The organism is Pseudomonas sp. TH49 (assembly GCF_016650625.1).
Classification (GTDB): domain Bacteria; phylum Pseudomonadota; class Gammaproteobacteria; order Pseudomonadales; family Pseudomonadaceae; genus Aquipseudomonas; species Aquipseudomonas fluorescens_H.
The window spans coordinates 1,377,501-1,432,759 of sequence record NZ_JAEKFL010000002.1 but is presented as its reverse complement, the minus strand read 5'-3'; the positions used below and the strand labels follow the sequence as shown (position 1 = coordinate 1,432,759).

The following is a 55,259-nucleotide window of genomic DNA, read 5'->3' as shown; positions in this document are numbered from 1 at the left end:
AGGCCTGCTGGCAATGGCGGCCTGACAGCCAACCGGTCCCCAACTGAATGCACCCAATCCAATTGTGGGAGCCAGCCTGCTGGCGATGACGGCCTACGAGCCGATCACCCTCCCAACTGAATGCACTCATTCCAACTGTGGGAGCTGGCTTGCCAGCGATGGCGGCCCACAAGCCGATCACCCTCCCAACTGAATGCACTCGTTCCAACGGTGGGAGCGGGCTTGCTCGCGAAAGCGGCCTGCCAGACAACATCAAAACAACAGAGCAGACCCCGCACATAAACGCACCCCTGCAACCACGTTTAAAGTACACGAACCGTTACGCCATAACGGCTACAACACCTTGCGCCGTTACCTACGCGTACGCCAGAATCCGCTGGCTTACACGGCTATGGGCCGGGCTATATCGTTTCCCTGTCACTGAAAATCAGTGATCGGGTTTGGTAGCCCGTTTCTAAGTGTGATGGCGACACCGTGTGCAGTCCCTTTTCAGGGATTCGATTTTATGGTGGCCATGCGTGGGGCTCCTTCGGGAGCGCCGGGTTTTCCTGCTTAGACCGGTCTACCAACCTGCGTATGGCCACCACCCTCGTTTGGTAGCGAGAGTGATGGCTCCTTACTTTTGCTAAGCAGGAGCTTCATCCATGTTCAAAGCCACACCCAACCCCCCGGACGTCGATCCAATCCCATACGACCCGGCCCTCGACCCGCAGAAGATAAAAGCCGCGACCGACCGCGCCATCAGCTTCTACCTCAACCCCGGCGCACTGAAGATCTCCATCCCTTCAGTACCGTCAGGCAAATCAAGCCGAATCTTCCTCATCGACCCCACCGTGGACGAAGAAACATTGCTGGTCGAAGCCTGCGAATCATTAGCCGCCGCCAGTGACATGGCCCGCGACATCGGCGACGTCGTCGACAACCCACAGCGCCGGGCGATGCTGATGCTGCATCAGGTGATCATGCTCAGTGAACTGATGGTCAACCGAGTGCTGGACGGCCGCCGCGTGCCGAACTAATCACGCGGCCCCCTGTAGGAGCTGCCGAAGGCTGCGATCTTTTGATGTTGCTTTTAAAAACAAGATCAAAAGATCGTCCGAACGCGGCCCGAACCTGCGGCAACTCCTGCAGTGAGTAATCCTTTCAAAGTACCTCGATCGGAGTTCCCGCTGATGCCCGAAACCCCACCCAATCTGCCGGCCACAGACCCGGTGTCACCCTACGAATCACTCAACTCCAGAAAACTCCACGAAGCCGCCGAACGCGCCCTCGATCACTACCTCGCGCCCGCGCACATCATGGCGACGCCTTACACCCCCAGCAGCATGTTCCTGGTCAACCCGCAAGCCGACACTGAATCCCTGCTGGCCAACGCCTGCGAATCCCTGGCCTCGGCCACGGTGATGCTCGGTGACTTCGCCGGGACGCTGGAAGGGTCGAGCCGCAATATCGCGCTGGGCATTGCGCAAGTAGTGATGCTGGGGGAGTTGGCGGTGAATCAGGCGCTGGATAGAGTCGTGCCGAAGGATTAGGCCCCCAATGTAAAAAACCGCCGTCCGGGGAGGGCGGCGGTTTTTTGTTCAGCTACGGACTCAGGCTGCGCTGGTGGCGTGGCTTGTGTCCTCCGGCGAATACATCCAGCGCATCAGTGAATGCCGGCCGCTGATCCCCAGTTTGATCGCGGCGCGCTTGAGATAGCTTTCCACCGTGTTGACCTTCAACTGCAATTGCTCGGCCAGTTCCGGCGCGGTGCGTCCGGCGAGCAGGCCGATGCACACTTCGGTTTCGCGATTGGACAGGCTCAGACCCAGTTGCTGTAAACGCTCGTTGAAGCGCAGCCGCAGGTTTTCCAGGCCCTGTTGTGCGCCGTCAGCGCCGGGCGACGGGTCTTCTGTGTTGGCCTGCTGGGGTTGCAGGGCGTGAATGTGTTTTTCCAGCATCGGCAACAGCACCGGAGAAATGTCCTGCAACAAACTCTGCTCCTGAGCCGAGAAGCGCTGCGACTGGTCGTTGCGATACACCGAAATCACGTAGCGGTAGCCGTCCTTGCGCCGGGTCAGGTGCAGCTGAGAGGCATCGGCGCAGGCCGAGGCTGGCGGGTCCATCGGCTCGCTCGAGCGTGCGGCAATCTGCTCGCAGAATACCGTTTCAGCCTGCTGGGCCGAGTCTTTGCCGGTTTCCGGCGGGTTGCGATGGGCGGGGCGGCCTACCGGCTCGACGCGCATCTGGCGAATGTGGGTGGCGTCCACCGCCAATTGCGTCTGGATCAGGTCATGCAGCATCCGCGGAAAGTGCCGGCTGCCGGTGCTGGCGATGACTTTACCGATGTGGGGAAACAGGTGTGAGTTCATAAACATCATCCATGAGTTGCAGGTGAAACAGTCCCATTCCTGACCTGCGTCGCGCATGTTCCCTGGTCGGCGCAATGTCAGGATGTGGATCCTATCCTAGTACAACGTTTGAAAGACGGTTTAATGAAGGTGTTATTAGCTCATAACTTCATCCACAGGGTTATGCGGTGAACCCAGGAATGGCGGCCTGCCGAGATCATTGTGGGAGCGGGCTTGCTCGCGAAAGCGGTGTGTCAGCCATTTGAGATGTTGCCTGGGAATGACCCCTTCGCGAGCAAGCCCGCTCCCACAGGGTTATGCGGTGAACCAGGAATGTCGGCCTGTCGAGATCCAGTGTGGGAGCGGGCTTGCTCGCGAAAGCGGTGCGTCAGTCATTTGAGATGTTGCCTGGAATGACCCCTTCGCGGGCAAGCCCGCTCCCACAGAGTTATGCGGTGAACTCAGGAATGTCGGCCTGTCGAGATCCAGTGTGGGAGCGGGCTTGCTCGCGAAAGCGGTGTGTCAGCCATTTGAGATGTTGCCTGGAATGACCCCTTCGCGAGCAAGCCCGCTCCCACAGGGTTATGGGGCACCGCCTACCCGCAAGGCCTCAACTTGATTGGCGCAACGGTGGAGAAGGTCCTGAACCGGGCGCCGTACAGTTTGATGATCGCCAAACCAATGCCCGAGGCGGATTGAGTTGGAGGCTGGCAAGTCAGTGTTATGTCGCCAGGATTGTCTGTTATGAGTTGACAGTGAAACCCTTTTCAACCGATTTATCGGTTCCGGTGGTGTCAGTAATCTGTGCCCATGTTCAACGCCACCCCAACCACCACAACCAAGAAAAGGGATTCAAACATGAGCACTGCAACCTACAACCGCCTGAACAAAGACGACGCCGTAGTCCTGCTGGTCGACCACCAGACCGGTCTGATTTCTCTGGTTCAGGACTTCTCGCCGAACGAGTTCAAGAACAACGTCCTGGCCTTGGCCGACCTGGCAAAATTCTTCAACCTGCCGACCATCCTCACCACCAGTTTCGAACAAGGCCCCAACGGCCCGCTGGTTCCGGAACTGAAAGAAATGTTCCCCGACGCGCCGTACATTGCCCGCCCGGGCCAGATCAACGCCTGGGACAACGTAGACTTCGTCAAGGCGATCAAGGCCACCGGCCGCAAGCAGATCATCATCGCCGGTGTCGTGACCGACGTCTGCGTAGCGTTCCCGACCCTGTCGGCACTGGCTGAAGGCTTTGACGTATTCGTCGTCACCGACGCCTCCGGCACCTTCAATACCACCGTCCAGCAAGCCGCCTGGAGCCGCATGACCCAGGCCGGCGCACAAATGATGAACTGGTTCTCGGTCGCCTGTGAGCTGCACCGCGACTGGCGCAACGACATCGAAGGGCTGGGCAATCTGCTGTCGCAGCGGATTCCGAACTACCGGAACTTGATGAACAGTTACTCGGCGTTGACCGCGCAGCAGAAGTGACTGCAGCGTTGTGAACGTGAAAGCCTGCCCTCAAAGGCAGGCTTTTGTTTTTCGGTTTCAGTCTGCTGCAGGCGTGTGGCACACCTCAAATGTGATGAAGATCTGCAGGGAAGGGGGGGCTTCACAACTGACGCTTACTCAATGGGCTGCGCTCTATAAGTTTTATAGAGCCGCTGAACCTCAGGATCATCCAGGCTTTCGTAGGTGATGCCCTCTTTATCCAGGCCATCCAGTCCTTTTATGCCGCCAATCATTTCAGGCCACTCTTCACGGCTGGAGATGTCGATGATGAAAGGTGTCAGGTAACGATCCAGATGGCCTTGGAAAGGATCTCGAATCTCGTCGCTGCGAGCCCGCAGATAGTCATCTTTATTGGTCATTTACCAGTTGATGGCGAATTTGGTCCGAAAGCACAGCTCCATTTACACGAGCAGGATCGTGCGCCCATTGCCGTCCAGAAAAGGGTGCGCAGAAGCCAACTGACCCATGACTTCCCCAGGCCGAGCACGGAAGCGCTTTTTGTTTACCGCGAGTTCGAGGGCGTATTCGACCGACCGTTTGATCAGCTCCGGACGCTCAAATATCGTGTGATGAGGATCATCTTTCGATCCCTTGAAAACTGCCAGATGGGGGACTAGCTCATTTCTGTCTTTCCCCGCCCAAGGGTAAAAGCCCGAGAAAAGTATTTCGTGTGTTTTCAGGACTGCCTTGTAGTCAATGGGCTTTTTCTTGGCGAGATAGGCGAGAGCGTCGTCGATACTGGCTTCAAATGAGAGGTGCTCGGATTCTTTGACTTCAGTGGGATCTTTGAGTTTGAGCGAGTTTTGAAGATAGCCTTCAGTCTCAAAATCGCCGAAGGGTTCGAAATTCATGCGCTGAGTTGCTTTTTGCAACGCCTTTTTTCCTGCAGGTAGCGGCCTTGCAGGGCCATGATTTCTGTCTTGCTCAGAACGCCTTTTCTTTTCAGGTTGACGAGCAATTGCTCAACACCGTCCAGTTCCACGACATCACCGGCCAGGCGCGTGATGGTCACCGCCATGCAACTGAGGTTGTCACGGTCGGCGGTAACTTTGTGGGCTTTGGCGAGCAGGCGAACTTCAGTCGCGACGCTCTCAGTGGCTGATCTGGTCATTGGAACCTCTCGTTTTCTCTATCGGAGCATAGCATGGCGTCGTTTCTGTGAGCGTGCCAGCTAACGTGCAGCTAGCTGGGAAGATACACAAAGAAAGCAGGCTTTCTTGTTTGCGCCGCTGCATCAGCGTTGCTACCCGTTGTGGTGAAGTGAGCGCTGGCGTCTGTGGTTTTTTGATCAGACTCAGCTGGGTATTCCGTGACGTTTACGGCTAATCTGCGCACTCGCTGACGACAACAAGACAAAAACAGGAGTCACTGATGCAACCGATCCGTCTCGGTCTGGTGGGCTACGGTAAGATTGCCCAGGATCAACATGTGCCGGCGATCAACGCCAATCCCGGGTTTCACCTGGTGGCGGTCGCCACGCAAGGTAAACCCTGTGTCGGGGTGGAGAACTTTCACTCGTTGAGCGAGTTGCTGGAACACGGCCCCGAGGTGGATGCGATTGCGTTTTGTACGCCGCCGCAAGGTCGGTTCGCACTGGTGCAGCAGGCGCTGGCCGCCGGCAAACATGTGTTGGTGGAAAAACCGCCGTGCGCGACGCTGGGCGAGGCGCTGGCCCTGGTCAGTCAGGCGCAGCAGCAGGGTGTCAGTGCGTTGTTCGCCTGGCATTCGCGCTACGCCCCCGGGATTGAAGCCGCCCGCGACTGGCTCGCCGGCCGCACGTTGCAAAGCGTGCAGATCGACTGGAAGGAAGACGTGCGCAAGTGGCATCCCGGTCAGACGTGGATCTGGCAACCCGGTGGTCTGGGCGTTTTCGATCCGGGCATCAATGCCTTGTCGATTGTCACCCGTTTGCTGGCGCAGCCATTGTTTGTCGAAGCCGCCGAACTGCGCGTACCGGACAACTGCCAGTCGCCGATTGCCGCGTCGATCAAGATGTCCGATGCGCACGGGCTCGACGTGCAGGCGGAGTTCGATTTCGACCACGGTCACGACGAACTCTGGAGCATCGAGATTCGCTGCGCCGAAGGGCTGCTGCGCCTGGACAACGGCGGGGCACTGCTGAGCATCGACGGCGTGCGCCAGGCGGTGTCGGAAGAGGGCGAGTACACGGCGGTGTATCGACACTTTCAGCAACTGATTGGCGATCGGGCCAGCGACGTGGATCTGCAGCCGCTGCGGCTGGTGGCTGACAGTTTCTTTGTCGGCAGCCGGGTGGCAGTCGAGCCGTTTTATGACCCGGCACGCTGATCAGTTGAAGCGGGAGAGCTGTTGCGCGAAGACAGCGAACCTGAGCGTCAGGCCTAAGCTAATGCAAAAAGGGTATTTGTTCGTCGTTTTTAAGATCGTTTAGTTTTGTCTCACGACGAATCAAACGCATCAAACCGATAGACCCCCGATTGCCATGACGGCACACGCTGAATCGATCAAAGGCTCTTCAGGTTTGGTTCACACGGGAGTGAATCATGCCGCATACCCTCGATATCACTACGCTGCCGACGCTGGACCTTTCGTTGTTCGAAGGCACCGCGCAACAGCGTTATGCATTTCTTGAAAACCTGCGTCACGCCGCGCGTGACGTCGGCTTTTTCTATCTCACCGGCCATGGCATCGACAGCCACCTGCTCAAGCAGGTGCAGGATCACGCCCGGCAGTTCTTCGCCTTGTCCGAGCAGGAAAAGACTGCCGTCGGCATGATCAATTCGCCGCATTTTCGCGGTTACAACCGTGCCGCTTCCGAGATCACCCGTGGTCAACCCGACTGGCGAGAGCAGTTCGATCTCGGCGCCGAGCGCGAAGCGTTGCCGCTGGACGCGGACAGCCCGTTGTGGGCGCGCTTGCAGGGGCCCAACCAATGGCCGGCGGCGCTGCCAGAACTGAAACCGCTGCTGCTCGAATGGCAACAGGCGATGACGCGTATGGCGTTGCGTCTGCTGCGTGCCTTTGCCCAGGCGCTGTCGCTGCGGGCGGACGCGTTCGATCAGTTGTACGGCGACAAGCCCAACGAACACATCAAGTTGATGCGCTATCCAGGCCAGGCCGCCAACGCGAGCCAGCAAGGCGTCGGCGCGCACAAGGATTCCGGATTCCTGAGCTTTCTGCTGCAAGACCAGCAGGCCGGTCTGCAAGTGGAGGTCGAGGAAGGGCGCTGGATCGATGCGCTGCCCCGCGACAACACGCTGGTGGTGAACATCGGCGAACTGCTGGAGCTGGCCACCAATGGTTATCTGCGCGCCACGGTGCATCGGGTGGTGTCGCCGCCCGCAGGCAGCGAGCGCTTGTCCATCGCCTTCTTCCTCGGCGCGCAACTCGATGCCGTGGTGCCGCTGTATCCGTTGCCCACCGTGCTGTTGCGCGAAGCGCGTGGCCCGGCGAGTGATCCGCTCAATCCATTGTTTCGCGATGTCGGCTGGAACTACCTCAAGGGTCGTTTGCGCTCGCACCCCGACGTCGCCCGGCGCTTTTATGCCGATGCGCTGATGCCCGCCCACCGCTGCGCAAGACCGCCAACGCCTGATTCATCACTCGCTCAAGGACTCCGCACATGTTGAAAAAAGCAGGTTTGACCCTGGCCGTGCTCGGCGCGCTGGTGACTTCGTTCGGCGCGCAGGCACTGGAGCCGTTGCGGGTGGCTGCCGACCCGGTGCCGCACGCGCAGATTCTCGCGTACATCCAGACAATCGATCCGCAACTCAACCTCAAGGTCATCGAGATTCCCAACGGCGTGAACTCCAACGAGCTGCTGGTGCATGGCGATGTCGATGCCAATTACTTCCAGCATCTGCCGTATCTGAAATCCCAGGAGCAAGCGCTGGGGCAGAAACTCGCGGTGGCCGCCACGGTGCATATCGAGCCGCTGGGCATCTATTCGCGCCGGCACAAAAGCTTCGCCGACGTGCCGGAAAAGGGCACCGTGGCGGTTCCCAACAACGTCACCAACCTGAGCCGTGCGCTGTACCTGTTACAGGACAACGGGTTGATCAAACTCAAGCCCGGCTTCAAGGATCCGGCAGCCGATCAGGCCACGCCCAAGGACATCGCCGAGAACCCGAAACAGCTGAAGATCCTCGAAATCGAATCGCCGCAAATCCCTCGGGCCCTGGACGACGTCGACCTTGCGGTGATCAACGGCAACTACGCGCTGGAAGCCGGACTGGTGCCGGCCAAGGATGCGCTGGGGCTGGAGAAGGCCGAGCACAATCCGTATGCCAACATTCTGGTGACCACGCCGAAACTGCAGAACGATCCGCGCATCGCGCAACTGGCCAAGGACCTGACCTCGCCGCAAGTGGCGAAATACATCACCGATAACTTCAAGGGTTCGGTGATCCCCGTGGTGGATGCCAAACCATGATCGTCGTCGAGCAGGTCAGCAAGACCTACCCGTCGGCGCCGACGCCGGCACTGGATCAGGTGTCGCTGAGCATTCCCGATGGTGCGATCTACGGCATCCTCGGGCGCAGCGGGGCGGGCAAGTCGACCCTGTTGCGCTGTCTCAATCTGCTCGAACGCCCGGACAGCGGGCGGATCCTGATCGACGGTGTGGACCTGCTGAGGCTGTCCGCCAGCGACCTGCGCCGCCAGCGTCAGCGCATCGGCATGATCTTCCAGGGCTTCAATCTGCTGCACTCGCGCACCGTCTTCGACAACATCGCCGTGCCGCTGGAAATCGCCAACGTCGGCAAACCGTGGCGCCATGTGCGGGTGCGCGAGCTGCTGGAACTGGTCGGCTTGACTGACAAGGCGCAAGCCTTTCCCTCGCAGTTGTCCGGTGGGCAAAAACAGCGGGTGGGGATTGCCCGAGCTCTGGCCGCCGAGCCGGCGTATCTGTTGTCGGACGAAGCCACCAGCGCGCTGGACCCGGAAACCACCGCGTCGATTCTCGACCTGCTGCGCGATATCAATCGGCAACTGGGCGTGACCATCGTGCTGATCACCCATGAGCTGGAGGTGGTCAAGTCGATCTGCGATCACGCGGCGTTGATGGCGGACGGGCGTCTGGTCGAGTCCGGCCCGGTGCCGCGCTTGCTCGCCGATCCGCAATCGAGTCTCGGCACTTCGTTACGTCCCACCTGCGGCCTGCCGCTGGGCCACGACATTCCCGGTCTCAGCTTCCTCAAGCAATACGGCGTACGGGCGGCGCAGCCATGAACCGCAGCATCGACTGGAATGAAATCCTGCAACTGGTGTTCAACGCCACCGGCGAAACCCTGTACATGATCTTGCTCGCCGGGCTGTTCACGTTGCTGATCGGTTTGCCGCTCGGGGTGTTGCTGTTTGTCAGTCGGCGCGACGGACTGTGGCCGCTGCCACGGCTCAATGCCGCGCTGGGTTCGCTGGTCAATCTTGGGCGCTCGCTGCCCTTTGTGGTGATGTTGATTGCCCTGATTCCGCTGACGCGTCTGCTGGTCGGCACCACCCTCGGTAGCACCGCGGCGGTGGTGCCGATCACCATTGGCGCGTTTCCGTTTTTTGCGCGAATCGTCGAGAACGCACTGGATGAAGTCGACAAGGGCCGCATCGAAGCGATCCTCGCCATGGGCGGCGACATCCGTCATGTGATTTTCAAAGTGCTGTTGCCCGAAGCGCTGCCCGCGTTACTGGCGGGGATCACTCTGACGCTGGTGATGCTGATCGGTTTTTCTTCCATGGCCGGGGTGATTGGCGGTGGCGGCCTCGGTGATCTGGCGATCCGTTACGGCTATCAGCGTTTCAACAATGAAGTGATGGTCGCCACCGTGGTGGTGCTGGTCATTCTGGTGCAGGGCGTGCAGAGCCTGGGCGACCGGCTGGTACGTTCGCTGGCTCATCGACGTTAAGGAATTTTATGAGTGTCGTCGTGGCCCGCGCGCCGCTGATTCAGGTGCGCGAACTAAGCAAAACTTTTGGCTCGAACCGCGCACTGGATCGCGTCAGCCTGCAGATTCATCCCGCCGAAGTGGTGGCGTTACTCGGTGCCAACGGTGCCGGCAAATCGACGCTGGTGAAGATTCTCGCCGGCAGCCAGCGCGCCGATGGCGGCGAGATTTACATCGACGGGCAGCCCCGGCAATTCAGCTCGCCGCTGTCGGCACGTCGGGTCGGGATTGTCGCGGTGCATCAGCAGATCAACGAGGGCATTGCGCCCGGATTGAGCGTGGCGGAAAACCTGCTGCTCGATGAGTTGTGCAAGCCTGACGCGGACTTCTGGCTCAATCGCAAACGCTTGCTGGAACGCGCCGCGAGCATCGCGGCCGGGCTGGGTCTGGTGTTGCCGCTGGAGCAGCCGATTGAACACTTGGGCCAGGCCGAGCGGCAGTTAGTGGTGCTGGCGCGGGCCTTTGCCTTGCAGCCGCGTCTGCTGATTCTCGATGAGCCGACCGCAGCCTTGTCGGATGCCGAGGCGCAACGGCTGTTCGGTCTGATCGACACCCTGCGCAGCCGTGGCGTGGCGATTGTTTACATCTCCCATCGCTTGTCCGATCTGCAACGGGTGGCGGATCGCGCCATTGTCCTGCGCGATGGGCGACTGGCCGGAGAATTCAGCGCACGGCAGTTGCCCGAGGCGGTGCAGGCGATGCTCGGGCAGGCGCTGGACGGGCATGTCTACACGCCCGGCAGCGTGGGCCGAAAAGTCCTTGGTGTGCGCGGTTTGCAGATTTTGCCGCGCTCCAGGCGTTTCGATTTCGACCTGCACCAAGGCGAAGTGGTGGTGCTGACCGGGCTGCTCGGCGCCGGAAAAAGCGAGATCGCCGAAGTGCTGTTCGGCTTGCGCAAAGCCGTGGCCGGCAGCTTGCAACTCGATGGCATGGACTGGCTGCCGGGTTCGCCAAGGGCGGCGATTCGCAGCGGTGTGTTTCTCGCAGCGGAGGATCGCGCGAGTCAATCGTTGGTGCCCGACTTTTCCCTGCGCCGCACCCTGACGCTGCCGTTTCTGGAGCGCTTCACCCGTGCCGGTTTCATTCGCAACCGCGCCGAAGCCGCAGCGGTCGAGGCGCAAGTCGCGGCGCTGGGGATCAAGACCGCCGGCATCGAGGTGCCGATGAGCGCGCTGTCCGGCGGCAATCAACAGAAGGTCGTGCTTGGCCGTTGGCTGCTCGGAGAAGGGCGGGTGTTGATCCTTGACGAGCCGTTTCAGGGCGTCGACGTGCGCGCCCGCCGCGAGATCGGCCAACTGCTGCGCGACAGTGCCGGCGGCCGCGCGACCCTGGTGATTTGCGCCGATGTCGACGAAGCCCTGGAAATCGCCGACCGGATTCTGTTGGTGCGCGATCACGCGGTGGTCGCCGAATATCCGCGCGCCGGCCTTGAACGCGCGACCCTGGTCGCCGCGCTGGCCGGCAGCGACGCTAGCGAAAATCCCTTTCATGCCACGCCAAGGAGCAGAGCGAGTGCCTGATTCGAGTTCATTGTTGTCTGCCGCTACGGCACCCGCCGAGCGCCTGCTGCAAGCGCTGATCCGCTACGGCCTGTTGTGGCTGCTGGCGCTGATCGTGGTGTTTTTCAGTGTCGCGGAGCCGGCGTTTTTGCGCGTCGGCAATCTGTTCAGCATCTTGCAGTCGGTGTCGATCGTCGCGCTGCTGGCCCTTGGCGTGACGCTGACCATGGCCGTCGGCGGACTTGATCTGTCGATTGGTGCGGTGGCAGCGATGAGCCTGATGATCGCCAGTTACGTGATGGTGGTGCTCGGTTGGGGCGCGGTGCCGGCGGTGCTGATCAGTCTGGCCGGTGGCGCACTGGTCGGGCTGCTCAATGGCTGGCTGATCGTCAAGCTGCGGGTGCCGGACATTCTTGCAACGCTGGGCAGCATGTTTCTGGTGATCGGCGTGCAACTGATTCCCACGGGCGGGCGCTCGATTGCGGTGGGCATGACCTTGCCCAGTGGCGTGGAAACCGAAGGCACGTTCAGTACCGCGTTTCTCGCCCTCGGCCGCGGTCGCTTGTGGGACGTGGTGCCGGTGCCGGTGTTGATCACTGCGCTGGTGGCGCTGGCGGTGTGGCTGTTTCTCGAGCGCACGCGCATCGGCCGGTTGTTTTATGCGATTGGCGGCAACGAGCAGGCAGCGCGATTGGCAGGCGCGCCAGTGCAGCGCTTCAAGTTGCTCGCTTACGTGCTCTCGGCATTGCTCGCCTCGCTCGGCGGTTTACTGTTGGCGGCGCGCCTGGGCCGGGGTGATGTCAGCTCTGGCAACGGTCTGGTGCTCGACGCCCTCGGTGCGGCGCTGATCGGTTTTGCCGTGCTCGGCGCGAAGAAGCCCAATGCCTTCGGCACGTTGGTCGGCGCACTGTTGGTGGCGTCGCTGCTCAATGGCCTGACCATGCTCAACGCGCCGTACTACTCGCAGGATTTCGTCAAGGGACTGGTGCTGGTGCTGGCCCTGATGTTCACCTTCGGCCTCGCGCATCGGGCGCGCTGAGCCGGTTCATTTGTCGCTGCAAGGAAGATGTATGCACGGTTCAATCAAGCAGTTCGCACGCCAATGTCTCGCCGGCGCGGTGCTCTCGGCGTTGGCGTTGAGCGCTCAGGCCAAGGCATTGCCGGGTGCTCCGGCGCCGTTCGACAAGGGCCAGGTGCAGATCGCGCTGGTCGGTTATCTGTTTTCCGGGGACTTTCCCGAGGCGTATCTGCGCGGCGTGGAGAAACAGACCGAGGCGCTGGGGGCCAATCTGCGGGTGTTCGATGCGCGGCAGCAGGCGGCGAGTCAGGGCGAGATGATCGATCAGGCGATCGACCTCGGCGTCGACGGGATCATCGTGCAACTGGGCCTGGCGGAAACCCTCAAGGGACCGATTGACCGGGCGATCGCCAAAGGCATCAAGGTGGTGGCGTTCGACGTCGATCTGAACAGCCCGCAAGTGACCCAGGTCGAGCAGGATCACCATGCACTGGCGCGACTGGCGCTGGATCAGGCGGTGAAGGACAACGGCACGCGGTTCGATGCCGGTTACGTGTACATCAGCGGCTTCACACCGATGGAGCGTCGCGACGAGATCTGGAGTCAGGTGAAAAAGGCCAATCCGGGTATCATCGAGAAGGCGCGTTTCGGCACGCTCAACCCGCCGATTGCCAACTCGGTGGCGGATCAGGCCAGCGCGGTGCTGCGGGCCAATCCGGATATCAGCGTGATCTTCGCGCCGTTCGACGAGTTCGCCAAAGGTGCGAAAATCGCCGTCGATGAGGCCGGGCTGGGGCGCAAGGTGAAGATCTACAGCGCCGACATTTCCACCGCCGACATTCAGATCATGAAAGAACCGGACAGCGCCTGGGCGGCGACCGCAGCGGTCAATCCGCAAGTGGCGGGTGCGATCAGCGTGCGCAGTCTGGCGATGTTGATTGCTGGCGAAAATCCTGGGCATCAAGTGTTGGTGCCACCGACCCTGATCACCCGTCAGCAGTTGCTCGATCTTGACGTGAAAAACGTTCGCGACCTGGCGCAGAAGCTGCCGGCGTTCGGTGATAGCGCCAACGTGGCGCGGGCCGAGTGGATTCCTGTGGCGAACTGAATGCAACCGTTATCACCGGGTGATGCGCTGTATGCGCGGCAGGCATCCTGACGCGCTTGGGAGTGAATATGCACAACAAAGCCATGCGCTTGCGCAACAGCCGCGCACCCAAGGCTGATCCGGCGCTCGGTCAACGCTTGCCGCCGGGGCAGGTGTTGACGGAGCGGTTCCCGATTCTCCACGAAGGCACGGTGCCGGAGTATGAGTTGGCAACCTGGTCACTGCGCCTGTTTGGCAAGGTCGGACGTGTCGTCGAGTTGAGTTTTGCTGACCTGCAAAGGTTGCCGCAGCGCGAGTTGCAATGTGACATTCATTGCGTGACACGCTGGTCGAAGTTCGACACGCAATGGAGTGGGGTGCATCTGCAGGATCTGCTGAGCGAGCTCGATATCCAGCCCGCTTCACGTTTTGTCATGGCCCACGCCGATCACGACTACCAGACCAACCTGTTGCTGGACGACCTGCTGCACCCGGACAGCCTGCTCGCCACCCATTACGCCGGCCAACCCTTGACCGCCCAGCACGGCTGGCCGCTGCGGCTGGTGGTCGCCGGGCGCTACTTCTGGAAAAGCGCCAAATGGCTGCGCGGTCTGGAGTTTGTCGACGAAGAAAAACCCGGTTTCTGGGAGCGCAACGGCTTTCACCTGCACGCCGACCCGTTTGCGGAACAACGCTTCAGTGCGCAGGCCCTGGACATTGCCGCGGATGCCTGGCTGGAAAAGGAATTCGACTAAAGGTTTGCGCATGTTTGCAGTCAACATCTCGGGTGACTGGACTGGCCCATTCGCGAGCAAGCCCGCTCCCACATTGGATCTGCGGTGGATGAAAGCTATGCGTTCACCCCGTTCAACCTGTAGGAGTGAGCCTGCTCGCGATGGGGCCCGGACATTCAATTGCTTCGGTGGCTGATACACCGCTATCGCGAGCAAGCCCGCTCCCACATTGGATCTGTGGTGGATGAGAAGTCAGTGTTCACCCCGTTCAACCTGTAGGAGTGAGCCTGCTCGCGATGGGGCCCGGACATTCAACTGCTTCGGTGGCTGATACACCGCTATCGCGAGCAGGCTCACTCCTACATTGGATCTGTGGTGGATGAGAAGTCAGTGTTCACCCCGTCAAACCTGTGGGAGCGGGCTTGCTCGCGAAGGGGCCAGCCCAGTCGATATTCTTCGGTGACTGAACGATAGCTTTCGCGAGCAAGCCCGCTCCCACAAGGTGCAGCATTCATGCTTGAGTTAGTTGCTGCTTAGTTGCGCTACTGTTGTTCTGGCAACACTTGTGTTGGACTAAATACAGTTAATCAGCCCGATCTAACCTAAGTGTTATTGGTTCTTTTACGGCAAGCCTCAGCCCGTCTAGCATCGGTGTTCAAGGGGAAACAACTAACTTTGGGGATTCTGCGCTTAACCAACTCAATACGTTTAACCAGCCTTCACCGCCTTCCTGATTTCTAAAACTACAGCAGACATTGCCGTGCATTGATTGCCGAACCCTTATTGTCGGCAACGGCCGGGTATTAGCTGCGATAAAGGAGCTGTCACATGTATCACCGTTCCCGTTCATTGCTGGCCATCGCGGTTGTCGGTGCGATCTGGCAAGTTCCGGCGCAAGCCGAAGACACTTCCACGCGCGTTGACGATGACACACGGCTGGGTACCGTGCTGGTCACCGGCACCCGTGGCACTGCTCGCACGGTGCTGGATTCTCCGGTGCCGGTTGACGTATTGACCGCCGCCGACCTCAAGTCCACCGGCGCGGCCGACGGTGAGCTGGGTCAGGCGCTGCAAACGTTGCTGCCATCGTTCAGCATGCCGCGTCAGTCCAACTCCGGTGGTGCTGACCATGTGCGCGCCGCACAGTTGCGCGGTATGAGCCCGGACCAGGTGCTGGTGCTGGTCAACGGCAAGCGCCGTCATACTTCGGCAGTGGTCAACGACTCGTCGAAAATCGGTCGCGGCACGGCACCAGTGGACTTCAACTCGATCCCCATCAGTGCGATCAAACGCATCGAAGTGCTGCGCGATGGTGCCGGGGCGCAATACGGTTCCGATGCGATTGCCGGGGTGATCAACATCATTCTCGACGACGCGCCCGAGGGCGGCGAAGTGTCCACCAGCTACGGCGCGTTTCACACCCATCAGGACGCCATCGGCAGAACCACCACCGACGGCCAGAACAGCGTGACCACGGCCAAGATCGGCACGCGCCTGGGCGAAGAGGGCGGGTTCATTCGTGGCGGCACCGAGTACAAAAATCGCAACCCGACCAACCGCGCCGGTTTCGATGGCTTTGCCGATACCCCCGACCAGCGCAACTATGTGATGGGTGACGGCCTGGCGCGGGACGTCAACCTGTGGTTCAACAGCGAGCTGCCGCTGGCCGGCGGCAAAGCCTACAGCTTCGGCACTTACAACCAGCGCCACACCACCGGCGCCGAATTCTATCGCTACCCCTACGAGCAGCCGCAGTTCTACCCCAACGGCTACCTGCCGCAGTCGCTGGGCGACAACAAGGACGTCTCTGCCACCGCCGGTTTCAAAGGCATGATCGGCGAAGACTGGGACTTCGACAGCAGCGTTACCCATGGCCGTAACCGCTTCGACGGATCCACCCGCCGCACCCTCAACGTCAGCCTCGGCGAGGACTCGCCGACCAAGTTCGACACCGGCGATTACGAGCTGCGCCAGACCACCACCAACCTCGATTTCAGTCGCGAACTGCGCTTGGGCGGACGCTCGTTCGTGCTGGCGCTGGGCGGCGAATATCGCTACGAAAACTACCTGACCTACGCGGGTGACGAGGCCTCTTACATTGGCTCCGGCGCTGATGGCGCCAACGGTCTGCGCCCCAGCGAAGAGTCGGACCTGGACCGCAACGTGTTCGCGACTTACGCCGAGTTGTCGGGCGATCTCACCGACCGCTTCTTCGTCGACGCCGCCACCCGCTGGGAACATTACGACGATGCCGGCAGCAAACTCACCGGCAAGCTCAGTGGTCGCTACAAACTGACCGAGCAGTGGGCGCTGCGCGGTGCGGTGTCGAACAACTTCCGCGCGCCGTCGCTGGCGCAGAGCGGTTTCCAGAACACCACCAGCAACTTCGGCGAAGGCGGCACGCTCACCGATATTCGCGTGCTCTCGGTGAACGACCCGATCGCCCGCGCGCTGGGTGCGCAAAAGCTCGATCCGGAAACCTCGAAGAACTTTAGCCTCGGCCTGACCTTTCAGCTCAACGAACGCTTCGATGCCTCGCTCGATGTGTTCCGCATCGACGTCAAGGACCGCATCACCCTGTCGCAGCGCATCGGCAGCGACGCCATGGAGCAATACATCAACGACAACTTCGGCGTGGCCGGGGTGCATGACGTGAACTTCTTCACCAACGCTGCCGACACCAGCACCCACGGCGCCGAACTGGTGCTCAACTATCACCAGCCACTGTATGAAGGGACGTTGGGCCTGACCACCGCCTACACCTACAACCACACCAAAGTCACCAGCACCAAAGGCACGCCTTCGCAACTGACGGCGTTGGGTATCGGCAACGATGCACTGGTCGGCGTTGAAGAAACCAACACCCTGACCGACGCTGCACCCAAGGATCGTTTCGTGTTTTCCGCCAACTGGGCCAGCGAACATTGGGGTCTGCTCGGACGTCTGACCCGTCAGGGCGAGACCACTCGGGTGTTCGATTTCGGCGACTCGCAACCGGAGCAGACCTACGGCGCGGTGTGGCAACTGGACGCCGAGGTGACCTACAAATTCACCCCGAAATTCAGCGTCGCCCTGGGCGGCAACAACCTCACCGACAACTACCCGGAACGCTCCGGCTCGGCGATCAACTACGGTGGCAACCTGCCGTATGACGTGCTGTCGCCGATCGGCACCAACGGCGCGTACTACTACGCCAGCGCCACCTACGGCTTCTGAGCCGATCCGCCACGGATGGCGGACTTTTTGCGGAACTCTCCATGAATCACTCCAACGGCCCCAAGCGCCATCTGCCGGTGTTGCAGGCGTTGCTGATCACGCTGGGCATGGTGATCACCACCGACATCCTGAAAACCGCGCCGACCGTGGCGCTGAACGTCGGGCCGGAATATTTCTATTGGGTCTGGGTGCTCGGCGGTCTCGCGTCGATGAGCGGGGCCTTGTGTTTTGCCGAAATGGCCAGCGCATTTCCGCACCCGGGTGGCGACTATCACTTTCTGCGCACGGCCTATGGCGAGCGCATGGGTTTCCTGTTTGCCTGGTCGCGCTTCTCGGTGATGCATACCGGCTGGATCGCCTTGTCGGCGTTCATGTTTGCCGATTACGTCAATGCCGTGGTGCCGCTCGGTCGGTACGGCTCGGGCCTGTTTGCCGGCGGGGTGATCGCCGCGCTGGTGCTGCTCAATCTCACCGGCAAGCACATCGGTTTCATCACCCAGACCTTGTTGGTGGGTTTGCTGGCGCTGGGCTTTCTGAGCATCGCCAGCGCCGGTGTGTGGCTGGCGTGGCAGGGGATTGAAGCACCGCCACCGAGCGTTTCGGTCACGCCGGAAAACACCGGTATGGCCGGATTTTCCGCAGCGATGATTTTCGTGTTTCTGGCGTTCGGCGGCTGGAGCGATGCGGCAACCTTGTCGGCGGAAGTGCGCGATGGTCGACGTGGAATATTCATCGCCATGCTCGGTGCGCTGACGGTGCTGATGGCGATTTATCTGGCGCTGAACTGGGCGCTCGTTCGAGGCCTGGGTTTCGCTGGACTGGCAGCGAGCAACGCACCGGCCGTGGAACTGTTGAACCGTGCATTCGGTGCGCCGGGGGTGCTGCTGATTTTGCTGATGGTCGGTATCGCGGCCATCGCCACCATCAACTCGACTTTGCTGGTCGGCGCGCGCACCACTTACGCCGCGGCCCGCGATGTGCCGCAGTTGCGTCGTTTCGGCGAGTGGGACGAACGCGACGGCGTGCCGCGCAAAGCTTTGCTGGCGGAGGGCGCGGTGGCATTGTTGCTGGTGCTGTTCGGCAGTTTCACCCAGAGCGGCTTCAACACCATGGTCGAGTACCTGACCCCGGTGTACTGGTTGTTTCTGAGCTTCAGCAGCCTGGCGTTGATCATCCTGCGCCGGCGCTTTCCCGAGGTGCCGAGGCCGGTCAGGGTGCCGTTGTATCCGCTGTTGCCGCTGCTGTTTTTCGGTCTGTGCCTGTACATGCTCTATTCGAGCGTGACGGTGGTGGGGTGGGGCGCGTTTTTGGGGATTGGTGTGTTGCTGGTCGGCGCGCTGCTGCTGGCGGGATCGAGCCGCCTGGCGTCGACGCCTCGGCAAGCTCTCGGACAGATGAACGATTAGAACGATACGTCGGCCGGTTGCGACAGGCGCAGCACCGACAGATCCCCGGTAATGCGTTTGTACGCCAGACGAATCGCCTCGATATTGCCGGCGTTCTGCGGACTGTTCTCGTGCAGGATCACAATGACCTTGGTGCTCAGCCGCTCAGGCTCTTTCGCCCCATGATCACGCCATTGCCCATAGGCATCGAACACGGTGAAACCGTCGGGAAACCGCGACGTCACTTCCTTGTCGAGAAACTCGCGCCAGCGCGCCGGGCTGACCGCGCCTTCCTTGCCATCCACGGTGCCCACCGAGAAGTACAGCTCGGTGCGGATCCACTGTGCCTGCGCCGGACGCGTGGCATCACCTTGCAGGGTCGAACTGGCGGGATCTTTGGTATGCACCGAAACAGCAGGAGGACTGGCGCACCCGGCGACAGCGACAAACAGTGCAGCCAGTAACAGGCGTCTTTGCATGGAATATCCCTTTTTATGAGTTAAGTGCAGACGCGCAATTATAAGGGGCGGATTTAATAGCGATAAAAGATTAAAAAGTGGTTTGTTGGTTGATTAATGGAATAAGAAACTAACGAGTCGAGGATGCTGAATGTACCGCCGCCTTCGCGGGCAAGCCCGGCTCCCACAGGTTTTGCGGTGTACACAAATCCGTTGATCGACACCATCCACTGTGGGAGCGGGCTTGCTCGCGAAAGCGCCGGTTCAGTCAACGAAGATATTGGATCTACCAACGCCATCGCTGGCAAGCCAGCTCCCACAGGTTTTTGCGGTGTGCACAGATCCGTTGATCGACACCATCCCCTGTGGGAGCGGGCTTGCCCGCGAAAGCGCTAGTTCAGTCAATAAAGATGTTGGATGTACCGCCGCTTTCGCGAGCAAGCCCGCTCCCACAGATTCTCTGTGCTTTCCAGTAGCGACGGCACGCGTAGCTCAGCGCCCCTCATGCTGCTTGCGATAAGCCCCCGGTTGCACCCCCACCGACTTGGCAAACGCTCGGGTAAACGCGGCGATCGACTGATAGCCCACCGCCGCGCACACCTGTTCCACCGTGTGATTGGCTCGCAGCAACTGGCAGGCATGCCGAATGCGCAACGCCAGCAGCACTTGCCCCGGCGACTGCCCGGCCAGCTCATTGAAGCGTTTGAAAAACGCCGAGCGCGACAAGCCGATACTCGCCGCCATGTTCTCCAGCGACCACGGCAATTGCGGTTGTTCGATCAACTGATCCAGCAACGGCGCGAACTGCGGATTGCGCGCCAATGCCACCAGGCCGCCGAGGCTCTGGTTGTCGGTCATTTGCTGGCGCAACACGTACAAAAACAGCAGATGACTCAAGCGTTCGAGCAGCGCCGAGGAGGGCGCTGGCAGGCGTTCGCACTCTTGCAGGATCAACTCGAACAAGGCTCGCGCCGCGCTCGAAGAAGGATCGCCCGCGCGCAGGATGATCCAGTCCGGCAAGCCTTCGATGATCAACGATGACAATCCCGACTTGAAATGAAAGAACCCGCAAACCAGCCCGACACCGTCCTGCGCCTGGCTGTCGAGCGCGGTCATGGCCATGCGCGGCAGCGTCTGGGCGATCCTCGCCTCTTCGGCGCTGGAGAGGCGGTAATTCAGATCGCGCAGCAGGAACACTGCATCCCCGGTGTTCAGCGGAATTGGCTGCTCCCGCCCGTCAATGTGCAGCCAGCAACGCCCCTGCACGATCAAGTGGAAACTTGCGCGCGCCAGCCCTTGGGTGCTGGCGTGCCAACCACCGCAATAGCGGCCGACGTGAAACAGACTGGCGTCGAGTTCGAGGCTTTCTAATAACCAATCAACCAGTGGGCTGGACGAAATCATCTAATGGAAACACTCAGGAGCAAGTAATCGCTACTTTAGAATATGGATCGAAATTTTTATAACCAACAGACTGGCCGGACACTCAACAGCAGGAGTCCACTCCATGTCGCGTCTTACTCTACACACCGTGCAAAGCGCTCCCGAAGCCGCCAAACCGTTTCTGGAAAATGCGCAGAAAAACTCCGGATTCATTCCGAACCTGCTGGCCGTGCTGGCCAATGCCCCGGCCGCGCTGGAAACCTACGTTACGGTATCGGCGCTCAATGGCAAGTCCGAACTCAGCCTCGCCGAGCGCGAAGTGGTGCAACTGATTGCGGCGACCCACCATGGTTGCGATTTCTGTGTCGCAGGTCATACCGCCGTCGCGCTGAATAAGGCAAAACTGCCGCCGGAAGTCGTCAGTGCGCTGCGTGAAAAAGCCACTGTCCCCGTGGAAAAACTGGAAACCCTGGCCGCGTTTGCCCGCGAAGTGATTGCCACCCGGGGCAAGGTCAGCGATCAGACCTTCAACCAGTTCAAGGCCGCGGGCTACACGGAAGGCAATGCGCTGGAAGTGATTCTCGGCATCAGCCTGGCGACCCTGTGCAACTTCGCCAACGTATTCGCCGACACGCCGCTCAACCCCGAGCTGGCCCCGTATCGCGCGTAATCGGCCAGCGGTTCCGGCAGCGTCGTCTATGGTTGATGCGGCTGCGTAAAAAGGAGAAAAACGACATGCTCAATCCGGCATTGATTCAATGGCTGGAACACAACGCCCAGGCACTGGATGCGGGCGACGGCGATCCGCAGCAGGTGCTGACGCAATTGGCGCAAGCCGTGGTGCTGCGCGTCGGCATCAACCCGGCGCTGGGCGGCAGCGGCGGTCACGTCAGTGATGCCGTGGAAACCCTGGCTGCTGTCGCCAGCCATTCACTGGCGGCGGCGTTTGTGTTCTGGGGCCAACGGGCCTTTATCGAATACCTGCTGCACAGTCCCAACGCTGCGCTGAGGGAAAAACTGCTGCCGTCACTGCTCAGTGGAGAGCTGGCTGGAGCCACCGGTTTGTCCAACGCGATGAAGTACCTGTCCGGCATCGAGGCATTGCAAGTGCGCGCCGCCCACACCGCAGACGGCTGGACCTTGAACGGGCGCCTGCACTGGGTCACCAATCTGCGCAAAAGTGGTTTTGTGGTGGCGGCGGCAATTGAGCACGAGGAGGGCGGTTCGCCGTTCGTGCTGGCGATTGCGGATGACGCGGCCGGTGTGCAACGTTCCGCCGACCTGCAACTGATGGGGCTGCAATCGAGTAACACGGCCGCCATCGATTTTGCCCAAGTGGCGGTCGCTCGCGAATGGTTGCTGCATGAAGATGCACGCAAGTTTCTGCCGGCAGTGCGCCCGGCGTTTCTCGGTCTGCAATGCGGTATGGCGATCGGTCTGGCGCGACGGGCACTGGCCGAGGTCGAAGGACATTTGCAGGACGGGCGCTCGATCCTGCTGGAGCCGTTGCAGGAACAACGCGAGCAACTGGCGCAGACCGTCGATGCGCTCAAGCAGGGCCTGCACGACGGACGTTTCCTGACCCAGCCGGGCGCGTTGTTCCAGATCCGTATCGCGCTGGCCGAATCCGCCACCAACGCCGTGCAACTGGAACTGCAATCCAGCGGCGGCAAAGCCTATCTGACCGAGCACGGCAGCGGTTTCGCCCGGCGCTGGCGCGAGTCGGCGTTCGTGCCGATTGTCACCCCAAGCCTGGTGCAGCTGCGCGCCGAATTGCAGCGGCAGAAACGGGAAGCGACGGCATGACTGCGCCGTTGCTGGAGGCGCACGGCATCAGCCTCGGCTACCCGCGAGAGCAGGGCTGGCACACCGTGCTGGAGCACTTCGACCTGCAATTGCAGCCCGGTGAAGTGGTGACCATTCTCGGGCCCAGCGGTGTCGGCAAATCCAGTCTGCTGCGAGTGCTGGCCGGTTTGCAGGCGCCGCAACAGGGCCGGGTGAGCCTGCTTGGCGAACCGCTGACCGGTGCGCATCCACGGGTAGCGGTGGCGTTTCAGGACCCGAGCCTGTTGCCGTGGCTGACCCTGGAAAAGAACGTCGCCTTCGGCCTCGACTTCGCCCGCCAGCCGCACCTGACGGCCGAGCAGCGCAAGGCGCGGATCGACCACGCCATCGCTGCGGTCGGCCTCGAACATGCACGTCAGCAGCACCCGGCGCAGTTGTCCGGCGGCATGGCCCAACGCACCGCGTTGGCCCGTTGTCTGGTCCGTCAGCCGCAGGTGCTGTTGCTCGATGAACCGTTCGGCGCGCTGGATGAAATCACCCGCGCCGACATGCAGCAGTTGCTCCTGCAACTGATCGCCGAGCATCACACCGCAGCGGTGTTGATCACCCACGACATCGACGAAGCCCTGCTGCTTTCCGAGCGGATTCTGCTACTGGGTAACAGCCCGGCGCACATCCTCGGCGAGTGGCGCATCGACCTGCCTCAGCCGCGTGCCGAGCTGGTCGAGGAACTGGGCGCGCTGCGCATCGACATCCTCAAAACCCTTCGGCGGGCAAGCCGCAACCCCCTCACTCAACCTGTGCCCGCTACGTCGGAGATTGACCATGTGCCTGGACGACTTCACTCACACACGTCGTGACTTCATCAAACTCAGCGCGCTGCTGACTGCCGGCGGTGCGTTGCCGCTGCTCAACAGCCTCAGCGCGCGCGCCGCTGCCGAGCCGAACGCGCCAGTGCGCATCGGTTATCTGCCGATCACCGACGCCACGCCGTTGCTGGTCGCACACAACAATGGCCTGTTCGAGGCCGAAGGCATTCAGGCTGAACGCCCGGTGCTGCTGCGCAGTTGGGCGCAGGTGATCGAGGCGTTCATTTCCGGACAGGTCAACGTGATTCACCTGCTGTCGCCGATGACCGTGTGGGCGCGCTACGGCAGCAAGGTGCCGGCCAAGGTCGTGGCGTGGAACCACGTCGGCGGCTCGGGTCTGACCGTGGCGCCGGGCATCACCGAGGTCAAGCAACTCGGTGGGCAATCGGTGGCGATTCCGTTCTGGTATTCGATTCATAACGTGGTGGTGCAGCAACTGTTCCTCGACCACGGACTGGTGCCGGTGAGCAAGTCGGCGAGCGCCGCGCTGGCGCCGAACGAAGTCAATCTGCTGGTGCTGCCGCCGTCGGATATGCCGCCGGCCCTGGCGAGCAAACGCATCGCCGGCTACATCGTCGCCGAGCCGTTCAACGCCCTGGCCGAGGAGCTCAAGGTCGGCCGGGTGCAGCGCTTTACCGGCGACGTCTGGCGCAATCACGCCTGCTGCGTGGTGTTCATGCATGAGCAGGATCTGAACAACCGTCCCGAGTGGTCGCAGAAAGTGGTCAACGCGATCGTCAAGGCGCAGGTCTGGACCCGCGACAACCGCGCCGAGGCGGCGAAACTACTGTCCAAGGACGGCGCCAATCGCTACACCCCGCACGCGCAACCGGTGCTCGACCGGGTGCTGTCGCCGGCCACCAGCGACCGCGAGCAATACCTGGCCAGCGGCGCGATCCAGCACAGCCAGTGGGACGAGCAGCGCATCGACTTTCAGCCGTACCCGTTCCCCAGCTACACCGAAGAACTGGTCAAGCGTCTGAAGGACACCTTGATCGAGGGTGATAAAGGCTTCCTCGCCAGCCTCGATCCGCAGCAAACCGCTAAAGATCTGGTGGACGACCGCTTTGTGCGCAACGCCATTGCGGCGGTGGGTGGCATGCAGACCTTCGGCCTGCCGGAAAGCTTCGAACGCAGCGAGGAGTTCAGCCTCTGATGCGTCAACGATCTTCATCGACCGTGCACGGTTTGTTGGGCGTAGCAGGGCTGTTGTGCCTGTTGCTGCTGTGGTGGCTGGGCGTGCATCTGCTCGGTGGCAACGACAGCCTGGCGCTGCGCTTTTCACCCGAGGCGACGCTGGCCAGCCTCGGCGAACTGCTGCTGCGCCCGGAGCTGTACGAGCATGTGCTGGTCAGCCTGAAACGGATTGTGGTCGGCCTGTTGCTGGCGCTGCTGATCGGCGTGCCGCTGGGCCTGATGATCGGCAGCTACCGACATCTGGAGGCGGCGACCACGCCGGCGTTTCAGTTTCTGCGGATGATCTCGCCGCTGTCGTGGATGCCGGTGGTGGTGATGCTGCTGGGCGTTGGCGATCAGCCGATCTACTTCCTGCTGACCTTCGCCGCCGTGTGGCCGATACTGCTCAACACCGTGGCCGGCGTGCGCCAGCTCGACCCGCGCTGGCTGCAACTCAGTCGCAGCCTGAGTGCCACTCGTTGGGAAACCCTGCGCAAAGTGATCCTGCCCGGCGTACTCGGCCATGTGCTGACCGGAGTGCGGCTGTCGATCGGCATTCTGTGGATCGTGCTGGTGCCGTGCGAAATGCTCGGCGTCAGCGCGGGGCTGGGCTACTTCATTCTCGATACGCGAGATCGGCTGGCGTATTCGGAGTTGATGGCGATGGTGCTGCTGATCGGTGTGCTGGGCTTTGCGCTGGATGCGTTTGCGCGGTGGCTACATCGGCGCTGGGCGCCGGCGTGAGGCGCTGAATGCAGCGAGCAAATAGTCACGCACGTAAAGCAGGCTCGGGCTTTTCATCACGCTTTTGCTCCACACCAGATAGAGCACATTGACCGGTGCCTCGCTGGGCGGTGTCGGTGAAATCAGCCGACCGTCAGCGATGGCGTCGGCGCACTGGTAGTCTGGCAGCACGCTCCAGCCGTGGCCGCCGAGCACCAGCTCCTTGATGATCCGCAGGTCGGGAATCGTCAGCGCCGCTTGCAGTTGCGGAGCGACCTGAAACATTGAAGTCCACAGTGGCCGAACCAGCGCCAGATCCTCATCGAAAGCGATCAGCGGGACTTGCTTGAGTTGTGCTTGATTCGGGTCTTTGCCGAGGCGATCCAGGAGGCTCGGTGCATATACCAGCAACAGGCGTTCGGTGAGCAAATGGGCGTAACCGTGGGATTGTTCGTTGGGCATGGAGGCCGTGATCGCGAAGTCGGTCTGCTTCGCTTCGAGCATCTCGTAAATGCGCTTTTTGGCACCGGTGTGAAAACGCAGGGTGAAGCCTTCGTCCATCAGCGGTGCGAGGCGAGCGGCGACTAGCGCATGGAGGAAGTCGGAGGGGCCTACCAGATGCACTGTGCCGCCCTTGATCAGGCCCGGACGCAGCGACGCGATCTTGTTTTCCAGCCCATCGAGAAACGGTGCCACCGAACGCGCCAGTTCATCCGCCGCTTCGGTGGGTTCCACCCCCCGAGGCAAACGCTGAAACAGCGGTTTGCCGACCAGCGCCTCCAGCGCCTGCACATGCATCGACGCCGCCGGTTGGGTGATGCCCAAATGATCCGCCGCCCTGGAGAACGACTTGGTGCGGTACGCTTCGAGGAATGTGCGCAGGTGGGTGAGGTGGCTCATGGTGCTTTGGCGCCCGTGAAAATGTAGGTTGGCTTACAGATTATCAGCCGTGCGATAGCGCGGCGTAGCGAACATTTGACTTAACACCAGCAGCAGCCCCAGCGCCGAGACTGCCGCACCGGTCAGCCCGACATGACTGAGGCCCACCTGGCTGATCGTCACGCCACCTAGCACTGAACCCAGCGCGATCCCCGAGTTGAACCCGGCAATGTTCAGCCCGGCCGCAACGCCATGTGCGTGCGGCACATGTCGTTCGGCGATTCCCAGAAGCCGGGCCTGCAAGGCCGGCACTGCAGCAAAGCTGAACATCCCCAACAAGCCGACGAGCAAGCCCATCATCCACGGCGAACCGGAGAAGCCCCACATGCCCGCTGTCACCCCTACGATCCCGGCAATCAACGCGGCGCTGGCGCGATCCACTCCCCAGGCATCGGTCAGTTTGCCGCCCAGTACATTGCCGATGGCTGCCATCGCGCCGTACAACAACATGAACACGCCGACAGTGGCGGCCGTGGTATGAGTGACTTCAGTCAGCATTGGCGCGATGTAGGTGTAGGCGACGAACGAACCGGCGTAGCCGAGCACAGTGACCAAGGCGCCGGCCAGCAACTTGCCGTTGAGCAGCGCTTTAAGGCTGTGCAACGCCGAGCTGCCGTCGGAAGCAGTCGGTAGCGGATCGCGCATGCCGAACAGCAAGCCGAAAAAACCAATCGCTCCGAACACGGCAATCGCCGCCAGCACCAGGCGCCACGACATTACGCCACCCAGATAGGTGCTGACAGGCACGCCAATCGCCATCGCCAGGGTAAACCCGCCAAACACCACTGCCACTGCGCTCCCTGCGCGACCCGGCCCGGCCAGACGCGCCGCGGTGCTTGAAGCCACCGCCAGGAACAGGCCATGTCCCATGCCGGCGATGAATCGCGCTACCAGCATCAAGGTCAGCGAGGTTGCAAACGCCGCGGCGAGACTGCCGACGGTGAATACCAGAGCGGTCACCAGCATTACGTTCTTGCGCGACCAACTTGCGGTCAATGCACTGAAGACCGGTGCTGAGAAAGTGGCGCCCAAGGCATACGCAGTGATGGTTGCCCCGGTCGCCTCGACGTCGACTCCGAGACTGCGAGCCATGACGTCGGTGAGGCCGATCGGAACGAATTCGGCCAGACCCAAGGCAAAGGCGCTGAGGGTAAAGATGTAGATGACAAAGGGCATGGGAGCCTCGCTCAAGAAGGAATTTGGCGAGAGGCTAGGGATTGGTGACGCATAAGTGAAATTGGCGATTTCGCGTACTGGCATAAATAAATTCATACCTTGCCAGAATCAATACGCGGCACAAAAGCCTGCAGGCTCAGTCGATTGCAACGAGGCTGTGATCTTTTGATGTCTGGATTTCAAGATCGACAGATCGCAGCGTGCCGCAACTCTTGCAAGGAGGATTACGTCGCTGGCGGTTTCGCCAGCGCGATGCCCTCGGCGCCCAACCGCTTGAGAATCTCGAACAGCAGATCACTCTTGGTCCCGCCTACAATCCGTGGGCTGCCGACGTAGCCGGTCACCGTCAAGGTGATGCCATCCGGCGACAGCTTGCTGAAGCGTACGTACGACGCCGGTTTGTCGAGGATGTTTTCGTTTTCGCGGTAGGTGTTCAGCAGCAGTTCCCTGACCTGTTCGGGGTCGATGTCCAGCGGGAACATCAGCTCCAGGCTCGCCACCCCTTGGGCGCTGCCGCCGAGGGTGACGTTGCGCAGGTTCTGCGAGATCAGCTGTGAGTTGGGCACGATGACGATGGAGCGGTCGCTGAGCTGGATTTCCGTGGCGCGCACGTTGATTCGGCGGATATCGCCTTCGACGCCGCTGATGCTGATCAAGTCGCCGACCTTCACCGGGCGCTCGGTGAGCAGGATCAGCCCGGAGACGAAGTTCTTGACGATCTCCTGCAGGCCGAAACCGATCCCCACCGACAGCGCACTGACGATCCACGCCAGATTGGTCCAGCGCACGCCCAGCGACGACAGCGTCAGGAGGATGACCGTGGCATAACCGATGTTGGAAAACAGCGTGCTCAACGACGCGCACATGCCCGGATCCATGTCGGTCTTGGGCAGGAACTCGTTGTCGAGCCAGCGGCGCAGGGCGCGGATCAGGTAGATGCCGATCAGCAGTGCCAGCACGGCATTGATCAAATGCGCGGGGACGATGTTCAGCTTGCGCAACCCGGCGCCGCCAAGGATGCCGAGGACATTGCTGGTCAACTGCCCGAACGTGGTGCCGATGCCGCCGACGAAGAGGGTAATCACCGCCAGCAACAGCAGCCCGGCGCGGCTGGCACCGGACAGCACAATCGAAATCTGCTCCAGCCGCCGGTCGCCCATGCCCAAGGTTTGCTTGATGGTCTTGCCGGCCGAGTAGCGCGGCGAGAACAGGTATTCGCAGGCGTCCTTGACTACCTGCACCAGCAAATAGAACCCGGCCAACACGATATAGGCCCAGACCAATTCATAGGTGACGAAACGAGCCAGCGACACGTAGCCGGTGAGCAGAGCCAGCGCCGACACGCACATGCACACCGTGGCGATGCTGTAGATCGCCCCGGCAAATGTGCTGCCGGCCTCCGGTTCATTGGCGCTGATCAACGCCTTGCGCACTCTGCCGACGCGCAACAGCAGCGGCACCAGAATCACGATCACCACGATGGCAATCACCCCACGTTGAGCGATCACGATCTGGCTGCTCATGCCGGTGGCGTTGCTGACCTGCACCAGCGTCACCAGCACCAGGAGGATGGCCGCGAGAATCCTTGGATAGGGTCTCAGGGCCAGCGCCACCGAGTCGGCAATCGCCGGCAGCCGCCATGAGGGATGTTTGGTCGACAGCAGTGCGCGGCTCAATGCGGTGATCAGGACGCAGGCGTAGACGGCTTTTTCGAATTCCTCGGAAAAAGTCTGCAGCACTGGCGTCAGTGGTTCGTGGCGGGTGCAGGCGTAAAACAGCAGGTGCAGGGCGATGGCCGTGGTGCCAAGGGTCGCCAGCGCCGAGGCGAACGCCAGCGCGCTGCGGCGCAGGCGCCCCTCCGGCATGCGGTGGATGCAAACCCAGGTCAGGCCGCGCTCGGCGAGTCGGCGGCCGAGCGTCCAGAAAGCCAGCGCCAGCAGCACCAGCACACAGGTGAAAAACCGCTGCCCGGGCGCCCAGACTGTGGCCCAGGTGAGTTTCACCTGATTGATGAAAAAATTCAGGCGCTGACGATCATCCGGCTCTGGCGACACCAATGGCGACCAGAAGTCCGGGCTCAGGATGCTGTCGGTGCGCAGGGTCAATTCGCTTTCAAGCAGCGTGCGGCGGATACCGGCGATTTGGGTGATCAGATCAGCCGCGCTTTGTTTGAGCGCGGCAAGGCTTTTGAGCGTGGCGTCGACCTTGTTTTTCTGCTCGCTGAGCAACGCCCGTTGTGCGGCGATTTCCGCCTGTTCGGCGGCAATCTGCGTATCCGGCGCTGCGCCGAGCACCCCCAGTTGCACCGTCAATTGAGCTTGCTGCGGCAACAACGCCGCCGATAACCGATCGATGTCCAGAATGAACGTCTGTACCCGGTCTTGCGGGCCTTCGAGCTGGTTGTAGTTGTTGGCGGCGGAAATCTGCTGCTTCAGCCCGTCGAGGCGCATTTGCAGGGCTTGCAGATCACTTTGTGAGACTTCCACCAGCGGTGCCGCAGTGGTCGCTGTGGGCGCCGGTAAATCCGCCGCCCACAGCGCCGAACCGCCCGGAGCGAGCAGGAGCAGCGCGACAAAAAACAATGACTTCAATGTGTTGCGCATGAGAGGGGCCGGTTCTCGTTGATCACACAATCTATGAGGTTAGGTGATCGAACCGGGCACGGCGGAAAATTTCAGGTGAGCAGGGTGGGCTCGCAGAGTGGCTTGCGTGTTTCGCTGTGGTTGTCCTCATAATGCCGCCCATCTCCAATCACCCATCCAAGTTCGACAGCCATGCCTGAAGAGTTCGAAGTCCCCAGCCCCCACGAGCAACATATCGAGCACACCACCCATCATGCCCATGCACAGGGCGATCGCTTTGCCAGCAAGATTGCGGTGATGACGGCGATCATGGCGACCGTCGGCGCCCTGATGAGTTATCAGGCCGGCTCGACGGAAAGTGAAGCGGCCATGGACAAAAACAACGCCGCTATCCAGAAGACCGAAGCCGCCAACGAATGGAACTACTACCAGGCCAAGTCCAGCCGGCAGAACCTGTCGGATCTGGCCAGCCATCTGCCGGGGCTGGATTCTGCCCACTATGCTGCCGAGGCGCGACGCTACGGGGAGCAGAAAGAGGAGGCGCGCAAGAAGGCCGAAGTGCTTGAGCAACAGGCGCGCGAGTGGGAGGAAAAATCTGAGCAGGTGCTGCACCAGCATCACCGCTGGGCCCAGGCCATGACGGCGATTCAAATCGCCATTTCACTGGCAGCCATTACCTTGCTGACGCGCAAGGAATGGCTGCGGCGCGTCTCGTTTGGCGCCGCCGGTGTCGGCGTCATGCTGGGATCGCTGGCCTGGCTGCATATTTGAGCGCCTTGAACTCCGGCACGGAGCAGCGGTTATCGCGGGATTAATCACCCCGGATTCCATGGTTCATCAAAAGACCACCCGGCCGGAAATACAGTGCTGAACGGCTCCGCCCACCCAGACGGTGCCGTCAACGCTTTCGATGTGCAGTCGGCCGCGGCGGCCCATGGTGGTGCCCTGGCTGACGGTGTAGCGCTCGCTGAGGATGCCCGCGCCGATCAGCCACTGAGCCAGGCTTGCATTGAGGCTGCCAGTGACGGCGTCCTCGGTGCATTCCTCGCCGATGAAGGCTCTGACCTCCACATCCGTTTCAGCTTCAGACCCCGACCACGGCGCAATAACGCCGACATTCAGCCCCTGCAGCGCCGCGTAATCAGGCTTGATCGCCAACACTTCTTCGCGACTCGCCAGCAACACGCCCGCCCAACCCGGGCCGTTGTCTACCCATTGGCTCGCGCGGATCTGCCCGGCGGCGAAGCCAAGGCCTTGTTCGATCAGGCGTAATGTCACTGCCTCCAGCGGTCCGCTGCGCACCAGCGGTGGCGCGGAGAAGGCCAGTTGCGGGCCTTGCTTGCGTACCCGAATCAAACCTGCCGAGCACTCCTGAATAATCTCGACATGCTCAGGGTTGTCGTTGTGGGCCAGCCACACTTTGCAGCTGCCCAGGGTGGGGTGGCCAGCGAAGGGCAGTTCTCGCAGCGGTGTAAAAATGCGTACGCGGTAATGCGCTCCCGGCGTTTCGGGCTTCAGCAGAAAAGTGGTTTCACTGAGTTGCGTCCAGCGGGCAAACGCTTGCATCTGCTCGGTTGTCAGCTCATCGGCATTCACCACCACTGCCAGTGCATTGCCTTCGTAGGGTTGATCGGCGAATACATCGACTTGTTCGAATTGCAGAGCGCGTGGCATTGAATGTCCTTATAGGTTGAATCAGGGAAGATCTTTTTCACGGATGGATTCGGATCACGGCTGCTGTTGTCAGGTGCCCGATTTCTGATAGAGCTTCTGCGCCAAAGTATTTGTGCGAAAAGCGCCCAATTGCAAGGGCACGTTGCGGGCAGCGGCTTGCAGCTGGAGCTTCTTTAGAATGCGCGAGCCGACGCCTTGGCTTTGGAGGATTGCCTGGTCACTATCCGTGGCGGGGCGTGCGGTCATGCTGGTCTCTGATTTGTGCTTTTGACTTGGTGAGGCTAGTGGCTGCAACAATAAACGGCAATTCGGATCGATATGGCCCGCAGCATCTGACTGCCCCAAATACACTCAAAGCGCCACCCGCTGCATAAACTTCCTGACTTGCAGCGAATACGCCGCCGGATGCGAGAATCTGAACATATGCCCGGTTCTCGGCATGACGACTTCCTGCGCTGCCTTTATGCCCCTCAGCAGAATCCCCGCCGCCTCTTTGCCGATCAGCTTGTCTTCTTCGGGCGTCAGGATCAGCGTCGGCACGTCGATCTTTTGCAGCAGGGGGGTGTAGTCGACTTTCTCGATCGAGCGCACGCGGTTGACGTAGGCCTTGTGTGGGGTTTGCTTGATGAAGAAGGCGCGGCTGTTGGCGGCTGACCAAGGAGTTTCACCTTCCTTGTCGAACGACGAAGCCAGTTGCGCGGTGTGGAAGCGCAGGGTCGTCTGCCGATAAAACGGTCCGGGGAAGAACGGTGCCAGTGCGGCCAACGTTTTCAGCAGGGGCGAAGTGATCGGGCTTTTGGCGAAACCGCCGGACAGCACCAGGCCCTTGAGGCCTTTGGGCTGGCGTGTGGCGACCGCGATCGACGCGACCGCGCCGTAGGAGTCGCCCACCAGCACGTAGCTTTCAAGATCTTTCACTTGATCAATGATGAAGTTGGCGAGTTTTTCCAGGTCACCGACGTCGTCCGGTAACCGCAACGTGCGCATGGCGCGGTGCTGCAAGTGGGTGAGAGAGTCGAGTTGCCACGGCGCACCGGCGAAGCAAGGGACCATGACCAGCGTGGGCTCGGTTTTCATGAGTATTCCTGGCGTGTTGAACGGATGTCCGCACTCTAGGAGGACTGAGGCCTACGATCCAATGGCATTGGCGCAGCCTCTCGATGCACCAGATCGATCATCAGTCGGCGATCAGCATTCTGGTCATCCACTCAACCGCCGGCTCGTTGGCGCGTCCGCGTGCGCGGACGACAAAGACCTCCCAGGTGGGCAGCGTCAGGGGCAATTCGAAAATGCTCAGTTGTGCGGTTTCCTGCATCTGCAAGGCGACACGTTCGGCGACCACGGCAATCGATTCCGATGCGCCAACCATGAATGGCACTGCGAGAAAACTCGGGCAGGTGACGCTGACCTTGCGGCTGCGACCGAGCTGTTCCAGTGCGTCATCGACAGCACCCCGGGCATCGCCACGGGGCGAAATCAGAACGTGCGGCAGGCGAGTGAAATCATCCAGCTCCATATGCAAATGTTTGCCGCGCTTGACCAATGCCGGGTGCCCTTTGCGGGCGATGCCGACAAAACGCTCCTTGTGCGCGAGCTGGCAATCAAAGCGTTGCGGCACTTGCGCAAACGAACCCGAACCCAGCACCAGGTCGATCTCGCCGGCGTCCAGCAGGCGCATCGCCGATTCGCCATCCACCGGCCCGAGTTTCAGCACCACCTCCGGCGCTGCCGACTGAATTTTCGCCAGCGCCGGGGCGATGACGGTCAGCACGGCGTGATCGGTGGCCGCCACCGCCAGTGTCGCCTGCAGACGCGCCGGATCGAACGGCCCCCGTGGGCTGGCGACCAACCGTACTGACTCGAGCACCGCCGCCACTCTGGGCATCAACTCGATGGCCAGCGGCGTCGGCGCCATGCCGCGAGGGTTGCGAATGAACAACTGATCATCAAATGCCGTGCGCAAACGCGACAGGGCATGGCTGGTGGCCGACTGCGACAAATGCAGGCGCTGCGCCGCACGACCGACGTGCCTTTCCGCCCAAAGCGCTTCAAGCACCACCAGAAGATTGAGGTCGAAACGCGTCAGATCCAGCGGCTTCATGGAGGGTTGGCCTTTTCATTATTCGATGCAAGTAACTGTCCTACAGACATTGGCTGAAAGCTACAGCGCCCCTCGGCTACAGCTGAAAATGTAGCCATGACAATTTTTTGATTGTCGTGATTCTCTGCTCTTACGATGCAGCATTGTCAATCAAGCTCGAGGCTCATCATGCACATCGCCATCCTGACCTTTGAAGGTTTCAACGAGCTGGATTCGCTGATCGCGTTCAGCATTCTCAACCGGGTCCAACAGCCCGGTTGGCGCGTGTCTGTCGCCAGTCCCACGGACAAGGTGCGCTCGATGAATGGCCTGGTGATTGAGGCACAGGCGTCACTGGAGGAGGCGTGCGACGCGGACGCGGTATTGGTGGGAAGCGGGCGGATGACCCGGGACGTGGTGGCGAATGCCGAATTGATGTCGCGTCTGCAGCTTGATCCGGCTCGCCAATTGTTGGGTGCCCAGTGCTCCGGCGCGTTGATTCTGGCGAAGCTCGGCCTGCTGAGCGAGGTACCGGCCTGTACGGATCTGATCAGCAAACCCTGGGTGGAAGAGGCTGGCGTTGCCGTGCTCAACCAACCGTTCGTGGCCAATGGCAATGTCGCCACCGCAGGCGGGTGCTTGTCTTCGCAGTACCTGGCGGCCTGGTTCATTGCCCGTCTTGCCGGTGTGGAGGCCGCACGCAGCGCGCTTCACTACGTGGCACCGGTTGGCGAGAAAGAACTCTACGTCACGCGGGCAATGAGCAATATTTCAGCGTTTTTATAAAGCGTTTTCGCCGGTCTCAATCGGTTCTGCCGCCGCTTCAGCCGCCATCTTCGCGCGGTCAGCCTTGCTGATGTACTTGGGCTTTTTCGGCGCGAGTTTGGCGCTGGCCTTTTTGGCCTTTTCCTTGAACAACTGCTGCAGTTTCTTTTGGCGGTTCATGTTTCTACTCGGTGAAGGGGAGCCGGGCATATGCCCATCAGCGCGCATTAAAACCGGCTCGGAGCGATTTGGCGAGTCGCTTGCAGCGATACAGGATCAAACGGCTGCCCGGATCATGGCTTCGACGTCGCCAGAAAATCGCTGATTAGCGCCACCACCTGCTGCTGGATCACTTCACGCGGTCGCGCATTGTCGCGATCCTGGCAAATGACGCCATCGCCCGGTGCGTCTTCCTCGAGCATCTCGATCGCGCCCGGTTTGCAGATCGACGTGAAGCTGAAGTGGGTGGCGTCGTTGATCTCGACATAACGAGTGGTAGCCGCTGGCAGGCGTTTGGCCAGATCGGCGGACTCCAGTTGCGCCGGAAGATCTTCGGAAGGTGCGCCGGCGGCAATCACCAGTGCCGGTACGGGGAGCGCCGCGAGGCTTGCGTCGGTCATGCCGCGTGACAGGCCCAGGTCCAGCGAAACGATGGCGCTGACCGGTTTGTAGCGCCGGTCGGCAGCGAGGTCGGCTTTGCCTTGCGCGGTGCTGGCGGGATTCATCTGCCGGTAGACGCTGCAACTGGCGAGCTGCGCATGGGCTTTGCAGTCCTCGGCAAAGCGCTCGGGGTCGAAGCGTGCGCCGGCGATTTCCAGAGCCGTCCAGCCACCGAGCGAATGTCCGACGACGGCAATCCGCTGCGGCGCCACTGCGCCAAATTTTCCCGGCTGCGCCACAACGGCTTCGATGGCCCGCCGCAGATCAACTGGCCGCTGCCACAACTGCGCTGCTGCTTGCGGACTGCGGTCGTGGGTGGTGCTGCCGGGATGGTTGACCGCCGCGACGATGTAACCTTGATCCGCCAAGGCACTGGCCAGCCACATCTGGTTGCTCCAGTTGCCCCGATAACCATGGGAAAGCACCACCAGCGGGTGCTCGCCGGCAGTCGGCGGCGCATCGCGCACCGCAGAGGCACTGACGAACACCGGACTGTCGTCGATCACTTGTGCGGTTGCATGGGTTGTCGCCGGGTACCAGACAACCATTTCCAGCGGCCGCTGCGGGTCTGGCAGGGTTGTGCTGTGGAAGCCGATGGGGTGGGAATCCGCGAGTGCGCTGGTGGAGAGGCCAATCAGAAGGAGGGCGCCGAGAGCTGTTTTCAAGGTTGATGTCTTCCATGAGTGCATTTGTTGTTTTGAGGTACGGCTGCGCGCAGGTTAGTAGACCGGTTGCAAAGAAGATAGCGGATGCCTCGCCCGTGCTGTAACAGGCCGAATCCGAACAAGACCGCGCTTGCCCGGATTTGAAATACCCAGCATTGCCCGCTACAGTCGCGCCCCTTGTCCGGCCTGCAGCGCCGGCGATGGCTGGGGAAGAGGGCGGCTGTTGAACGAACACACATTGTCCATGCGTCTGGAGCGGGTGGCGGCGCATGTACCGGACGGCGCGCGGTTGGCGGATATCGGCTCGGATCACGGCTACCTGCCGGTGGCCCTGATGCGCCGTGGCGCCATCGTTGCGGCGGTGGCCGGTGAGGTGGCGTTGACGCCGTTCCATGCCGCGGTGCGCACGGTGCGCGACAACGATCTTCAGCAGCACATCAGCGTGCGTCTGGCCAGCGGTCTGGCGGCGATCGAGCCGTCCGACGGGATTACCGCGATCAGCCTCTGCGGCATGGGCGGCGAGACGATTCGCGACATTCTCGACAGCGGCAAGGCGCGCATGAGCGGGCACGAACGGCTGATCCTGCAACCCAACGGCGGCGAACAACCCCTGCGCCAATGGCTGATGGACAACGGCTACCGCATTCTCGAAGAAGAAGTGCTGCAGGAAAACCGCTTCTTCTACGAAATCATCGTCGCCGAGCGCAGCGGCCCGCTGAGCTACAGCGCCGAACAGTTGTACTTCGGCCCATTGCAAATGCAAGCACGCAGCCCGGCATTCCTCGCCAAATGGCAGCGCTCGTTAAGGCAGAAACAGAAAACCCTGAACAGCTTCAAACAGGCACGCCAGGCGGTACCCGAGGAGAAGCTGGAAGAGGTTGCGCGACAGGTGCAGTGGATTACTGAGCTGTTGGCTTGATCTGCCGTGTTGGCTGTTGCACCCCTTCAGGTTTAAAGTCAGCTTCAAGGTTAACGTTCTTGCGAAGTCGGACATGAGAATCGGTGAACTGGCGAAAATCAGCGGGCTGGCGCCGTCGCGTATCCGTTTTTACGAGGCGAGCGGGTTGATCACTTCGGTCGCGCGCAAAGCCAACGGCTATCGCGATTACGCTCCCGACACCCAATGGGTATTGCAGATCATCACTGGTGCGCAGGCGGCGGGTTTCTCCCTGGAGGAAATCCGTCAGTTGATGCCGATGAACGCGAGTGGCTGGCAGCACGAGCAGTTGCTCAATGGCCTCAAGCAAAAGGTCGAAGAAATCGATGTCCTGCAGCAACGCCTGGCGCAGAACAAAGCGCAACTTCAGCTCGTCATCCAGGGCATTGAAGACAAGCCCATGGGCGTGGCGTGTGCGGACAATGCGCAAATGCTGATAAATCGTCTGCGCGAACAAGGTGTGGTGAGCGCAGCAGAGCGTCGCGATGTGGCGCGTTGAAGCGCGAATCAGCTAAAAAAGGCTATTGACCTTAAAGTTGACTTCAATCTTATGGTGGCCTCATCTCCAGTTGAGGACTGCCCCATGAATGTGTTCGACCCCCTGACCTTACCCAACGGTTCGACCATCAAGAACCGCATCGCCAAAGCCGCCATGGAAGAAAACATGGCGGACGCCGACCAGGCGCCCTCCGCAGAACTGATGCGTCTGTATCAAGCGTGGGCCGACGGTGGGGCCGGGCTGATCATCACCGGCAACGTGATGGTCGACGGCCGCGCCATGACCGGGCCGGGCGGCGTGGTGCTTCAGGACGATCAACAACTGGACAAGTTCAAGCGCTGGGCGCGGATTGGTCGTTCTGCCGGAGCGCAGTTCTGGTTGCAGATCAATCATCCGGGGCGCCAGATGCAGTCCAACCTCGGGCAGAAAACCTGGGCGCCATCCGCTGTGGCGCTGGAGCTGGGCAAACTGTCCAAACGTTTCGCCACGCCCCACGCCATGACCGCCAGTGTGATCAAAGACGTCATCCAGCGCTTTGCGCACACCGCACGCCTGGGTGAACAGGCCGGCTTCACTGGCGTGGAAATCCACGCCGCCCACGGCTATCTGTTGAGCCAGTTTCTCTCGCCACTGACCAATCAAAGGACGGACGAGTGGGGTGGCTCACTGGAGAACCGCGCGCGGTTGTTGGTCGAGGTCGTCAAGGCAGTCAGGGCGGTGGTTTCTGCAGAGTTTGCCGTAGCGGTGAAACTTAATTCCGCCGATTTCCAGCGCGGCGGATTCACCGCTGAGGATGCGAAAAAGGTCGTTGAACTGCTCAACGGTCTGGGCGTGGATCTGGTGGAACTGTCCGGCGGCAGCTACGAAGTCCCGGCCATGCAGGGTGAAGCGCGCGATGGTCGAACCTTGGCTCGCGAGGCCTATTTCGTCGAATTTGCTCGGGATATTCAGACCGTTGCGAAAATGCCGGTGATGGTCACCGGTGGCATCCGCCGTCGTCCGGTTGCCGAAAGCGTCGTGCAGAGTGGTGTGGACATGGTCGGCATCGGTACCGCGTTGGCTATCGATCCGCACCTGCCGCGCGACTGGCAGCAGGGCAAGGACAACGCCCCGCAATTGCCGCCGATCACCTGGAAAAACAAGGCCATTGCCGCGCTGGCGAACATGGCGGTGGTGAAGTTTCAGCTGGGTAAGCTCAGTCGGGCGCAAGCGCCTGATCCGAGCGTGTCACCGTTGCGGGCGCTGATTTTGCAGCAGATCGCCATGGCGTTTCGCACCCGGCAATATCGGCGCTGGGTGGAAAAACGTTCGGCGTGAGTCGGTAGTTCTTTCAATCGTGACTTTGGCGGGACTCTTTGATGAGTACCCGCCAAGTCAGCCAGTCAATTCGGCATCAGCACCGTATCGACCACGTGAATCACGCCATTGGATTGCATGACGTCAGCGATGGTAACGGCAGCTTTGCCGCCCTTGGCGTCCTGCACCCATAGCTTGCCGTCGTGCAGCATCACGGTCAGCGATTCGCCCTGGACGGTTTTCAGCATCACTTTGCCGCCGTGCATTTTGGCGTCGTCCATCAGCTGTTTGGCCGTGTGAGTGCCGGCGACGACGTGGTAAGTCAGGATCTTGGTCAGGTCCGCCTTGTGTTCAGGCTTGACCAATGTATCGACCGTGCCGGCGGGCAGTTTTGCGAAGGCTTCGTTGGTGGGGGCGAAGACGGTGAACGGTCCCTTGCTGTTGAGCGTATCCACCAGCCCGGCGGCCTTGACCGCAGCGACCAGTGTCGTGTGATCCTTGGAGTTGACTGCGTTTTCGACGATGGTCTTGGTCGGATACATGGCCGCGCCGCCAACCATCACGGTATCGGCGGCAAAGCTGGATCCGGCGCCGAGGCAGAGCAGGGTGAAGCAAGCGACAGCAAGGCGTTTGATGAGCATGTGCATGGTGCGTCTCCTTGATTCTTCGACCCTTCGAATGAGGGTGTTGAATGTACGGAGCAGGGAGTGAAACGGATGCAGAGCAGCGCGGAAAACTTTGGTTTTTCATCTGGTCCATTAGAATGCGGCTTTGACCATAAGAAACTTCAGCATGGATGTGCAAGCGCTCGTCCGAAGGAGATCCCCATGACAACAGGGCAGTGTCTTTGCGCCGCAGTACGCTTTTCCCTTACCGTGGAACCGCGCTTTTTCTATCGCTGCCATTGCTCTCTGTGCCGTAAGCAAACCGGTGTCGGGTTCAACCTCGCCACGCTGGTCAACGCTCGGGATTTTTGCTGGGAGGCAGGGCAGGACGCGATCAGCAGTTGGATCAGACCCAGCGGCTACAGGAACGACTTCTGCGCGCAATGCGGTTCGACCGTGCCGAATCCACTTCGCGAATCGCCTTACGTGTGGATTCCGCTCGGACTGCTCGATGAGGATCTGAACGTGGAATGTGTGGGTGATTTTTGCGTGGACGATGCCATGTCATGGGATACGCAGCGCTCGGCGCAGAGTCATCACGGTGCGGTGGAGTCACTGGAATTTCTTCTGCAAGAGCTCCGGGTCAACCCTGATTGACCCCGAAGCCTGACCTGCAATCACTTCCGCAGATAAGCAAACATGTGCTGCACATAATCCGCCTTGCCCAGCGGCACGCCATTGTGGCGCAGGATGTTGTACGCCGTGATCAGGTGGAAGTAGAACTGTGGCATTGCCCAGTCCACGGCGAATTCGCTGCCGCTCATGTCGAAGGCGATGCCGTTGGGCAACTCGATTGAGATCTGCCGCTCAGCGCTTGCGTCAATCTGCGCCGGATCTGCCGCCGCCAGCATCTCCAGTGTTCTTTCGATCAACGCCTTCGCCGCCGCCATGTTTGCGGGCGGTGTGAGCTTGGTCAGCGGTTGTTGCGTCAGCCGTTGCACGGTGTCCTGTGCCTGGGTGCAGGTGTATTGAACCTGCGTGGCGAGATTGTGCATGTCCGGCGCCAGACGTGCTTCGAGCAGAACCTGCGGGTCATAGCCGCGCTCAACGGCGCAGGCCTCGCCTTTGGACAGGATCGCCGTCAGGGAGCGCAGCATTTGGGTGAAACGAGGGATGGTCATTGCGTAGATCGACATGGTTATTCCCCTTAGTAGTCATTCGAGCATGAGGCCTCAGTGGCGAAGGGTAGTCGATTCGCTATCGAAAAGGCCGCGACATCACACTTTCCGAATGAGCCTCCCCACGGGATTTACCGTTCGGTAAACTGCCTCGACTCGCCCGCAAGGCGACCCAGACAATAAAAACGCCGAGGCCCCCCATGATTGATCTTTCCGTAGCACTCCTGTTCGCCGGCGCCTGCTTCGCGCTGGCCCTGACCCCCGGCCCGGACATGCTGCTGATCGCCTCCCGAAGCCTGAGCCAGGGCCGCGCCTCGGGCTTCGTCTCCCTCGCCGGCATTCAGGCCGGCACCTACTGCCACGCACTGGCAGCCGCCCTCGGGCTGTCGCAACTGGTCGCCACCGTGCCCGCCGCCTACGACATCATCCGCTTCGCCGGCGCCGCGTACCTGGCATTCCTGGCGTGGAAATCCTTCACCAGCGACGTATCACCCTTGGCCACCAACGAAACCCTGCCAGCCACCCCGTTGTTGCGTATCTTTCGCCAAGGGTTGGTGACCAATCTGCTCAATCCGAAAATGGCGCTGTTTGTGCTGGCGTTGTTTCCGCAGTTCATTGATCCGGGGAAAGGCTCGCTGGTGCTACAGATGTTGGTGTTTGCGACAATCCTGAATGTGATCGGATTGCTGGTGAATGGGGCGGTGATTGTTTTGGCCAGCAAGGTTGGGAACAAGCTGGCGAGTAATGCGCGGATCGCGCGGCGGTTGAATCAGGTGTTGGGGGCGGTGTTTTTTGGCTTGGCTTGTCGGTTGGCGTTGTTTTCGGGGCGGTAGGGTGGGGCTGCTTCAGGTCTAAAGCGGACGTCCAAGGCTAACTTTTTTCAACCCAAAGCGGTCATCATCATGTTCCAGTATTATTGCGCCGATGCTCGGACTGCTCATAGGTAGGTTGATGTATGGCCAGAAGCGTTAGGCTTCAACAGAAACTTCATTCAAAGTATCTCGTTGAGGTAGCCGGAGAGGTGGTGCTTGATGATTGCCTTGTTGAAAAGCTATGGGCGCTCAACAGACGTGACAGGTTTGAGTTGAATTCACGCTCCTTCAGTTTTGGACCTGTTCAAAAATACCGCTTGGAATACGTGATAACGAGAGGACCGATTTCTGGGCATTGGCTTTACAAAGAATTTGACCCAAAGGAACTGACATTATTTTTTACGGCAAAAGACTTTGCCGGCATTTGCCATGGCTGGACCTTGTTTGACGAGTGACCACTCAGCGTTAGCTTTCTGGGAGGCTGCTTCTGGCCGTCAGCGGTCGGGTGCGAACGTCCGCTTCTGGCCGAAATCCGCCGTTCGTAAACGTCCGTGACGAAAATGTCCCGCCACGGACCAGTCACCTACTTCACCAACTCAACCCTATCTAGCGCCCGATTCACCGCTAGCTCCCCAAGCATCACCACCTGCGCAATCCCCAACAGCGTTTTGCGCATCGGTCCTTCCACCAGTGCAGCCACATCCCCGAGCATCACCGTCGCCGAGGCGAGTGATTCGCAGGCGTTGGCGAGAAGGGATTCGGTGTCGGTGTCCGGATTGACGAGAAACATGCTGTTGGTTTGGTAAGGGGTTGCCATGATCGCGGCGGATGGGCTGAGGTAGTGGTCGAGCGCGCGTTCGGCGGCTTCGTGGAGTTTCTTTGAATCGAGAGATTCGTAGGGGGAGGCCGGATCGATGTCTGGCGGGTTTGGCGTTACTTTGACCATGTTCTTCTTTTTCCTGTTTGTTGGCGACCACTCCGAGCTACTAAACAGGGGGTGGCAGCTGTGCGCAGGTTAGTAGACCGGGGAAAAGAAGAAAGCCGGCGCGCCCGAGGGCGCCCTACACACAGCCGCCATCAAGTGCAGGTAGGAAAATACCTGACTGACGGACGCGCATGCGCTTTCATTTACCACGGGCTACTAAACCCGATCACTGCGAATCAGTGATCGACCCAAGTTACCGATGGCTCTCCAGACGCACAAGCCGGCGGATTCTGGCGTAGTCGTAGGCAACGGCGCAAGGCGTTGTAGCCTTCAGGACGTAACGCGGGGTGTCTGTTAAACGCCAGGCAAAAACCGTTAAACGCAGGATGGTGTGAAGTCGGCCCGCGCATGACGCTGACGTTGTGATTGAGTGCGTACAGGCACGTGAAGAATGGGAGGCCAGAACGCATTGCCAGCCATCCACCGCGCTTTAGTTGAAAACTCGGTCGCCACGCCAGAAGCGGCGCCTCACACTTGAATCCCCCTTTCATTCATTGAGTTATGAGGTTTGGCCCGGTCTGACTTCTTCGCTTTTCACTCTGGGAACTCAAAGGGGTGATTACGTATTCAGCCTTTTCTCAAGTTCCTGATCAAATATCACGGCACCCGAATTCTTTTCGCCCAGCGAATCCTGTGGATTGAGTAGCGGGCATTCACCCATGGTCAGACAACCGCAGCCAATGCAGCCCTCCAGACTGGTCGACAGCTTTGTCAGTTGTTCGATGCGGCGCTTCAGGGAGGATGCCCAGTCTTTCGACACCGTCTCCCATTCCTTGGCTGAAGCCTTCCGGTCATGGGGGATGGGTTCAAGGGCAGTCTTGATTTCCGCCAGCGAAATCCCGCTGGCTTGCGCGATTCGAATGATCGCAATCCGGCGAAGCGTGCCACGCGCATAAACCCGATGATTGCCGGCTGTGCGCTGAGACGCCAACAAGCCTTTCGACTCATAAAAATGAAGCGTGGAGACAGAGAGACCGCTTCGTTTTGCGACCTGGCCCACACTCAGGTTTTGATGGTCAGTAATTCTTTCCTGCATGGCTATTGACCTCAAGCATTCTTGAGGTTTTAGAGTGTAACCACCGCAGAGAAAAAAACAACTTCAGCCAAGTGGTCACCCGCTTGGCGGTTTCTCTGTGACTTACTCAGCATGGAGATTAGTTAGATGGTCAGTTGGGCATTTATTTTTGAAGCACCGGAAACCAACCCCGAAACCGATCGATTCGTCATCGACCGCGCGGGCCGGCGTAATACGATCGTCGCTGTACCCGAGCAACACGACGCTGTTCAAGTTGCCGTAGATTTGGTCAAGGATGGCGTTCAGTTCATAGAACTGTGCGGTGGCTTCGAGCCTGTCTGGGTAGGGAAAATCATTGAAGCGACGGGAGGAACCATTCCCGTCGGCAACGTGGGTTTTTCGGGCGGAGCATCGGTTGCCAGGCTTGTTGAAATCTTTGCTGAAGAAAAATAGTTGTGAACTGAAAACACGGTGGGGACTGTTTTCTTGCTCGAAATCAGTCTGTCTGATCGATTTTTAATCTTGCATAAAGACACCCACCGTTAATTCAGCAAAGCTACATCGCTTGTGCTCCGGTAAACTGAAAGGCACCGGCAATCAATCAGCTGGAGTCTGTCCTTCCAGAATCTCAAAAGCGTCGTCGAGGGGCGCGTACCCAACGGCTTTTCTGGTCTTATCAATCGAAAGGCGTTTGTAGCGGTTATCTGAAACCCCATGGACAATGTGGAATCCGATCAGATCGGCCTCAACGCAACGCCCAAGCAACGCGACGACATCCCGATAGCTGATAAATGCAGCTACGTCCCGAGGGCTGTGGGTTTCCCCAGGGTGAAATTCGGCTACGTTTGCAATACGGACTGCGATTGTTGTCATTTGCCCATCGTTGGCATACATCGAAGCCAGTGCCTCGCCAAACGCCTTGCTGACCCCGTAAAGGTTGCCGGGTCTAGGGGCCATCCATTCATGTACCTGGACATCCTTTGGATAACCTTCAATCGCCTGCGCACTGCTCGCAAATATGAAGCGTTTGCAGCCTTGAGTTTTTGCGGCAAACAGCATGTTGTAGGTGCCGACAATATTTACAGGCAGCAGTGAAGACGTGAATTCAGCGTCTGCGTTCGGATCAGCAGCGAGATGAATCACTGTGTCTATGCCTTCGCAGGCTTCAAGGCAACTGGCTTGATCCCTGATGTCGAGAGAGAAACGTTGGACCGAGTCAGGAAGTTTTGATACGTCTATATCGGCCAGGCGCAGATCTGATTTATCGTCTCGCGCTATCCAAAAAGCTCTGCCGATATGGCCAGCAGCCCCAGTAACCAAAATTTTTTGCTTGCTCATTTCCGTATGTCCTTATGGTAAACGACACTCTAGCCTCTCAGCCTTGTGACCGATTCACAACTTCCATGAAGAGTGAAACGCTTGAATGCCAAATACTGGCAGACAAGAAGCTGCAATCACAGGCAGCAAGTAAGTTGATGGGCCGCTTCCGGCCCAGAGTGTATAAAAACACTTTCCGTATGTTGGATGCCTAAGCCCAGCGCTGCTGGGCGAGGCGATTCCCGAACATTTGCCAAGATCGGTGCCGATAGCGCGTCAGATCGTTTATGAAGCGCTTTGGTACATCCTGGAGCAGTAAAAGCTGCGGCTTTTACGCCGCCATCGCCTTCAGCAAGCCTTCTGTACCGATGATTTTCATAACCCGCTTCAAGTTATAGGCGAGCACATTCAAGCTCATCTCCGCACTCACCCCGTTCAGTTTTCGAGTCAGGAAGTGCGTTGCCCCCATCCATTGCTTGAGCGTCCCGAAGGGATGCTCAACTGTCCGTTTTCGAACCTTCATCATCTCTGGTGCTTGGTTCAACCGACGCTGCATTTCCTCCAGCACAGCTTCATGTTCCCAGCGCCTTACTCGACGATTTGTGCTCGGCGTGCACTGGGTTTTCAGCGTGCAACTCTGGCACTTTGAACTCCAGTAGCAGTGCATATACAAGCCTTTCTCAACGCTGGAGAATCGCCAGATCAGTGCCTCTCCCGCCGGGCAGGTGTATTCGTTTTTCGTCGCGTTATACACGAAGGCATCTTTGTTGAATCGGCCATCAGCTTTGGCGCTTGAAGTCATCGGCTTCGGCACGTAGGCGGTGATGCTTGCGTCGTGACAGGCCAGGATTTCTTCGCCTTTGAAGTAGCCTCGGTCGGCAACTACCGACAACGTTTCTACGCCGATGGCTTCACGAGCCTGCTTCGCCATTGAACTGAGTTGGTCACGGTCAGAACCTCTGTTGGTGACCTCGTGAGCAACGATTAAGTGGTGCTGCGTGTCGACAGCCGTCTGCACGTTGTAGCCAACGATCCCGCTGCCGCGCGTCATCATCGAACGGGCATCCGGGTCGGTCAGCGAAACCTGTTTATCTGGCGATTCGTTGAGCTGAGACTCGATCCCCTGAAGCTCTTTCATCTGTGCTTTGAGCTTGGCGATTTTATCTTCCAAGCTCACTGTGTCGGGCTTGGAGGCGCTAGGGATCTGGCGATCAGCCGCATCGAGCGAGGCCAAATAACGGCTGATGCTCGCCTCGATTTCTTCCATGCGCCGCTTCAGTTTGGCGCTGGTGAAGTTCCGGTCGCGATTGTTCATCGCCTTGAATTTACTGCCGTCGATGGCAACCAGGTTTTCGCTAAACAACCCCAACTGCTGGCAGAGCAAAACGAACTGGCGGCAGACACCGCGAATGGCTTTGCTGTTGTCTTTTCGGAAGTTGGCGATGGTCTTGAAGTCGGGCATCAGGCGCCCGGTTAACCACATCAACTCGACGTTACGCTGAGCTTCTCGCTCAAGACGTCGGCTCGATTGAATACGGTTTAGGTAGCCGTAGATATAGATCTTCAGCAGGATCGCAGGGTGATAAGCAGGTCTGCCGGTTTCGGCTGGAATAACGCTATCGAAACCCAGTTTGGCTAGGTCGAGTTCATCGACGAAGACATCGACCACACGCACTGGATTGGTATCGCTGACGTAGTCGTCGAGGCTTTCTGGAAGTAAGGTACTTTGACCTCGGTGTTCACCCTGGATAAACCGTTTCATGGGTTCCCCCTGCGATGAGATTCTCAGAAATCATAGCAAGGGTTTGTCGGGGCGTTTTTACACACTCTGGGCCGTTTTCTGACCGTCGCGACCGGTTGAATCCACAACACAAAGCGGACGGTGAAATTTTCCGGAGGAGCGTACTGAAAAAAAGAAAGGGCCTGATCACATGTAAATAGCTAACAAGAGCTAGTCCCAGTCCATTTTGATGTTTTCTTGTTTTCGGAACTCATCCAGCACGCTGTGATAATTCGACCTTTCAAAAATCACGCTGGGTATCGCGTCGAACCAGTCAACATCGGTGTTTTCCAACGCAATTGAATCCTTTAGCAAGCCAAATCGGCCCCACTGAACTCGATGCTCATGAGCGCACTGCTCTGCGACAATAACTGTGCAGGTCAAGTCTAGGTCATCAGAGCAGACAAGCAGGGGTACCAGAGTCTTCCAACCAGGCGCAGTGGAATATATCCGATCCCATATCAACAAGTTATCTTCATCGCTGTACAAGCCTGAGTGGGCAGCTACGAGGTGGAACTCAGCAGCCGGGTTCTGCCTAGGCAGCCAAACCTCCAGAGGCACTCCGTCAATGGTAAAGGTCGGGTAGAAGCCGCTGCTGTATTTGGATTTATGGCTGGCAATTGATAGCAGGTTGATCATTCCATTCCTCGCTTTCCCTGAAATCTGTACAGACTAATTCTCCCAGTTGTAAATGTCTGCTTTTGGCCGAGGCTGTGTAAAAACGTTTTTGAGCGCGACAGGTACTGAAAACCGGACTGAAAATCGCGCTTCTACGCGAAATCCACATCTGCTGACGTGCCGATAAATTTCAGATTTAACGTAGACGCGCACACTTCAATTTTGGCGAAGCGTTTTTACACACTCTGGACCCAAAGCTGTCGTTTACTTTGTATAAGCAAGTCTGCGTGCTCTGTGGCGGTGAGATTGAGGTAGGGCTTTATTCTCGGCGCAAAAAGCCAACATTTCGGTCAGCTCGAAATCCAAAGGAAAGCCATCTTCTAACCATTGAAGCGCTAATCCTGCCCAGTACTCGGAATGTGAAGCCAGTGCTGTGAGCACCAACTGTTGCAGCGATATCTGGGCAGGCAGCGTGTGCTTTTTCTGCAAGATTTTTACTGAGTCAGGCAAATCGATTGCCGCCGCTTCGAAAGGCTTTTCAAGCAGTGGCAATAACCAGACGTAACTGAATTCGTTGCTCATCTTTCCCTTCGGCTGTTAATGGCGATGAACCTGCTCTTGAAATCTTCAAGGAACAGACATCCGAACTATGATGGCCGCTTCTGGAATCGGCCAAAATCAGCCTTTTTCAGGCCGTCAGCGCTTTCATCAAACCATTGGCACCGATGATTTTCATGACCCGTTTCAAGTTGTAGGCGAGAACATTCAAGTTCATCTCCGCACTCACTCCGGCCAGCTTTCGCGTCAGGAAGTGCGTCGCCCCATCCATCGTTTGAGCGTCCCGAAGGAAAGCGAGCATGAGGGCGGTCGCGTTAGTTGCCCGGCTTCTGTGCGGTTCGCCCGTCGCGGTGTTCGCCACCGCGACGGGCGAATCATGTTTCGTCGCGGACCTGCATCAGCGCGAACCCCAGAAGATTCAGGCCTTGCCACAGGTTGGGGTTACTCGCGTTTACGTGATCCTGGGCGAGTCCGATGCCCCAGATGCTGTCAACCGGGCTTGCCTCAACGATGATGCGAGAACCAGTACCCTTGAGGAATGCATTCAACTCCGGGTTTTGCGAGAACTTGGCCTGGTTGGCCCGGACCACAATTGCATACCGGTGTTGCAACCAATCGTGTTCGTTGAATCCGCGTACGTTGCGGCCAAGCGCCTTGGCCGCGTTGGGCGTAGGCGCCTGGAGCACTTGAGCGCGAATGTCCTGATCGCCGAACAAGGCTGCTTTCTCTGCCATCATGAAATGTTCGGCAGTCGCGTAGCGTTGCCCGTCGACAACAAATTCGGCTTCGAACCACTGGCTGAAGCACGAAGCGGTGACTCCGTGCCTGCTTCGCTGGTGTCCCCAGAAAAAGACATAGTTCAGATCTTCTCCAGCGTTGAAGCGGGAGTGGAGGTCTTCCAGATATTTGGAGTCGTGCAATTGGACTTCCTTGGCAATTGGATTTTGGCGTGAGAGATTTACCACGATATGCACTCGCGTTGAAAATCGTGCGAGTTCTGCGCATTTCAAACCTTTCAGCACAACCTTTTGCGCACAGCCTTCAATACTGCTTCGGTGTACCAGGTCTCGACATCGATCGCGATAGCTTCACCCGCATCAGCGACTAACTCGATTTGGGTGTTTATGCCCTGTTCAAGAAGCATTCGCTGCGCGTCTTCAAGGATCCTGCGTTTACCCGTGAGCCAAAGTCGTTGTTCTCCCGTCAGCAATGCAAGGGTTTGAGGGTAGGTGCACTGCAGTTTTCGACGCAAGTTGACCAGTGCCGTTTTGTCACTCCGGTCAATTATCGGAATCAGTACATACGGCTTGCCCGAGGCTGCCTCCAAGTCGTATTTGTCTTGCAGATGCTCATCGACACTCCAACCGACGACTGTGTCATGTTCGCCTGTCCTGACGTTGATCAAGTGCGCGTTAACACCGACGTAGCAGTACTCCGTCATGCCGTGGACGACGTAATCCTCACTGTTACTGCGAATGACCCAGTAATCACCGTTGGCAGAAAGTTCACAGGACTGAATGACAAAACGCACAGGCTTACCGTCTCTCATGACGTTATCAGACAGGCCGAGCACGATTTCACAGGCCTGTTCTGCGGTTAGCCCGGTGTTGTGTAGTGTCATGTTTTGCCAAAACCAAACAATGAACGCAGCCAGCCTGCCGACTTCCGTTCATAGAAGGGTGTGGTTTGCTTGAGGAAGTAATCGCTAAGGCCTGAATCTCCGTCATGAACGCGGTACAGATCAACGGGTTCGCCATCCGGAGCAGAGTCCCCGGCAACGCTGCCCGCTTCGCGCATGACCTGTTCAAAATCGCCGTCCGCTTCGATCCCGATGATCAGATGAGGCCTTTGGTCAGACGAAGCGTCATGCATCAATGCCAGAAACGCGCGCTTCACATTGCGATGTCTGGCGAGTAATTGAGTGAGCGAATTGACCATCTTCGAGGGATATTGCGACGGTTGTCCGAGCAGTACCCGAGTGTCCTTTTCGACCGTGCGCTGCACCGGTCCCTGGCCGACCTCATCGGAGAGCAGGTAGCGCACTTCCTCGGGGAAAAACTCTTTCCCGTAGGGAGACTTTGGATTGAGGAAAAGAGGAGTGCCCAGCGTGATTTCAAACAGCGATCTGGCCGGGATCTCTATGTAGGACTCTTCGCTGTTTATGGATCTTTGTAGCGTATGCAGCGAAGTGAAAAACGGGATGACAGCGGAGCCGTCGGGCTTTTGCCAGTGCGCAATGCTGATGTTGCTGCCTGCCTCAAGGTTGACTTGCCCTTCGCCAGTGCCGGCGGTGCCGAGGACGTAGATATCCGAATTCAGCAGCGTCTTGAAAAAATCAGGTCGGTGGGCGGGTTCATCCGCCGCCAGTCTGAGTGACTTTTCGAGGGTGTTTTCTTGCTGGGTATCCATGATGTCCATCGGCAGTTCCATCAATGCAGGCAAAAAATGAGTGACAAAGAACGCGCAGTTTTTCACGCTGTTGTAAAAACAGGAAGAACTGAAACCTGATAAATCTGCCGCATCAGGAAGGCAACACCGTGTGATTACGTCGAGCCGAGTGGAAAGAATGCAGCATGGCGGGATATGGGTATTTTTTGTTTGATGCGTCACAGCGCCCGCACCGTGGCCATCCAAGGGTGACTAACTTTACTCAACAGCGTCTATGCAACTCTGTGCAAAGAAGTAATAAGGACGTTACGTGGTTCGAAGGGTAGTTTTACTGTTGCTGACTGCCAGTCTGGGTGGGTGTATGGCAACAGCTATGCGTATGGATTATGACAAGCACCGATGCCCCTATATCGGCGTGCGGTTTGACTGGTGGTTGGTCGGTACATCCAAAGGAAAACTGATACCCTTTTTGCTGATCGACGCGCCGTTTTCTTTGGTGGTCGACACCGTCTTTTTTCCCTTCGAATATCAATACAGCTGCAACCTTTAAGGCAACAACGGTGTTTGCAACGGGGTAAGGGATTGCTATGCATCAGGTGGTTGAAAGAGCGTTAAACGTGATCGCTGTAGAGAGTTGCGAGCCTGTATACAACCAAGTCTTGGCAGGCGCACGATTTTCGCGATGATGACATGTACGGTCCTTCTCACTTCATTTGCGCACCGTAGAAGTGGTTGAGCAGTATCAGCTCAAGCACAGCTACAAAAACGCACAGCACGAGAAAGCCAGGACTGAAGACGCGCTTGCGGCCGGATGAGCTTATATCCATCCAGTTAGCGCTTGATTCGCCGGAAGTCAGTAGCAGGAACGTTATCCAGGCACAAGCCAAAACTTTGCCCCAGAAACCAAGATTTCTGAAAGGAGTCATCCGTGTTTTTCCGTATTCCGCTTGATTCGGCAGATCTTTATTTGTTGGTTAGGCTTGGCGGGGGCATTTACGCCTTCTAGAGAACGCTTCTGTGCCAAACGAGACGGCCGATTGATTTCAGACTCTGGCAGGATATCGTCACCGTAGCGCGCCCTCAAGCCGATTATTAGGTAACTCATGCCGCGATTCTAAGTTTTCAGTAATGGGCAGCAAATCGGTTGGTCCGAGCTGGAGCATGGCGATCCGCCCATGGGCGTTACACACGGTATATTCATTCCTGGTCCAGGATATTCCGGAATCCAGGAACAGGTCAGGGCTTCTACACAGCGTGATCAGCGCCATTTTAAATTTACGGTGCGCCTAGACGGGGTAGAGGTTCCTGCTTCCGGTGCATCTATTGCTGACTACTCCGTTTGCTCTGAGACGGATGAAATAGAAGTGGTTGTTCTAGGCGTTGAATACCCAATATATGGTGATGTCTTTCCCGAACACGTCGCGGCCTATAAGCAGCAGTGGGGCGCTTAGCTTCAGTTGCTAACGGTGTGCGAGGGGGAGGCGAAGAGTTTTAATGAGCGGCTGTTTTCGGCGAGAAGCGGTCGTTTAGAGCAAGGAAAATAAATTCGTCGCATTTCTTCCCGGCTTTGCAATTTTCGGACGCGCTTTTACACACTCTGGGCTGGTAAGTTTAGAGTCGGACAATCAACTAGTCCCTTTTTCTAAAGTAGGTGCCAATGGTTACTTCTATCGTTCTTCAGGACTTTGACGTTGGATGGATCGCCACTGACGGCATCGGGCAGGTTGCGCTCTTCACTACGGCTGGTCCGGGGCCGATTCCTCACTCCGCACTTCCCTCCGTCGATAACGCCGAAGAGGCGGTCCTTTCATTGCCGGAGGTGTCCGATGTAGATCAGGTCACTTCGATGTCTGGCGCAAACGCTTTCGTTGCCTTTGCCAAGCGTGGGTTCTTTGCATATGACTGGTCGGACGTCCATCGCGCTACGCGCCTAGCCTTGAATGGGTATGAGCTGCAATACCGTCCACTGAATCCATTGACACTTTTCGACTTGCCGGCCCCTTTACGGGCATTGGCTGAGGTTACCCGGCTATCTGGCGTAACGTTCGGAGTACCTATCGTAGTCATAGATGATCAGATTTCTTAGCCGTCATTCAGCGGTTTGGGAGCGTTTTGGCCGTTTGCACCCGTTCACTACCGGCAGCTAATGGTCGATAGCTACCTCCAGTGAGCGACTGCCTTTGGCTGAAAACTGCCTGTCCCAAACGACCGCTATTGGCCTATAGCATTCGTTCGTAACGGCCGAGGAGAATGATTCAGGCCCAGGCATCCGTTGGATGCCCGGGTTTTGTGCATGTCATCGCGAATGAATTACTGGAATCGTTCTGGCCGACAGGGCGCCAACGCAGTCGCAAAGCGGCCATCGACGATCTCCTCGGCCACCAGTCGCCCCACGACCGCCGCCAATGTCACGCCCGGATGCATCACGCAAACATATACACCACTGATGTTCGGCAGATAGCCAATGAGCGGAATGCCATCGACAGGCATTGGTCTGAGGCCGACGCACGCCAGTTCCGGCTCGATGGATATCACCCCGTGCAGTTCGTGCTGAATGGCTTTGGCTGTTCTCAGCGCGATGGCTTGCGCGCTGTTTTGCGGCGCCTCATCTATATAGTCTTCCGCCGCCAGCAGCGTATCGTCGGCGTCTTGCCTGATTTCCATGTGAGGGCTGGAGATGATCGTGTTCACTCGCTGAGGCTGGGTTTTGTAGCGGATGAATATTGCGGGTGAGGCTTCGATGGGCAAGTTGACGCTTAGCTGTTCTGCCAACTGCGGGGTCGCGGTTCCTGCAGCCAGCACGACGATGTCGGCATCGAGCTCACTTGTCGCAGTGATCACGCCGGTGACCAGACCGTTCAAAATCCGGAAGCCAAGCACAGGAGTTTGTGTGAGAACCGTCGCGCCATGGTCTTGGGCACCGGCGATCAAGACGTGCGTTGCCTGCACGGCATCCAGCGCGCCTTCTTCGGCGGCAAGGAACGCGCGTTCTGGAGGATGTTTGAGATTGGGTTCAAGGTCGAGAATCTGCGCGCTATATATAGAAGGTGCTTGAAACCAGCCATCGCCGTAAGACAAAGCACCGGTCCAGCGCACCTTCAGCCCCGGCAGTTCGGATTCGAGTCGGCGGTATTCTGCGATGGCCGCTGCGCGCAGCGGTGCAACGGAGTCCGGACCGCCGTGCGAAGTGTTGATCCAGGCGAAGGAGCGGCCCGTTGCACCGGACGCGATCTCACCGGCCTCGATCACAACCACTTTTGCACCTTTCGCGGCGAGGTGATACGCCAGTGACGCGCCGACGATTCCCGCGCCGATGATGATGATTCGTTTGCTCATATCAACCTCCGTTGTCGATGCGCTGACGTTACTACATCGCGGCTCATGGGCGCAGACTTGCCTGGCCCAGAGATATCAGGGAAGCTGCGCCGAACCCGGTTATGGGTCAGTAGTTGAATTGTTCAGGGAAGCGTTGATGGTACTCAGGGTGTTGGTGGTTGGCGGGTATGGAAACTTTGGCAGTATCGTTTGTCGGCATCTGATCGACACGCCGGGCATCGAACTGGCGATCTCGGGGCGCGACCCCCAGAAGCTGGCGCGTAAGGTCGCTGAGCTGGGCGCGACCTGCGAGAGCTGGTGCGGCGATGCCATGGGTGCCGGGTTCGTCCCGGCTCTGCGCGCGATGAACATTCAGTGGGTGATTCACACCGGCGGCCCGTTTCAGGGGCAATCCTATGCGGTGGCCGAGAGCTGCATCGAGGCGGGCGTCAACTATTGCGATCTGGCGGATTGCCGGACATTCGTCAATGGCATCGGCGTGCTCGATGCCCGGGCCCGGCAGGCGGGTCTCGCCCTCCTCAGTGGCTGCAGTTCGGTGCCGACGCTGTCGTCGGCGATCATCGATGAGCAGCGCTATCGGTTCAAACGCATCGACTCGATCGAACACGGTATTTCCTCGTCAGCGAAGATGCCGGGGTTGTCGACGATCGAGGGGGTGCTCGCGTATGCGGGCAAACCGATTCGCCAGCTCAGAAATGGTCGTGTACATGAAGTGATGGGGTGGGAGGATCTGACCCTGCGCAAGCTGCAAAATCTTGGCACTCGTGCGTTGGCCAATGTTGATGTGCCGGACATGGATATTTTCGCCAGCCGGTTTGGTGCGCACACTCTGAGCTTCAAGGCCGGGGCTGGTCTAAAGCTCGGCGGCGTGGCCAATTATCTGTTTGCTCTGGCGATGAGGAAGGGGCTGGTGCGTGACCACATGGCATGGGCCGCCCGGTTGCATCGCTGGGGGACGTGGTTCGAACGTTTCGGCGATGGCAAAAGTGCGATGTATATAGATGTGCAGGGTGTCGACCTGAATGACCAGCCGTTGTCGATGACGGCGCAACTGACCGCGCTGAATGACAAGGGGCCGGAGATCCCAAGCTGTGCCGCAGTCGCCCTGGCCGTGAAGATCGCCCGAGGTTACTTGCCCGAACCGGGTGCCCGTCCTTGCGTTGGCGAGATCAACGTCGACGAATACATGGCCGCGATCAACGATCCGCAGAACCTGAGCCTGGCGGTGCACTTTTCTGATGGGCAGCCCTGAGCATGCTCTATCTGGGCCTGAAGTACGTGCATGTCATCGCCGCGATTTTCCTGTTCGGTTTCGGCATGGGTTCCTATCTGTACCTGATCGCCGCCAGTCTTACGGCCAATCCGCAGGTGATTGCGCATGTGGCGCGAATGGTGGTGCGCTACGACGCCTGGATCACTACGCCGGCCGGTTTTATCCAGGTTGCGACAGGTTATTGGCTGACAAGGCTCACCGGGTTGCCCTTGACCGCGGATTGGGTGCTGATGTCGCTGATCCTCTTCTTTATAGTGGGCTCGCTTTGGCTGCCAGTGCTGGTGCTGCAGAAGCGCCTGCAGCGGATGGCGGCGAGTGCGGTCGAGCGTGGTACTCGTCTGGCGGACGAGTACCGGGCCGTTTATCGCCAGTGGTTCTGGATGGGCGTTTGCGGTTTTCTCGGTATGTTCGTGATTGTCTTGATGATGGTGACGAAGATGACGCCGGGGCAGTGGCTGCAAATGATGTTGTAGCGGGGCATTCACAATGGCGATTTGAGAAAGCGGCGTTCGTGATCGGGATTGGGCAACAGGCAGGTGTCGTACTTGCCGAAGATCCGGTAGCGGTTCAGTGCCACGCGGTCGTAGGCCCAATCCCTGAGTGCTCGCGGGAAAATTCGCAGAAGTCTGACCGGCCACCAGCGGGCAGGCAATTGCGCGACGACTTCGAAGAATGCCTCCGAGCGCACCCAGTAATGCTGGTCGCGAATCACCGCCATGGTGTCGAACTGATCCACCGGCAGACCGGCCCATGCCAGCAATGCCTGACCTTCCGGCGATTGCACCGCCGCCAGGCGCATCCGGTGTCGGTTGTCGTGGCGAATCAGAAAGCGCGCCCAGCCGTTGCACAGCTTGCAGACGCCGTCGAACAGAACCACGGTCTCGCCTGGATTGAGCAGGGGGCAGGGGCAGGGGAAGGGCGAATTCGGGATCCAGGCATGGGGGATGATCTAAGAAGTGGGTCAGTCATTGCGAGGCATCATCCTTAGGTAAGAGGAGTTGTTGGGCAACATGCTGCGCATTCGCTGACAC

General features: G+C 59.2%; 58 protein-coding genes and 2 pseudogenes. 31 read left to right on the top strand and 29 right to left on the bottom strand.

What is annotated here, in order from left to right; all coding sequences use genetic code 11:
• The first annotated feature begins 644 nt into the window (after positions 1–644).
• Both JFU48_RS23950 and JFU48_RS23945 read left to right on the top strand, forming a co-directional pair.
• Complete coding sequence (locus JFU48_RS23950; protein WP_201137889.1) at positions 645–1,019, top strand: DUF6124 family protein; 375 nt, start codon at positions 645–647, stop codon at positions 1,017–1,019.
• Positions 1,020–1,172: 153 nt separating this feature from the next.
• Complete coding sequence (locus tag JFU48_RS23945) at positions 1,173–1,532, top strand: DUF6124 family protein (RefSeq protein WP_201137888.1); 360 nt, start codon at positions 1,173–1,175, stop codon at positions 1,530–1,532.
• A gap of 60 nt (positions 1,533–1,592) precedes the next feature.
• Here the strand turns inward: JFU48_RS23945 and JFU48_RS23940 are convergent, their stop codons facing one another.
• Positions 1,593–2,351, bottom strand: a complete 759-nt coding sequence (locus JFU48_RS23940) for a helix-turn-helix transcriptional regulator (RefSeq protein WP_201137887.1) — start codon at positions 2,349–2,351, stop codon at positions 1,593–1,595.
• 837 nt (positions 2,352–3,188) lie between these two features.
• On the opposite strand from JFU48_RS23940, the gene ycaC reads away from it, so the two are divergent.
• Positions 3,189–3,821, top strand: coding sequence for an isochorismate family cysteine hydrolase YcaC (gene ycaC / locus JFU48_RS23935; protein ID WP_201137886.1), 633 nt, complete (start codon positions 3,189–3,191; stop codon positions 3,819–3,821).
• Between the two features lie 134 nt (positions 3,822–3,955).
• On the opposite strand, the pseudogene JFU48_RS23930 reads toward ycaC, so the two are convergent.
• Positions 3,956–4,693, bottom strand: a pseudogene (locus JFU48_RS23930) (Fic family protein).
• Positions 4,690–4,953 carry a hypothetical protein gene (locus JFU48_RS23925; RefSeq protein WP_003224234.1) on the bottom strand — a complete coding sequence of 88 codons (264 nt, stop codon included), beginning with the start codon at positions 4,951–4,953 and terminating at the stop codon, positions 4,690–4,692. The pseudogene JFU48_RS23930 and the gene JFU48_RS23925 overlap by 4 nt, the downstream one beginning before the upstream one ends.
• A 260-nt stretch (positions 4,954–5,213) precedes the next feature.
• Here JFU48_RS23925 and JFU48_RS23920 point away from each other — a divergent pair, with 260 nt between their 5' ends.
• The 11 genes from JFU48_RS23920 (at position 5,214) to JFU48_RS23870 (ending at position 18,717) form a co-directional block, all read left to right on the top strand.
• Positions 5,214–6,149 carry a Gfo/Idh/MocA family protein gene (locus JFU48_RS23920; RefSeq protein ID WP_201137885.1) on the top strand — a complete coding sequence of 312 codons (936 nt, stop codon included), beginning with the start codon at positions 5,214–5,216 and terminating at the stop codon, positions 6,147–6,149.
• A gap of 215 nt (positions 6,150–6,364) precedes the next feature.
• A complete protein-coding gene (locus tag JFU48_RS23915) occupies positions 6,365–7,450 on the top strand; it encodes an isopenicillin N synthase family dioxygenase (RefSeq protein WP_201137884.1) in 1,086 nt (361 codons plus the stop codon).
• Positions 7,444–8,253 carry a MetQ/NlpA family ABC transporter substrate-binding protein gene (locus JFU48_RS23910; protein WP_201137883.1) on the top strand — a complete coding sequence of 270 codons (810 nt, stop codon included), beginning with the start codon at positions 7,444–7,446 and terminating at the stop codon, positions 8,251–8,253. The genes JFU48_RS23915 and JFU48_RS23910 overlap by 7 nt, the downstream gene beginning before the upstream one ends.
• Complete coding sequence (locus JFU48_RS23905; protein WP_201137882.1) at positions 8,250–9,050, top strand: methionine ABC transporter ATP-binding protein; 801 nt, start codon at positions 8,250–8,252, stop codon at positions 9,048–9,050. Before JFU48_RS23910 ends, JFU48_RS23905 begins: the two co-directional genes overlap by 4 nt.
• A complete protein-coding gene (locus tag JFU48_RS23900) occupies positions 9,047–9,718 on the top strand; it encodes a methionine ABC transporter permease (protein ID WP_103486640.1) in 672 nt (223 codons plus the stop codon). Before JFU48_RS23905 ends, JFU48_RS23900 begins: the two co-directional genes overlap by 4 nt.
• A gap of 8 nt (positions 9,719–9,726) precedes the next feature.
• Positions 9,727–11,277 (top strand): sugar ABC transporter ATP-binding protein, encoded by a 1,551-nt coding sequence (locus JFU48_RS23895; RefSeq protein ID WP_201137881.1) that lies wholly within the window; start codon positions 9,727–9,729, stop codon positions 11,275–11,277.
• Positions 11,270–12,295 (top strand): ABC transporter permease subunit, encoded by a 1,026-nt coding sequence (locus JFU48_RS23890; protein WP_201137880.1) that lies wholly within the window; start codon positions 11,270–11,272, stop codon positions 12,293–12,295. Before JFU48_RS23895 ends, JFU48_RS23890 begins: the two co-directional genes overlap by 8 nt.
• Before the next feature lie 31 nt (positions 12,296–12,326).
• A complete protein-coding gene (locus tag JFU48_RS23885) occupies positions 12,327–13,382 on the top strand; it encodes a substrate-binding domain-containing protein (protein WP_201137879.1) in 1,056 nt (351 codons plus the stop codon).
• A 68-nt stretch (positions 13,383–13,450) separates the two neighbouring features.
• Positions 13,451–14,116, top strand: coding sequence for a sulfite oxidase-like oxidoreductase (locus tag JFU48_RS23880; protein WP_201137878.1), 666 nt, complete (start codon positions 13,451–13,453; stop codon positions 14,114–14,116).
• 807 nt (positions 14,117–14,923) lie between these two features.
• Positions 14,924–17,311, top strand: coding sequence for a TonB-dependent receptor plug domain-containing protein (locus JFU48_RS23875; RefSeq protein WP_201137877.1), 2,388 nt, complete (start codon positions 14,924–14,926; stop codon positions 17,309–17,311).
• Between the two features lie 41 nt (positions 17,312–17,352).
• Positions 17,353–18,717, top strand: coding sequence for an APC family permease (locus JFU48_RS23870; protein ID WP_201137876.1), 1,365 nt, complete (start codon positions 17,353–17,355; stop codon positions 18,715–18,717).
• On the opposite strand, the gene JFU48_RS23865 is transcribed toward JFU48_RS23870, so the two are convergent.
• Together JFU48_RS23865 and JFU48_RS23860 are read right to left on the bottom strand one after the other, a co-directional pair.
• Positions 18,714–19,175 (bottom strand): DUF3574 domain-containing protein, encoded by a 462-nt coding sequence (locus JFU48_RS23865; RefSeq protein ID WP_103486633.1) that lies wholly within the window; start codon positions 19,173–19,175, stop codon positions 18,714–18,716. The two genes, JFU48_RS23870 and JFU48_RS23865, sit on opposite strands and share 4 nt — an antisense overlap.
• A 471-nt stretch (positions 19,176–19,646) precedes the next feature.
• Entirely contained in the window at positions 19,647–20,558 is a 912-nt protein-coding gene (locus JFU48_RS23860) for an AraC family transcriptional regulator (protein WP_201137875.1), read from the bottom strand.
• Between the two features lie 103 nt (positions 20,559–20,661).
• On the opposite strand from JFU48_RS23860, the gene JFU48_RS23855 reads away from it, so the two are divergent.
• The 5 genes from JFU48_RS23855 (at position 20,662) to JFU48_RS23835 (ending at position 25,111) form a co-directional block, all read left to right on the top strand.
• Positions 20,662–21,207: a carboxymuconolactone decarboxylase family protein gene (locus JFU48_RS23855; RefSeq protein ID WP_003224264.1), complete on the top strand. Its 546-nt coding sequence runs from the start codon at positions 20,662–20,664 to the stop codon at positions 21,205–21,207.
• A 65-nt stretch (positions 21,208–21,272) separates the two neighbouring features.
• Positions 21,273–22,343, top strand: a complete 1,071-nt coding sequence (locus tag JFU48_RS23850) for an acyl-CoA dehydrogenase family protein (protein ID WP_201137874.1) — start codon at positions 21,273–21,275, stop codon at positions 22,341–22,343.
• Positions 22,340–23,182, top strand: a complete 843-nt coding sequence (locus tag JFU48_RS23845; protein WP_201137873.1) for an ABC transporter ATP-binding protein — start codon at positions 22,340–22,342, stop codon at positions 23,180–23,182. The genes JFU48_RS23850 and JFU48_RS23845 overlap by 4 nt, the downstream gene beginning before the upstream one ends.
• A complete protein-coding gene (locus JFU48_RS23840) occupies positions 23,148–24,347 on the top strand; it encodes an ABC transporter substrate-binding protein (RefSeq protein WP_201137872.1) in 1,200 nt (399 codons plus the stop codon). The genes JFU48_RS23845 and JFU48_RS23840 overlap by 35 nt, the downstream gene beginning before the upstream one ends.
• Complete coding sequence (locus JFU48_RS23835; protein WP_003224271.1) at positions 24,347–25,111, top strand: ABC transporter permease; 765 nt, start codon at positions 24,347–24,349, stop codon at positions 25,109–25,111. Before JFU48_RS23840 ends, JFU48_RS23835 begins: the two co-directional genes overlap by 1 nt.
• On the opposite strand, the gene JFU48_RS23830 is transcribed toward JFU48_RS23835, so the two are convergent.
• The 3 genes from JFU48_RS23830 to JFU48_RS23820 form a co-directional block, all read right to left on the bottom strand.
• Complete coding sequence (locus JFU48_RS23830) at positions 25,085–25,990, bottom strand: LysR family transcriptional regulator (protein ID WP_201137871.1); 906 nt, start codon at positions 25,988–25,990, stop codon at positions 25,085–25,087. The genes JFU48_RS23835 and JFU48_RS23830 overlap by 27 nt on opposite strands.
• A gap of 33 nt (positions 25,991–26,023) precedes the next feature.
• Positions 26,024–27,205 carry an MFS transporter gene (locus tag JFU48_RS23825; protein WP_201137870.1) on the bottom strand — a complete coding sequence of 394 codons (1,182 nt, stop codon included), beginning with the start codon at positions 27,203–27,205 and terminating at the stop codon, positions 26,024–26,026.
• Positions 27,206–27,429: 224 nt separating this feature from the next.
• Positions 27,430–29,808, bottom strand: coding sequence for a DUF3772 domain-containing protein (locus JFU48_RS23820; protein WP_201137869.1), 2,379 nt, complete (start codon positions 29,806–29,808; stop codon positions 27,430–27,432).
• A gap of 171 nt (positions 29,809–29,979) precedes the next feature.
• On the opposite strand from JFU48_RS23820, the gene JFU48_RS23815 reads away from it, so the two are divergent.
• Positions 29,980–30,558 (top strand): DUF4337 domain-containing protein, encoded by a 579-nt coding sequence (locus JFU48_RS23815; protein WP_003224278.1) that lies wholly within the window; start codon positions 29,980–29,982, stop codon positions 30,556–30,558.
• Positions 30,559–30,624: 66 nt separating this feature from the next.
• On the opposite strand, the gene JFU48_RS23810 is transcribed toward JFU48_RS23815, so the two are convergent.
• The 4 genes from JFU48_RS23810 to JFU48_RS23795 form a co-directional block, all read right to left on the bottom strand.
• On the bottom strand, positions 30,625–31,461 hold the full coding sequence (locus tag JFU48_RS23810; RefSeq protein WP_201137868.1) for a PhzF family phenazine biosynthesis protein: 837 nt from the start codon (positions 31,459–31,461) through the stop codon (positions 30,625–30,627).
• A 69-nt stretch (positions 31,462–31,530) separates the two neighbouring features.
• Positions 31,531–31,707, bottom strand: a complete 177-nt coding sequence (locus JFU48_RS23805; protein ID WP_201137867.1) for a GNAT family N-acetyltransferase — start codon at positions 31,705–31,707, stop codon at positions 31,531–31,533.
• Between the two features lie 105 nt (positions 31,708–31,812).
• The gene (locus tag JFU48_RS23800; protein WP_201137866.1) at positions 31,813–32,538 is read right to left on the bottom strand and encodes an alpha/beta fold hydrolase; all 726 of its coding nucleotides are present in this window, start codon (positions 32,536–32,538) and stop codon (positions 31,813–31,815) included.
• A 100-nt stretch (positions 32,539–32,638) separates the two neighbouring features.
• A complete protein-coding gene (locus JFU48_RS23795) occupies positions 32,639–33,562 on the bottom strand; it encodes a LysR family transcriptional regulator (protein WP_201137865.1) in 924 nt (307 codons plus the stop codon).
• A 168-nt stretch (positions 33,563–33,730) separates the two neighbouring features.
• On the opposite strand from JFU48_RS23795, the gene JFU48_RS23790 reads away from it, so the two are divergent.
• Entirely contained in the window at positions 33,731–34,327 is a 597-nt protein-coding gene (locus JFU48_RS23790) for a DJ-1/PfpI family protein (RefSeq protein ID WP_201137864.1), read from the top strand.
• On the opposite strand, the gene JFU48_RS23785 is transcribed toward JFU48_RS23790, so the two are convergent.
• Positions 34,322–34,486 (bottom strand): DUF2986 domain-containing protein, encoded by a 165-nt coding sequence (locus JFU48_RS23785; protein WP_201137863.1) that lies wholly within the window; start codon positions 34,484–34,486, stop codon positions 34,322–34,324. The genes JFU48_RS23790 and JFU48_RS23785 overlap by 6 nt on opposite strands.
• A 113-nt stretch (positions 34,487–34,599) precedes the next feature.
• On the bottom strand, positions 34,600–35,631 hold the full coding sequence (locus JFU48_RS23780) for an alpha/beta hydrolase family protein (RefSeq protein WP_201137862.1): 1,032 nt from the start codon (positions 35,629–35,631) through the stop codon (positions 34,600–34,602).
• A gap of 223 nt (positions 35,632–35,854) precedes the next feature.
• On the opposite strand from JFU48_RS23780, the gene JFU48_RS23775 reads away from it, so the two are divergent.
• From JFU48_RS23775 to JFU48_RS23765, 3 genes are all read left to right on the top strand, one after another.
• On the top strand, positions 35,855–36,550 hold the full coding sequence (locus JFU48_RS23775) for a tRNA (adenine(22)-N(1))-methyltransferase (protein ID WP_201137861.1): 696 nt from the start codon (positions 35,855–35,857) through the stop codon (positions 36,548–36,550).
• A 73-nt stretch (positions 36,551–36,623) separates the two neighbouring features.
• Entirely contained in the window at positions 36,624–37,067 is a 444-nt protein-coding gene (locus JFU48_RS23770; protein ID WP_201137860.1) for a MerR family transcriptional regulator, read from the top strand.
• An 84-nt stretch (positions 37,068–37,151) separates the two neighbouring features.
• A complete protein-coding gene (locus tag JFU48_RS23765; RefSeq protein WP_201137859.1) occupies positions 37,152–38,384 on the top strand; it encodes an NADH:flavin oxidoreductase/NADH oxidase family protein in 1,233 nt (410 codons plus the stop codon).
• 65 nt (positions 38,385–38,449) lie between these two features.
• Here the strand turns inward: JFU48_RS23765 and JFU48_RS23760 are convergent, their stop codons facing one another.
• Positions 38,450–39,010, bottom strand: a complete 561-nt coding sequence (locus JFU48_RS23760) for a fasciclin domain-containing protein (protein WP_003224301.1) — start codon at positions 39,008–39,010, stop codon at positions 38,450–38,452.
• A 69-nt stretch (positions 39,011–39,079) separates the two neighbouring features.
• Between JFU48_RS23760 and JFU48_RS23755 the strand changes: the two genes are divergently transcribed.
• Positions 39,080–39,625, top strand: coding sequence for a GFA family protein (locus tag JFU48_RS23755; protein WP_242486744.1), 546 nt, complete (start codon positions 39,080–39,082; stop codon positions 39,623–39,625).
• 20 nt (positions 39,626–39,645) lie between these two features.
• Here the strand turns inward: JFU48_RS23755 and JFU48_RS23750 are convergent, their stop codons facing one another.
• On the bottom strand, positions 39,646–40,164 hold the full coding sequence (locus JFU48_RS23750; RefSeq protein ID WP_103486018.1) for a DUF1993 domain-containing protein: 519 nt from the start codon (positions 40,162–40,164) through the stop codon (positions 39,646–39,648).
• 182 nt (positions 40,165–40,346) lie between these two features.
• Here JFU48_RS23750 and JFU48_RS23745 point away from each other — a divergent pair, with 182 nt between their 5' ends.
• Both JFU48_RS23745 and JFU48_RS23740 read left to right on the top strand, forming a co-directional pair.
• Positions 40,347–40,979, top strand: a complete 633-nt coding sequence (locus tag JFU48_RS23745; RefSeq protein WP_103486017.1) for a LysE family translocator — start codon at positions 40,347–40,349, stop codon at positions 40,977–40,979.
• Between the two features lie 122 nt (positions 40,980–41,101).
• Complete coding sequence (locus JFU48_RS23740; RefSeq protein WP_201137858.1) at positions 41,102–41,413, top strand: hypothetical protein; 312 nt, start codon at positions 41,102–41,104, stop codon at positions 41,411–41,413.
• A gap of 128 nt (positions 41,414–41,541) precedes the next feature.
• Here the strand turns inward: JFU48_RS23740 and JFU48_RS23735 are convergent, their stop codons facing one another.
• Together JFU48_RS23735 and soxR are read right to left on the bottom strand one after the other, a co-directional pair.
• Positions 41,542–41,904: a DUF6124 family protein gene (locus JFU48_RS23735; RefSeq protein WP_103486015.1), complete on the bottom strand. Its 363-nt coding sequence runs from the start codon at positions 41,902–41,904 to the stop codon at positions 41,542–41,544.
• Positions 41,905–42,502: 598 nt separating this feature from the next.
• Positions 42,503–42,979: a redox-sensitive transcriptional activator SoxR gene (soxR, locus tag JFU48_RS23730; RefSeq protein WP_103486166.1), complete on the bottom strand. Its 477-nt coding sequence runs from the start codon at positions 42,977–42,979 to the stop codon at positions 42,503–42,505.
• A 126-nt stretch (positions 42,980–43,105) separates the two neighbouring features.
• Here soxR and JFU48_RS23725 point away from each other — a divergent pair, with 126 nt between their 5' ends.
• Positions 43,106–43,411: a DUF6506 family protein gene (locus tag JFU48_RS23725; protein ID WP_003224312.1), complete on the top strand. Its 306-nt coding sequence runs from the start codon at positions 43,106–43,108 to the stop codon at positions 43,409–43,411.
• Positions 43,412–43,555: 144 nt separating this feature from the next.
• Here JFU48_RS23725 and JFU48_RS23720 read toward each other — a convergent pair whose 3' ends face one another.
• The 8 genes and pseudogenes from JFU48_RS23720 to sseB form a co-directional block, all read right to left on the bottom strand.
• On the bottom strand, positions 43,556–44,296 hold the full coding sequence (locus JFU48_RS23720) for an NAD-dependent epimerase/dehydratase family protein (RefSeq protein ID WP_103486165.1): 741 nt from the start codon (positions 44,294–44,296) through the stop codon (positions 43,556–43,558).
• 310 nt (positions 44,297–44,606) lie between these two features.
• Positions 44,607–46,037 (bottom strand): IS1182 family transposase, encoded by a 1,431-nt coding sequence (locus tag JFU48_RS23715; RefSeq protein ID WP_201137857.1) that lies wholly within the window; start codon positions 46,035–46,037, stop codon positions 44,607–44,609.
• A gap of 189 nt (positions 46,038–46,226) precedes the next feature.
• Positions 46,227–46,694 carry a hypothetical protein gene (locus JFU48_RS30045; protein WP_242486703.1) on the bottom strand — a complete coding sequence of 156 codons (468 nt, stop codon included), beginning with the start codon at positions 46,692–46,694 and terminating at the stop codon, positions 46,227–46,229.
• A 243-nt stretch (positions 46,695–46,937) separates the two neighbouring features.
• Positions 46,938–47,255: a hypothetical protein gene (locus tag JFU48_RS23705; protein ID WP_201137856.1), complete on the bottom strand. Its 318-nt coding sequence runs from the start codon at positions 47,253–47,255 to the stop codon at positions 46,938–46,940.
• Between the two features lie 106 nt (positions 47,256–47,361).
• Positions 47,362–47,519 (bottom strand): annotated as a pseudogene (locus tag JFU48_RS23700) (IS5/IS1182 family transposase); the annotation flags it as partial.
• An 86-nt stretch (positions 47,520–47,605) separates the two neighbouring features.
• A complete protein-coding gene (locus JFU48_RS23695) occupies positions 47,606–48,151 on the bottom strand; it encodes an NADAR family protein (RefSeq protein WP_201137855.1) in 546 nt (181 codons plus the stop codon).
• Between the two features lie 95 nt (positions 48,152–48,246).
• Entirely contained in the window at positions 48,247–48,852 is a 606-nt protein-coding gene (locus JFU48_RS23690; RefSeq protein WP_201137854.1) for a hypothetical protein, read from the bottom strand.
• Positions 48,849–49,865: an enhanced serine sensitivity protein SseB gene (gene sseB, locus JFU48_RS23685; RefSeq protein WP_242486702.1), complete on the bottom strand. Its 1,017-nt coding sequence runs from the start codon at positions 49,863–49,865 to the stop codon at positions 48,849–48,851. Before sseB ends, JFU48_RS23690 begins: the two co-directional genes overlap by 4 nt.
• Before the next feature lie 115 nt (positions 49,866–49,980).
• Between sseB and JFU48_RS30355 the strand changes: the two genes are divergently transcribed.
• A complete protein-coding gene (locus JFU48_RS30355) occupies positions 49,981–50,169 on the top strand; it encodes a YceK/YidQ family lipoprotein (RefSeq protein ID WP_016773976.1) in 189 nt (62 codons plus the stop codon).
• 154 nt (positions 50,170–50,323) lie between these two features.
• Here the strand turns inward: JFU48_RS30355 and JFU48_RS23675 are convergent, their stop codons facing one another.
• The gene (locus JFU48_RS23675; protein ID WP_201137852.1) at positions 50,324–50,545 is read right to left on the bottom strand and encodes a hypothetical protein; all 222 of its coding nucleotides are present in this window, start codon (positions 50,543–50,545) and stop codon (positions 50,324–50,326) included.
• 1,384 nt (positions 50,546–51,929) lie between these two features.
• Positions 51,930–52,955: an NAD(P)/FAD-dependent oxidoreductase gene (locus tag JFU48_RS23670; protein ID WP_201137851.1), complete on the bottom strand. Its 1,026-nt coding sequence runs from the start codon at positions 52,953–52,955 to the stop codon at positions 51,930–51,932.
• A 136-nt stretch (positions 52,956–53,091) separates the two neighbouring features.
• Between JFU48_RS23670 and JFU48_RS23665 the strand changes: the two genes are divergently transcribed.
• Positions 53,092–54,207, top strand: coding sequence for a saccharopine dehydrogenase family protein (locus JFU48_RS23665; RefSeq protein ID WP_003224326.1), 1,116 nt, complete (start codon positions 53,092–53,094; stop codon positions 54,205–54,207).
• 2 nt (positions 54,208–54,209) lie between these two features.
• Complete coding sequence (locus JFU48_RS23660; protein ID WP_201137850.1) at positions 54,210–54,701, top strand: DUF2269 family protein; 492 nt, start codon at positions 54,210–54,212, stop codon at positions 54,699–54,701.
• An 8-nt stretch (positions 54,702–54,709) separates the two neighbouring features.
• On the opposite strand, the gene JFU48_RS23655 is transcribed toward JFU48_RS23660, so the two are convergent.
• Positions 54,710–55,105: a thiol-disulfide oxidoreductase DCC family protein gene (locus JFU48_RS23655; protein WP_342216045.1), complete on the bottom strand. Its 396-nt coding sequence runs from the start codon at positions 55,103–55,105 to the stop codon at positions 54,710–54,712.
• Positions 55,106–55,259 lie beyond the last annotated feature (154 nt).

Coding starts and splice junctions, on each gene's coding strand:
- JFU48_RS23815 (WP_003224278.1), top strand. CDS start 29,980: ATGCCTGAAGAGTTCGAAGTCCCCAGCCCCCACGAGCAACATATCGAG.
- JFU48_RS30045 (WP_242486703.1), bottom strand. CDS start 46,694: ATGATCAACCTGCTATCAATTGCCAGCCATAAATCCAAATACAGCAGC.
- JFU48_RS23785 (WP_201137863.1), bottom strand. CDS start 34,486: ATGAACCGCCAAAAGAAACTGCAGCAGTTGTTCAAGGAAAAGGCCAAA.
- JFU48_RS23920 (WP_201137885.1), top strand. CDS start 5,214: ATGCAACCGATCCGTCTCGGTCTGGTGGGCTACGGTAAGATTGCCCAG.
- JFU48_RS23885 (WP_201137879.1), top strand. CDS start 12,327: ATGCACGGTTCAATCAAGCAGTTCGCACGCCAATGTCTCGCCGGCGCG.
- JFU48_RS23665 (WP_003224326.1), top strand. CDS start 53,092: ATGGTACTCAGGGTGTTGGTGGTTGGCGGGTATGGAAACTTTGGCAGT.
- JFU48_RS23880 (WP_201137878.1), top strand. CDS start 13,451: ATGCACAACAAAGCCATGCGCTTGCGCAACAGCCGCGCACCCAAGGCT.
- JFU48_RS23740 (WP_201137858.1), top strand. CDS start 41,102: ATGGCCAGAAGCGTTAGGCTTCAACAGAAACTTCATTCAAAGTATCTC.
- JFU48_RS23910 (WP_201137883.1), top strand. CDS start 7,444: ATGTTGAAAAAAGCAGGTTTGACCCTGGCCGTGCTCGGCGCGCTGGTG.
- JFU48_RS23735 (WP_103486015.1), bottom strand. CDS start 41,904: ATGGTCAAAGTAACGCCAAACCCGCCAGACATCGATCCGGCCTCCCCC.
- JFU48_RS23875 (WP_201137877.1), top strand. CDS start 14,924: ATGTATCACCGTTCCCGTTCATTGCTGGCCATCGCGGTTGTCGGTGCG.
- JFU48_RS23805 (WP_201137867.1), bottom strand. CDS start 31,707: ATGACCGCACGCCCCGCCACGGATAGTGACCAGGCAATCCTCCAAAGC.
- soxR (WP_103486166.1), bottom strand. CDS start 42,979: ATGCAGGAAAGAATTACTGACCATCAAAACCTGAGTGTGGGCCAGGTC.
- JFU48_RS23755 (WP_242486744.1), top strand. CDS start 39,080: ATGCAGAGCAGCGCGGAAAACTTTGGTTTTTCATCTGGTCCATTAGAA.
- JFU48_RS23925 (WP_003224234.1), bottom strand. CDS start 4,953: ATGACCAGATCAGCCACTGAGAGCGTCGCGACTGAAGTTCGCCTGCTC.
- JFU48_RS23860 (WP_201137875.1), bottom strand. CDS start 20,558: ATGATTTCGTCCAGCCCACTGGTTGATTGGTTATTAGAAAGCCTCGAA.
- JFU48_RS23760 (WP_003224301.1), bottom strand. CDS start 39,010: ATGCACATGCTCATCAAACGCCTTGCTGTCGCTTGCTTCACCCTGCTC.
- JFU48_RS23850 (WP_201137874.1), top strand. CDS start 21,273: ATGCTCAATCCGGCATTGATTCAATGGCTGGAACACAACGCCCAGGCA.
- JFU48_RS23895 (WP_201137881.1), top strand. CDS start 9,727: ATGAGTGTCGTCGTGGCCCGCGCGCCGCTGATTCAGGTGCGCGAACTA.
- JFU48_RS23905 (WP_201137882.1), top strand. CDS start 8,250: ATGATCGTCGTCGAGCAGGTCAGCAAGACCTACCCGTCGGCGCCGACG.
- JFU48_RS30355 (WP_016773976.1), top strand. CDS start 49,981: ATGGCAACAGCTATGCGTATGGATTATGACAAGCACCGATGCCCCTAT.
- JFU48_RS23830 (WP_201137871.1), bottom strand. CDS start 25,990: ATGAGCCACCTCACCCACCTGCGCACATTCCTCGAAGCGTACCGCACC.
- JFU48_RS23795 (WP_201137865.1), bottom strand. CDS start 33,562: ATGAAGCCGCTGGATCTGACGCGTTTCGACCTCAATCTTCTGGTGGTG.
- JFU48_RS23800 (WP_201137866.1), bottom strand. CDS start 32,538: ATGAAAACCGAGCCCACGCTGGTCATGGTCCCTTGCTTCGCCGGTGCG.
- JFU48_RS23820 (WP_201137869.1), bottom strand. CDS start 29,808: ATGCGCAACACATTGAAGTCATTGTTTTTTGTCGCGCTGCTCCTGCTC.
- JFU48_RS23765 (WP_201137859.1), top strand. CDS start 37,152: ATGAATGTGTTCGACCCCCTGACCTTACCCAACGGTTCGACCATCAAG.
- JFU48_RS23865 (WP_103486633.1), bottom strand. CDS start 19,175: ATGCAAAGACGCCTGTTACTGGCTGCACTGTTTGTCGCTGTCGCCGGG.
- JFU48_RS23725 (WP_003224312.1), top strand. CDS start 43,106: ATGGTCAGTTGGGCATTTATTTTTGAAGCACCGGAAACCAACCCCGAA.
- JFU48_RS23750 (WP_103486018.1), bottom strand. CDS start 40,164: ATGTCGATCTACGCAATGACCATCCCTCGTTTCACCCAAATGCTGCGC.
- JFU48_RS23835 (WP_003224271.1), top strand. CDS start 24,347: ATGCGTCAACGATCTTCATCGACCGTGCACGGTTTGTTGGGCGTAGCA.
- JFU48_RS23940 (WP_201137887.1), bottom strand. CDS start 2,351: ATGAACTCACACCTGTTTCCCCACATCGGTAAAGTCATCGCCAGCACC.
- JFU48_RS23870 (WP_201137876.1), top strand. CDS start 17,353: ATGAATCACTCCAACGGCCCCAAGCGCCATCTGCCGGTGTTGCAGGCG.
- JFU48_RS23845 (WP_201137873.1), top strand. CDS start 22,340: ATGACTGCGCCGTTGCTGGAGGCGCACGGCATCAGCCTCGGCTACCCG.
- JFU48_RS23790 (WP_201137864.1), top strand. CDS start 33,731: ATGCACATCGCCATCCTGACCTTTGAAGGTTTCAACGAGCTGGATTCG.
- JFU48_RS23840 (WP_201137872.1), top strand. CDS start 23,148: ATGTGCCTGGACGACTTCACTCACACACGTCGTGACTTCATCAAACTC.
- JFU48_RS23825 (WP_201137870.1), bottom strand. CDS start 27,205: ATGCCCTTTGTCATCTACATCTTTACCCTCAGCGCCTTTGCCTTGGGT.
- JFU48_RS23690 (WP_201137854.1), bottom strand. CDS start 48,852: ATGACACTACACAACACCGGGCTAACCGCAGAACAGGCCTGTGAAATC.
- JFU48_RS23745 (WP_103486017.1), top strand. CDS start 40,347: ATGATTGATCTTTCCGTAGCACTCCTGTTCGCCGGCGCCTGCTTCGCG.
- JFU48_RS23675 (WP_201137852.1), bottom strand. CDS start 50,545: ATGACTCCTTTCAGAAATCTTGGTTTCTGGGGCAAAGTTTTGGCTTGT.
- JFU48_RS23945 (WP_201137888.1), top strand. CDS start 1,173: ATGCCCGAAACCCCACCCAATCTGCCGGCCACAGACCCGGTGTCACCC.
- JFU48_RS23705 (WP_201137856.1), bottom strand. CDS start 47,255: ATGAGCAACGAATTCAGTTACGTCTGGTTATTGCCACTGCTTGAAAAG.
- JFU48_RS23660 (WP_201137850.1), top strand. CDS start 54,210: ATGCTCTATCTGGGCCTGAAGTACGTGCATGTCATCGCCGCGATTTTC.
- JFU48_RS23715 (WP_201137857.1), bottom strand. CDS start 46,037: ATGAAACGGTTTATCCAGGGTGAACACCGAGGTCAAAGTACCTTACTT.
- JFU48_RS23900 (WP_103486640.1), top strand. CDS start 9,047: ATGAACCGCAGCATCGACTGGAATGAAATCCTGCAACTGGTGTTCAAC.
- JFU48_RS23810 (WP_201137868.1), bottom strand. CDS start 31,461: ATGCCACGCGCTCTGCAATTCGAACAAGTCGATGTATTCGCCGATCAA.
- JFU48_RS23770 (WP_201137860.1), top strand. CDS start 36,624: ATGAGAATCGGTGAACTGGCGAAAATCAGCGGGCTGGCGCCGTCGCGT.
- JFU48_RS23950 (WP_201137889.1), top strand. CDS start 645: ATGTTCAAAGCCACACCCAACCCCCCGGACGTCGATCCAATCCCATAC.
- JFU48_RS23670 (WP_201137851.1), bottom strand. CDS start 52,955: ATGAGCAAACGAATCATCATCATCGGCGCGGGAATCGTCGGCGCGTCA.
- JFU48_RS23855 (WP_003224264.1), top strand. CDS start 20,662: ATGTCGCGTCTTACTCTACACACCGTGCAAAGCGCTCCCGAAGCCGCC.
- JFU48_RS23915 (WP_201137884.1), top strand. CDS start 6,365: ATGCCGCATACCCTCGATATCACTACGCTGCCGACGCTGGACCTTTCG.
- ycaC (WP_201137886.1), top strand. CDS start 3,189: ATGAGCACTGCAACCTACAACCGCCTGAACAAAGACGACGCCGTAGTC.
- JFU48_RS23720 (WP_103486165.1), bottom strand. CDS start 44,296: ATGAGCAAGCAAAAAATTTTGGTTACTGGGGCTGCTGGCCATATCGGC.